Genomic DNA, 56925 nt, shown 5'->3' on the forward strand with positions numbered 1-56925 from the left:
GGATTTCAAGACCCACGAGGCGAAGACCTGCGGCGCCGGCGACGTGCATCTCATCGAAGAGCCCCACAAGCGGGCCGGTGAGTACATGCCCATCGAAGAAGACGAGCACGGCACCTACATTCTCAACTCCAAGGATCTACGCGCCATTGAGCACGTTCAGCGTCTGGTCGAGATCGGAATCAATTCGCTCAAGATCGAAGGACGTACCAAGAGCCCCTATTACGTGGCCCGCACCTGCCAGGCCTATCGTCAGGCCATCGATGACGCCATTGCCGGCCGTGGTCTCGACCCGGCCCTGCTGGGGCAACTGGAAGGCCTCGCCAACCGCGGATACACCGACGGATTCCTGCAGCGCCATACTCCCCACGAAACCCAGAACTACCTGCGCGGCCACTCCGAATCCGGCCGCAGCCTGTACGTCGGTGACGTAGTGGCCTACGATGCCAAGCGGGGTCTGGCAGAAGTTGCCTCCAAGAACGCCTTCGCCGTGGGTGACCGCCTCGAGCTGGTCCATCCTTCGGGCAATCTTGAGGTCCGTGTCGAGTGGATGCACAACGCACAGGGCGATGCCATTACACGTGTCCCCGGCAGCGACCATCGCGCCTGGCTCCCCCTGCCCGCCGGATGTGTCGGCGCGTTTATCGCGAGGTTTATCTGAAGCCTTTGCAAGTCGCGGAAGAAACCTTGCATAAGGGGCTGAAATAGTTCAGAATGCTCCGCTTTCGGGTGGCCAAATTCACCACCCACGTACCCCAAAGGATAAAGCGATGAAAGCCGATACCCACCCGAATTACAACGACGTGCAAGTGACCTGCTCCTGTGGCAACACTTTCACCACCCGCTCCACCATGGGCAAGCCCCAGTATCACGTGGAAGTCTGCGCCGCCTGCCATCCGTTTTATACCGGCAAGCAGAAGATCGTCGATACCGCCGGCCGTGTCGAGCGCTTCCGTCAAAAATACGGTTCCGTTCAGCGTCTGGGCTGATTTCCGCTCCGTAGCCGGGATCGACCGAAAAAGGCAGCCGCGGCTGCCTTTTTTGTTGTCCGCCCGAACCTACCCACCATGCCTCTCGCCCACTCCCGCTTCTCGCTTCCCGCCCCTTTGACAGGCTGGCCGCTTGCGCTCCTGCTGGCCATTTACCTGCTGGTAGGCACCACAGGGCATCTCCCCTGGCGGGGCGACGACATGACCCACCTGGGGCCGATTCACGCCATCCTGCAAGGTGGTAACTGGCTCCTGCCCGAGATTGCGGGTGAGATCTATCGCGGCGCCTCGCCCCTCTACTACTGGGTGGGCGCCCTGCTGGCGCAGCTCCTGGGCTGGCTCCTGCCCGTGCATGACGCAGCCCGCCTCGCCACCACCCTGTTCTGCGCGGCCACCCTCTACTGGACGGGCTTGGCTGCACGGCGGCTCTACGGAGAGGCATCCTTTGCGCCCGCCATCCTGCTCGGCATGGGATCCCTGGGCCTGGTGGTGCATGCCCACGAAACACAGCCGCAGCTTGCCCAACTCGCAGGAATGGCATTGTGTTTTGCCGGCCTCGGAGAACTCTCCGAACATCCCCGACGGGCTGGCATCCAGGCCGGATTGGGCGCTGCCCTCGCCTTTCTCGCCAGTGGCCTGTCGGGCCTCGCCTTCACGATCCCGGTCATCGTCCTGACCCCCCTTCTATGCGCGCGCTGCCGTAGCCGCACGGCTCTGGGGAGCATTGCCCTGGGGCTTGGCCTCACCGCACTCATCAGCGTCCTTTGGCTAAGTGCCGTAGCCCGCCACGCCCCGGGCGAGATCACGCTCTGGTGGCAGGAAGAGTTGGCCTCCACCCTCCCCCATGCCAGCCATGTTTCCGAGATTGGAAAACTACTTCAGCTCTTCGGCTGGTTTGCCTGGCCCCTGTGGCCCATCGCGGGATGGGCGGTGTGGCGCAACCGTCACGCCATCGCCAGCCCTCAGGTGGCCCTCCCGCTAACGGGCAGCGTCATCGCCATTTTTCTGGTCGCCACAACCGGTGGTCTGCGCCCGGCGGGGCTGCTTCCCGTGCTCCCTCCCCTGTGTCTGCTGGCCGCCTTCGGCGTGAGCAGCCTGCGTCGCGGAGCGGCCAACGCCTTTGACTGGTTCGGCGTCATGACCTTCGTATTTTTCGGCATTGTGGTCTGGCTGGGATGGAGCGCCCTTCGTTTCGGCTGGCCTCCCGGACTCGCCCGCCAAGTCGCCCGCATGGCCCCCGATTTCCAGCACGGCGCATGGCTCGCCGGTGCGCTGATCGGCCTGACACTCAGCCTGCTGCTGGTCATTCTGCCACTGGCCACCCAGCGCTCCGTTCAGCGCGGTGTCACCAACTGGGCGCTTGGCATGACACTCCTATGGTGCCTCGCGGTAACCCTATGGCAACCGTGGTTTGCCCATACCAAGAACTACCAGCCCCTTGCCGTGGAACTTCGCCAAGTCATCGGCCCCGAGCCCGACTGCATCAAGCGTCGGAATCTAGGCGACACGCAGCGTGCAGCACTGGATTACTTTGCCAGTATCCGGACCGTTCGGTACGACACGGCCGACGACTGCAAGCTGCTGCTTACCTACAACGTCGGGGGAAGCACACGGAGCGTTTCGTCAGAATGGCGGCCCGTATGGGAGCGTCGCCTGGGAGGAGGCCGCAAAGCGGAGACCTTCAAACTTTATCGCCGCGACTGAAGCCACTTCAGCGGCCATCCAGCTGCACCGGGCAGCCGGTACACTCGCCAACCTTCCCGGATTTACTTTTCGGGCTTACTTTTGCTGCGGCGTCTGGACGAAGATCTCGTCCGGTTTGGTCAGGCCAAGTTCAAAGCGCGCCCGCTCTTCGACAGCCTCATAGCCCGTCTTCAGATCGCGGACTTCCGCTTCCAGCCCGGTATTGCGCTGCTCCAGCTTGCGATTGCCCTCTTTCTGGGCCGCCAGCTGCTTCTCGACTTCCCATACGCGCAGCCAGCCCCCCTTGCCGATCCACAGGGGATACTGCAAGACAAGAGCCAGAAGGATGAGAACGAGGACGGGCCAGCGCATGCCATCGGTGGCTGGCGACCTGCAAAGGCCGCCAGCCACCTCTCCTGCGATCAACGATTGCGCAGGTTGTAGAAGGCGGACACGCCCGGGTAGAAGGCGGTATCGCCCAGGTCTTCCTCGATGCGGAGCAGCTGGTTGTACTTGGAGATACGGTCGGAACGGGAGAGGGAGCCCGTCTTGATCTGCATGGCGTTCAGGCCCACCGCGATATCGGCAATGGTGGAGTCTTCGGTTTCACCGGAACGGTGGGAGATCACCGCGGTGTAGCCGGCACGCTTGGCCATCTCGACGGCGGCAAAGGTCTCGGTCAGGGTGCCGATCTGGTTGATCTTGATGAGGATCGAGTTGGCGATGCCCTTCTCGATGCCTTCCTTCAGGATGCGGGTGTTGGTCACGAAGAGGTCGTCGCCCACGATCTGCACGGTCTTGCCGAGACGATCGGTGAGGATCTTCCAGCCGGCCCAGTCACCTTCCGCCATGCCGTCCTCGATGGACACGATGGGGAACTTCTCGACCAGGGTGGCCAGGTAATCGGTAAAGCCTTCGGAGGTCAGCGACAGGCCTTCGCCCACCAGTTCGTACTTGCCATCCTTGTAGAACTCGGAAGCGGCGCAGTCCAGAGCCAGCACCACGTCACGGCCCGGCTCATAGCCGGCAGCGACAGTGGCTTCCAGAATCAGGTTGAGGGCTTCCTCGGTACCGGAGACGTTGGGCGCAAAGCCGCCTTCGTCACCCACGGTAGTGGGGTAGCCCTTCTTGTCGGTGAGCTTCTTCAGGTGATGAAAGATCTCGGCGCCACAGCGCAGGGCTTCGCGGAAGCTCTTGGCGCCGATGGGCATGATCATGCATTCCTGGATGTCCAGGCTGTTGTTGGCGTGGGCGCCACCATTGATGACGTTCATCATCGGAACCGGCAGGGCCATGCCGCCGGAACCGCCGAAGTAACGGTACAGGGGCAGGCCGGCTTCTTCAGCGGCAGCCTTGGCCACGGCCATGGACACGGCCAGCATGGCGTTGGCGCCCAAGCGGGACTTGTTGTCGGTACCGTCCAGGTCGATCAGGGTCTTGTCGATGAAGGCCTGCTCTTCGGCGTCCAGGCCGATCAGGGCCTCGGAGATCTCGGTGTTGACGTTCTCGACCGCTTGCAGCACGCCCTTGCCCAGGTAACGGCCAGCATCGCCGTCACGCAGTTCGATCGCCTCGCGGGAGCCCGTGGAGGCGCCCGACGGAACAGCGGCACGACCCATGATGCCGGATTCCAGCAGGACATCGGCCTCGACCGTGGGATTGCCGCGGGAATCGAGAACTTCGCGGGCAATGACATCAACAATGGCGCTCATGAACTTCCTTTCTTATCACTGATATTTACAGCGGCGACCTTCCGGCCGCCTCTAACTTCGAAACCGGAAAATCGCTCTCAGGCTCAGGCTTTCAGCTCTTCAAGCCCCTCGGCCTTGACCAGCGTATCGATCGCCTTGAGGGTGGTCAGCAGGGCCTTGAGCCGCGGCAGCGGCCACGCATTGGGGCCGTCGGAGAAAGCCTTGGCGGGATCAGGGTGGGTCTCCATGAACAGGCCGGCGATGCCGACCGCCACGGCCGCCCGGGCCAGCACGGGGACGAACTCCCGCTGACCGCCGGAAACCGTCCCCTGCCCGCCCGGCAGCTGGACCGAGTGGGTGGCGTCGAACACCACCGGGCAGCCCGTCTCGCGCATGATCGCCAGGGAACGCATATCGGAGACGAGGTTGTTGTAACCAAAGGACGCGCCACGCTCGCACACCATGATGGTGTCGGCGCCACCGTTGGCCTCGCGGGCCTTGTCGACGACGTTCTTCATGTCACCCGGGGCCAGGAACTGCCCCTTCTTGATATTCACCGGCTTGCCGGAAGCCGCCACCGCGTGGATGAAGTCGGTCTGGCGGCACAGGAAGGCCGGCGTCTGCAGCACGTCGACGACCGCAGCCACATGGGGCACTTCGGCCTCGGTGTGTACATCGGTCAGCACCGGAACACCCAGCTGCTCACGGACTTCACCGAGGATCTCCAGCCCTTTCTCCATGCCCATGCCCCGGTAGGACTTGCCGGAGCTGCGGTTGGCCTTGTCGTAGCTGGACTTGTAGATGAAGGGGATGCCCAACTCGCCGCAGATGTCCTTGAGCGCCCTGGCGGTCTCAAAGGCCATCTCGCGGGACTCGATCACGCAGGGCCCGGCGATCAGAAAGAAAGGCTTGTCGATACCGACGTCGAAGCCGCAGAGTTTCATGGACTTTCCTTTCAGCCTGCCTGTTGATGGGCCAGGGCTGCCTTCACGAAGGCAGTAAAGAGGGGGTGACCGTTACGTGGGTTCGAAGTGAACTCCGGGTGGAACTGACAGCCGACGAACCACGGATGCACATCGGTCGGCAGCTCGATCATCTCGCACAGGTCGGTGCCGGGCGCCCGGCCCGCCACGCGCAGGCCTTGGGCCTCCAGCTGACTCAACAAGGTGTTATTGACCTCGTAGCGGTGGCGATGACGCTCGGTGATCTCGGCCTTGCCGTAAACATCGCGAGCCAGGGAGCCCTCAGCGAGATGACAGACCTGCCCACCCAGACGCATGGTGCCGCCCAGATCGGAATCCTCACCGCGCTTCTCCATCTTGCCGGATGCATCAAGCCACTCGGTGATCAGGCCGATGACCGGGTAGGCGGTGTGCTTGTCAAACTCGGTGCTGTGCGCACCGGACATGCCGGCCACGTCACGGGCAAACTCGACCACCGCGAGCTGCATGCCCAGACAGATGCCCAGGTAGGGCACCTTGTTCTCACGGGCGTAACGGATTGCCGCGATCTTGCCTTCGGTACCCCGCCGACCAAAGCCGCCCGGCACCAGAATGGCATCCATGGACTTGAGCGCGTCACAGCCGTTCTTCTCGATGTCCTCGGAATCGAGGTAGTGGATATTCACCTTGCTGCGGGTATGCATGCCCGCATGGTTGAGGGCCTCGATCAGCGACTTGTAGGACTCGGTGAGATCCACATACTTGCCCACAAAGGCAATGTTCAGGCTGTTCTGCGGGTTGTTCAGGGCGTCGAGCAGGCGCTCCCAGATGGACAGATCAGCCGCACGAGCCAGGATGCCCAGCTTGTGGCAAACGATCTCGTCGAGCATCTGGTCGTGGAGCATGCCCGGGATGCGGTAGATGGAATCGGCGTCGAGACACTCGATCACGGCCTCCGGCATCACATTGCAGAACAGGGCGATCTTGCGACGCTCATCAGCCGGCACTGAGCGGTCGGCACGGCACAACAGGATGTCGGGCTGGATGCCGATCTCGCGCAGCTCCTTGACAGAGTGCTGGGTCGGCTTGGTCTTGAGCTCACCGGCCGTCGGGATGTAGGGCAGCAGGGTGAGATGGATGAAGCAGGTGCACTGGCGGCCTTCTTCAATGCCCATCTGACGGATGGCTTCCAGGAACGGCAGGGATTCGATGTCGCCGACCGTACCACCCACCTCGACGATGGCTACGTCGGCGCCTTCGGCACCGCGTTTGACGTAGGTCTTGATCTCGTCCGTGATGTGGGGAATGACCTGCACGGTCTTGCCCAGGTACTCACCGCGGCGCTCCTTCTTGATCACGGCTTCGTAGATCTGGCCGGTGGTGAAGTTGTTGCGCTTGCCCATCTTGGCGCTGGTAAAGCGCTCGTAGTGGCCGAGGTCGAGGTCGGTCTCGGCGCCATCCTCGGTGACGAAGACCTCTCCGTGCTGGAAGGGGCTCATCGTGCCGGGGTCGACGTTGATGTAGGGGTCGAGCTTGAGGTGGGTAACCTTGATGCCGCGGGATTCGAGAATCGCCCCGAGGGAGGCGGCGGCGATGCCCTTGCCCAGAGAGGACACGACACCACCGGTAACAAAGACGTATTTGGTCATGACACGGGGGACTTCTGGAAAGGGGAATGATAGCCGATCCAGACCCCTTTCTTCAACGGCTCCGCAGGCTGGTCAGCCATCAATCACCCCGGAACGCCGGTCCAAAGGGCTTCCCGGGGAGGTCAGGACCGTCGATACCAGACCTAGTTGTCGCGGATGAAGTCCCGGTTAACCTCGCGGAAGAGCTCGGTCGCGCTGCGCTTCAGCCACTCGAAGGCAACCATCTCGCGAGTCACCACCTCGACCCCATGGGCCCGCATGCGCGCCAGGGACGCCGCCTTGTCGCCAGGCTTGCGCGAACCGACCGCATCCTCCACCAGGAACACCTCCTTCCCCTGCCAGCGCAGTTCAAGCACGGTCTGCATCACGCAAACGTGCGCCTCCGTTCCCGCCACCACGACCTGACGACGTGCGTCCACGTCCGTGCCGGTCAGGCAGCCGTCGGCAACACAGGAGAAATGGGTTTTCCCAACGAAACGCGCACCCTCTAGCGCCGCCAGCAAGGGCGCGGCCGTAGGGCCAAGGCCCGCCGGATACTGCTCGGAGACCACCACCGGCACCTTCAGGCGCCGGGCAACCCCAGCCAGCCAGATACAGTTGCGCAGCACTTCCTGACCATCGGCAATGGCCGGCAGCAGGCGCTCCTGGACATCGACGATCAACAGGCTGGATTTGGCGCTATCCATCAGCATCGGGAGACTCCTCAGGATTGGAGCTCAGGGCGCGCCCTGAACTGCTCAAGGGCTGCCGGATTGGCAAGCGCCTCCACGTTCTTCACCGACTCCCCATGCACCACCGCCCGCACGGCCAGTTCGACGATCTTGCCGCTCTTGGTGCGGGGGATATCAGTCACCTGCACGACCCGCGCCGGCACGTGACGGGGCGTAGTGTTGTCGCGGATGGTGCGGCGGATGCGGTCGCCCAGCGCCTCGTCGAGGACAGCGCCATCGCGCAGCTTGACAAACAAGACCACCCGCACGTCGCTGGCATCCCCCGGCGGCCATTGCTGACCGATGACCAGCGATTCCACGACCTCCTCCAGCTTTTCCACCTGGCGGTAGATCTCGGCAGTGCCGATGCGCACCCCCCCCGGGTTGAGGGTCGCGTCGGAACGCCCGTAGATGACCAGACCGTCGTGGGGGGTGATCTCGGAGTAGTCCCCGTGACACCACACGTTTTCGAAGCGCTCGAAATAGGCTGCCCGGTAGCGGGTGCCGTCCCGGTCATTCCAGAAGCCGATGGGCATTACCGGGAAAGGCCGGGTGCACACCAGCTCGCCTTTTTCGCCGCGGACGGGCACGCCGATCTCGTCGAACACATCGACAGCCATGCCGAGCCCCTTGCACTGGATCTCGCCGGGCCACACCGGCAGGGTCGGATTGCCCAGCACAAAGCACGAAATGATGTCGGTCCCCCCGGAAATCGACGACAGGCAAAGGTCGGCCTTGATCTCGCGGTAGACGTATTCGAAACCTTCCGGCACCAGCGGACTGCCGGTCGAAAACATGGCCCGCAAGGCCGGCAGGTCATGGGTTTCCCGGGGGCGCAGCCCCGCCTTGGCGATACCGTCGATGAACTTCGCTGAGGTACCGAAATGCGTCATGCCTTCGGCCTGGGCGTAGTCGAAGAGAATGGCACCATCACCGAGCATCGGCGTGCCATCGTAGAGCAGAAGCGTAGCCCCCGAGGCCAGGCCCGACACCAGCCAGTTCCACATCATCCAGCCACAGGTGGTGAAGTAGAACAGGCGGTCACCCGGTTTCACATCCCCATGCAGACGATGCTCCTTGATGTGCTGGAGCAAGGCCCCGCCGGCGCAATGGACGATGCACTTCGGCACCCCGGTAGTACCCGACGAATACATGATGAACAGGGGATGCTCGAATGGCAGCCGGACAAAGGGAATCTCGGTGACCGTCAGGAAAGGCCTGATGAAATCTGCAAGCACCCGGGCGTGATGGACATGGGACAGATCGTGATGGGCGTGCACATAGGGCACCACCACGACCCGCTTCACCGAGGGTAAACCATCGGTGATGGCGGCCAGCCGATCAAGGCAATCCACCACCTTGCCGTTGTAATAGTAGCCATCCACGGCCACCAGCACCTTGGGCTCGATCTGCCCGAAGCGATCCAGCACGCCCTGCACACCGAAATCCGGCGAAGCAGACGAAAAAATGGCGCCGATACTGGACGCCGCCAGCATCACGACGATGGTTTCCGGCAAATTCGGCATCCACGCCGCCACACGGTCGCCCGCAACGACGCCCATTTCCTGGAGCGCCGCCGCAAAATGGGCCACCTGACGATACAGATCCCCATGGGAAAGACGATTCTTGACCCGGTCTTCCCCCCAGAACACCAGGGCGTCACCATCGTCCCTGCCGCGCAGCAGGTTTTCGGCATAGTTGAGTTGCGCGTCGGGAAACCAGCGAGTGCCCGGCATGCGCCCTGGGTTGTCGAGGACGCGGGCGCCCATCTGGCCCCGCACGTCTCCATACGCCCAGATCGAGGTCCAGAACTCGGCCGGTTCATTGACCGACCAGGCGTGCAGAGCCGCATAATCGGGCAGACGTCGGCCCCAGCGTGTCTCTGACTCACGGGAAAAATCGGTGATATTGGCGCCAGCCACCCGATCGGGGCTGGGCACCCACAGGGGCCGGTCGGCAACGGCGTAACTCATCTAACGGTCTCCTCTTGATTTTTCTTGTTGTGCCGGCTCTGCGTCCGGACTTGTCTGGCGATCAGACCCTTAGCTTACCGCGTGACGCAGGGCTTCGGGGATGGGGACCGACTTTCCGGTACGCGGATCCATCCACACCACCTTGGCAGCCCCCTCAGCGAAGAGGCGCTCATCACCCTCAACACACAGCTCGTACCAGGTCATCACGCTGCTACGGCCCGCTTCGCCTGCATACACCATCACCCGCACGGTAGCGGGATAACTCACCGGGATCAGGAAAGTACAGCTGGCATTGATGATCACCGCCCCGGTCTCCGCTTCCGGGCTGACGACGAAACCGGCTTGTTCCAGCCACTCCACCCGCGCCTGCTCGAAGTAACGGAAATAGACGGTGTTGTTCACATGCCCGTAGAAGTCCATATCGCCCCAGCGGACGATCTGATGGGAAGTATGCAGAAGCCGGCGTGGCGGCGCGTCGGGGCTGGCCATTGAGGTCAAGAGGTTCTCCTTGAGTGATTTCTTATATATGCTGGATCAGTACAACACGGGTTGCGTCAACGCATCATTGCCGTCACCAGAACCAAAGGGCAATGTAACATACGCATACGTATGTTACCCAAGCCCCGCCCCCGCGGAATAGCTCAGGATTGCCCTGCAAAGGCCGTAGGGTTACGCTTCGCAAGTTAAGGCCAAGACAAAACAAATCAAATAGATTCAGGAGGAGAAAGCAATGGAACGTGAGGCAATGGAATTCGATGTCCTGATCGTTGGCGGCGGTCCGGCAGGGCTCGCGGCCGCCATCAGGCTCAAGCAACTCAGCGCAGAGAATGGGCAGGATTTTTCCGTCTGCCTGATCGAGAAGGCCGCCGAGATCGGCGCCCACATCCTGTCCGGCGCGGTGATCGACCCCCGCGCCCTGAACGAGCTCATCCCCGACTGGCAAGCCCAGGGGGCGCCGCTCAACACACCGGTAAGCGAAGACCGGGTGATCTTCCTTTCCGAAACCGGTGGCAAACAGATTCCCAACGGCCTGCTGCCCGACGCCTTCCACAACGAAGGCAACTACATCGTACGCCTGGGCAATCTGGCCAAGTGGCTGGGCGAACAGGCTGAGGCACTGGGCGTCGAGGTCTATCCGGGTTTTGCCGGCGCCGAGCTGCTTTTCGACGAGAACGGCGCCGTAGCCGGTGTGATCACCGGCGACATGGGCGTGCTCAAGGACGGCAGCCAGGGGCCCAACTTCCAGCCCGGGATGGAACTGCGCGCCAAATACACGCTGTTTGCCGAAGGCTGCCGTGGGCACCTGGGCAAGCAGCTCGAAACCCGCTACAGCCTGCGCGATGGCGCCGACCCGCAAACCTACGGCATCGGCATCAAGGAGCTCTGGGAGATTCCGGCGGGACAACACGTCAAGGGCCTGGTGGTGCACACCGCCGGCTGGCCCATGGATACGGCCACCTATGGCGGCGGCTTCTGCTACCACCTGGAAGACAACCTGGTGTCAGTGGGCTACGTCGTCGGCCTCAATTACACCAACCCCTACCTGTCGCCCTTCGAGGAGTTCCAGCGCTACAAGACCCACCCGGAAATCCGAAAATTCCTGGAGGGCGGCAAGCGCCTGGCCTACGGCGCCCGGGCCATTGCCGCCGGTGGCCTGCAGAGCCAGCCCAAGCTGGTCTTTCCGGGTGGCGCACTGATCGGCGATGACGCAGGCTTCCTGAACGCTGCCCGCATCAAGGGCTCCCATGCCGCCATGAAGTCCGGCATGCTCGCCGCCGAGGCGGCCTTCGAGGCCCTCGCCGCCGGGCGCGCCCAGGACGAGCTGTCGGCCTTCCCCGAGTCCTTCAAGTCCAGCTGGCTGCACGCCGAACTGCACAAGACCCGCAACTTCAAGCCCTATATGAAAAAGGGCCTGTGGCTGGGGTCCCTGCTCTTCGGCATCGACCAGAAGCTCTTCGGCGGCAAAGTGCCGTGGACCCTGCACAACTCGGCCGACCACACCGCCCTCAAGCCGGCGGCCGAGTGCCACCCCATCCCTTACCCCAAACCCGACGGCAAGCTCAGCTTCGATCGCCTGTCCTCGGTGTTCCTCTCCAACACCAACCACGAGGAAGACGAGCCCTGCCACCTCCAGCTCAAGGATGCAGCGGTCCCCATCTCCATCAACCTGGCCAAGTACGATGCGCCGGAGCAGCGCTATTGCCCGGCCGGAGTCTATGAGATCGTGCGCAGCCCGGAAGGCGACAATCCGCGGCTGCAGATCAACGCCCAGAACTGCGTCCACTGCAAGACCTGCGATATCAAGGATCCGACCCAGAACATCAACTGGGTGGTGCCCCAGGGCGGCGAAGGGCCGATCTATCAGGGCATGTGAGCATTGATGGTCCCCGGGACTTCCGTGCCCGGAGACACGCCGCACAGCAAAAAGGCCGTCGCATGCGACGGCCTTTTTGCTGTGCCTGGATGGCGGGCAGTATCGACGGACTCAGCCCACCCACTTGCGGGCATTGCGGAACATCCGCAGCCACGGCGAATCCTCACCCAGATCAGCCGGATGCCAGCTCATCTGCACGCTACGGGCGGTGCGCTCCGGGTGCGGCATCATGATGGTGAAGCGACCGTCCGGCGTGGTCAGGCCGGTGATGCCGGCGGGCGAGCCGTTGGGGTTGAAAGGATAACGCTCGGCGATGGCACCGCTGTTATCCACGTAGCGCAGGGCCACCTTCGCGTTGTCCTGGGCGTCAATACCCGCGAACACGGCGCGACCTTCGCCGTGGGACACGACGATGGGCATGCGGCTGCCAGCCATGTCGGCCAGCAGGATGGACGGGCTTTCCTGCACCTCCACCATCACGAAGCGGGCCTCGAACTGCTCGCTGCGATTGCGCTGGAAGCGCGGCCAGGTTTCGGCACCGGGGACGATCTCGGCCAGGTTGGACATCATCTGGCAGCCGTTGCAAACCCCCAGGGCGAAGGTGTCGGAACGCTTGAAGAAAGTCTCGAACTGCTCGCGCAGGGCGGCATTGAACAGGATGGACTTGGCCCAACCCTGCCCTGCCCCCAGCACGTCGCCGTAGGAAAAGCCGCCGCAGGCCGCCAGACCCTTGAAGTCCGAGAGACGGACTCGGCCGGCCTGCAGGTCGGACATGTGCACATCGAAGGGCGCGAAGCCCGCCCGCTCGAAAGCGGCGGCCATCTCGGCCTGGGAGTTCACCCCCTGCTCACGCAGGATCGCGATCTTCGGACGGGCGCCGGTGGCGATGAAGGGCGCGGCGATGTCATCGGCCGGGTTATAGGTAAGTGCAACACTAAGACCAGGATTGGCAACATCCGCCAGGGCTTCGAACTCTTCACGGGCACAGTCTGCGTCGTCGCGCAGGCGGGCGATCTGGTAGCTGGTCTCGGACCAGGTCTGCAGCAGCTCGGCACGGGGGGCATTGAACACCAGCTTTGCATTGCGCCAGAAGCGCAGCTCGTCACGGTCGTTGGGTTCGCCGACGAAGTGATAGGAAAGGCGCGCGGCCCGTAGGGCTTCGGTGAAGCGGCTGCGATCGTCGCGGCGAATCTGGATCACCGCACCGAGCTCCTCGGCAAACAGCGCCTTGAAGAGCATGTCGTTGAAGCGCCCCTTGAGGGAATCCGGGCGCTTGTCGAGACCATCCACGTCGTTCATGTACTGGTCGTAGGCGACGGTATCCAGCATCACCGACAGACCGCACTTTGAAGCGAAAGCCATCTCGCAGAGGGTCGCGAAGAGACCGCCATCGGCGCGGTCGTGGTAAGCCAGGATCAGGTCGTCCTTGCGCCACTGCTGGATCAGGTCGAAGAAGGCCTTGAGCTGGTCGGCGTCCACGTCGGGGGCGTGCTCGGCCACCGAGTTGTAGGCCTGGGCCAGCACCGAGCCGCCGAGGCGGTTGGCGTTGTTGCCCAGATCGATAAGCAGCAGCTCGGTCTCGACGCCCTCGGGGAACTGCAACTGGGGCGTGAGGGTGCGGCGCACGTCCTGCACCGGCGCAAAGCCCGTGACGATCAGGGACAGGGGCGACACCACCTGCTTGTCTTCACCGTCCTCGCTCCAGGCGGTGCGCATGGACAGGGAGTCTTTGCCCACCGGGATGGCGATGCCGGCCTGCTGGCAGAACTGGGACACGGCCTCGACGGTCTTGTAGAGCTTGACGTCCTCGCCCCGGTGGCCGGCGGCGGCCATCCAGTTGGCGGAGAGCTTCACGTCACCCAGGCTGCGGATGTCGGCTGCGGCGATGTTAGTGATGGCCTCACCGATGGCCATGCGGCCTGAGGCAGGCGCGTCGAGGGTTGCCACCGGGGTGCGTTCGCCCATGGCGAAGGCCTCGCCCAGGTAGCCCTTGTAGCTCATGGTGGTCACGGCCACATCCGCCACGGGGATCTGCCACGGGCCGACCATCTGGTCGCGGGCGGTCATGCCGCCCACCGAGCGATCGCCGATGGTGATCAGGAAACTCTTGCTGGCCACGGCCGGCATGCGCAGCACGCGGCGGCAGGCGTCGGCCAGATCGATGTCCGTCACGTCGAAGGGCGGCACGAAGACCTGGCGGGTGGACACGTTGCGGGTCATCTTGGGCGGTTTGCCCAGCAGGACCTGCATTTCCATGTCGACCGCGTTGTTGTCGAAGTGGCGGTCGGACACCACCAGTTGACCATCATCCGAAGCCGTGCCGACCACTGCGAACGGGCAGCGCTCGCGCTCGCAGATGGCCTTGAAGACATCCAGGCTCTCCGGCGCGATGGCCAGCACGTAGCGCTCTTGGGATTCGTTGGACCAGATCTCCCGCGGGCTCATGCCCGGCTCTTCGATGTGCACCTCACGCAGCTCGAAACGCGCGCCCAGCTCGGCGGAGTCGGCCAGCTCGGGAAAGGCATTGGACAGGCCGCCGGCGCCCACGTCGTGGATCGACAGGATGGGGTTGGCTTCACCCTTCTGCCAGCAGGCGTCGATGACTTCCTGGCAGCGACGCTGAATCTCGGGGTTGCCGCGCTGTACGGAGGCAAAGTCCAGGTCGGCGGTGTTGGTGCCGGTGGCCATGGACGAGGCGGCGCCGCCGCCCAGACCGATCAGCATGCCGGGGCCGCCCAGCTGGATCAGCAGGGTGCCGGGGCCGAACTTGATCTTGAAGGACTGCTGATCCTGGATACAGCCCAGGCCGCCGGCGATCATGATGGGCTTGTGGTAGCCCCGCACCTCGTCCTGCACGCTCTGCTGGAAGGTACGGAAGTAGCCGGTCAGGTTTGGACGGCCGAATTCGTTATTGAAGGCAGCACCACCCAGGGGGCCTTCAATCATGATATCCAGGGCCGAGGCAATGCGCTCGGGCTTGCCGTAGGCCTGCTCCCAGGGCTGCTCGAAGCCGGGGATCTCCAGGTTGGACACGGAGAAGCCGGTGAGGCCCGCCTTGGGCTTGGAGCCGCGGCCGGTGGCGCCCTCGTCGCGGATCTCGCCGCCGGAGCCGGTGGAAGCCCCCGGGAAGGGAGAGATCGCGGTGGGGTGGTTGTGGGTTTCGACCTTGGCGAGGATATGGGTCAGCTCGTCCTGGTACTTCCATGCACCGTCGGCATCCGGATAGAGCTTAGCCACCGTGGCGCCCTCGATCACAGAGGCATTGTCCGAGTAGGCCACCACGGTGCCCTCCGGGTGGGCCTTGTGGGTCTCGCGAATCATGCCGAACAGGGTCTTGTCCATGGGCCGGCCGTCGATCACCCAGTCGGCGTTGAAGATCTTGTGGCGGCAGTGCTCGGAGTTCGCCTGGGCGAACATCATCAGCTCCACATCGGTGGGGTTGCGCCCCATGCGGGTGAAGTTCTCCACCAAGTAGTCGATCTCATCCTCGGACAGGGCCAGACCCAGTTCGCTATTGGCCACCACCAGGGCATCACGCCCCTGCTCGATGATCGCCACCGTGGTGAGGGGCTGAGGCTGGTAGTGATGGAACAGGGCGTGGGCCGCATCCACATTGTCGAGCACCGACTCGGTCATGCGGTCGTGAATGGCCGGCAGCACCGCCTCGCGATCACGGGCATCAAGGCCACCACGCAGATCGAAGCTGAGGGCCGTGCCCCGCTCGATGCGGATGATCTTGTCGAAGCCGCACTGATGGGCGATGTCCGTGGCCTTGGAGGACCAGGGGGAAATCGTGCCGAGGCGTGGCGTGACCAGCAGCAGGCTGCCCGCTGGCGCGGCGCCTTCGGGGTAGGCACCCAGCAGATCCAACAGCCTGGCCAGTTCTTCATCAGAAAGGGGCGCGCTGATCTCGGCGAAGTACCAGTTCTCCACCCCCAATGCCTTGAGGCGAGGCAACACCATCTTGACCGAATCGGTCAGGCGGGCGAGACGGGAGCGGGAGACGGCGGGCGCACCGCGCAGCTTGAGGATTTCGGACATGGCAAGGAAGGGCGCGAGGTTTGAAACCGCCCGCCCGGAGTCACCAGACTCGAGGACGGACAATAGAAAAGCCGGTGATTATACCCGAGCCCATCGCCGGCTCCGACCACGCTTTCGCACGCACCTCGGACCGGGACATGCCCACCACGTCCGATGCAGGGCAGGAAATGCCGCCGACCTATGCAATAATTCCACGCTGCTCCGTTTGCGGATCGACTCCCTTCACTCATGCCATCTCGCCGCGCATCGTTCACTGCGTCCCTGCCCTCCAGGATCTTCTGGGTGCTTGCGACCCTGTTTTGCGCCATTGAGCTTGCAATGCTGGTACTGGCCTACCAGCACACCACCGCCCATCGCCGCCTGTCGGAGCAACTGTCCTTGGTGCGTCAGGGCACGGCGATGGCTTGGCACATTGCGACCGCGCCGGGCCGCGAACCACACACCGAGATCACAGCCAATCCTGCGGTGCGCGACGCACGCCACCGCTGGCTTGAATCCGTACTTCAAGCGCTTGCCGGCGGTGGCCCGGTGCAGACCCTCGAGAGCAATCAGATCAACCTCGCCCCCCTCGAGAACGCAAACGCGCGACGGATCCTGACCGAGGCGCTTGCGCACTGGAACAGTTTCTCCCGCCTTGAAGTCCTCGACCCCGGCTCCTCCGCCGCCGCCAGCGAGCTCTCGGCGGTTGCGCCCACGCTTACGCAACTTGCCCGCCAGCTCGGCCAGGAGCATGAGGAAGCCATTTTGTTGGCCGACCGCCTCGCCGCGCTGGTGATCGTGACGGGCATCGTAGCCTTTGTCGTGATGTGCGCCATCCTGCTGAGGCAGACGCGACGCTCCGAACGATCCGGCCGCTTGATGCGCTCGATGATGAACCAGATCGGTGCGGGCGTATGCATACTGGGCAGCACCAACAAGATCGCCGACGCAAACCGCGCCGCCTGCCGCATGCTCGGCCGCCCACGCAAGGCTTTGCGGGGAAAACGCCTCGAAGACATTCTGACCGAACAGGAAGGCGTCTGGACCGGGGAACGTCCCGACGGAATGCCCCTTGCCATCGAACGGATTCCCGGCACCATCGAAGGCTACACGGGTCCGTTGCGAATCGTCACGCTGCTGGACGTTACGGCCCGCCATCTCACAGCCGAGTGCCTCCAGCATCTCGCCAACCACGACGCCCTCACCAGTCTGCCCAACCGGGGCTTCCTCGAGGGACACTTCAAGAAAGAGCTGGCGCGTTGTACCGGGCAGGGCCTGGTACTCGGCGTCGCGGTCCTGGATCTGGACGGTTTCAAGCCCATCAACGATACCTACGGACACGCGGTGGGCGACGCCCTCCTCGTACAAGTTGCCCAGCGCCTCAGCGCCGCCCTGCGCAACGGCGACGTGATCGCCCGAGTCGGCGGTGACGAGTTCGTGGGCGTCTTCCCCGACATCAACAACCGGGAAAGCCTGCGCTTCCTGGGAGACCGCCTGCTTAGTGTGTTTGCCCACCCTTTCCAGATCCAGGAACACCTGATTCCCCTGGGGGGCAGCATCGGTCTGGCCCTTGCGCCGGGGGATGGCACTGATCAGGACAGCCTGATGCGTGCCGCGGACGCAGCCATGTACCGCGCCAAACAGACGGGCAAGCGGCCGGCCCTGCTCACAAGTGTGGGTGGCACCGGCCGATTGGCCTGACGGCGCCATCAACGCTGCAGCGTGATCGGGTAAACTGGAGGGCCCTGTTGCCTTTCCCCGCGCCTTGTCCTCACACCCTCTTCCCGACGCGAAGACCGACGTGACAGCAGACCCCGCCGAGCCATTCCCGCGCTATTGGGCGGGCATTCCGGCAGCCTTTCTGGCGACCCTGGCGCTGGGCTTGATGCTCGACGGGAGTGACCGGGATCTGTTCATGTTCATCAATGGGGCGAGTACAGGCTGGCTCCCCCCCGCCTTGTGGTCGGCCATCAGCCTGTCCGGATCGGTGCTTGGCATGATCGCCCTGCTTGCCCCAACCCTCAAGACCCAGCCCCGCTGGCTCGCCGCTGCCTTCCTGGCGGCGCCGGTCGGCGTGCTCTTCAGCCAGGGGGGGAAGCGTGTGTTCGATGTGATGCGGCCGGCCGGTGTGCTGGAGCCTGGCAGCTTCCAGCAGATTGGCCAGAAACTCTATGTTCATTCCTTTCCGTCGGGCCATGCCACGACGGCCTTCGTGGTTGCCGCCGTGCTGATCCTCACCTGGCCGCGGCCTGAAACCCGTGGCAGGGCTGCGCTTGCCTTTCTTGCCATGGCAATCCTCATCAGTCTTTCCCGTATCGCCGTCGGTGCCCACTGGCCGCTGGACGTACTGACCGGCGCCGTCGGGGGCTGGATCACCGGCGGCCTCGGCGTATGGCTGTCCGGCCGGATGCGCTTCTGGCAACACCCGGGAGGCCTTCGCGCCATGGCTGCCATTGCACTGGCAAGCAGTCTGGCCATGATCTTCGTAGACCTGGGCTATCCCCAGGCGCGGCTCTACCAGATCGGCCTCGCCGCGTGGGGAATCGGTGGCGCCGCGGCAGCACTGATGCGCGAGCGGGTGTACTGATCGTGAAGATCATCAAACGTTTATTTGCCATCGCGGTCTCGCTCGGGCTCCTGGTCTGGTTGATGTCCGACAACCGCTGGCAAGGGCTGGGCGAAGTGGCCCGCCGTGTCGACGGACTGACCCTGGGCCTCGCTACCGGCGGCTTTCTTCTGTCGTACCTGTTGCGCACCCTGCGGGTCTTCGACGAATTCCGCGCCCAGGCAACAGGGCGCTTTGGCGCTTGCCTGCGCATCGTGCTGATCCACAACGCAATGGTCAATGTGGTTCCCTTCCGGGGGGGCGAGGCGGCCTTTCCGCTGCTCTTGCGGCAGAGCTTTGGCATTGCCCTGCCCCGGGCCGTCGCCTCCCTGTTCTGGTTCCGCCTGCAGGACGCCTTCGTCGTTCTGGCACTGGCAGCCCTCGTCTGGCCAGGGCTGCATCCGGGGCTCAAGGGGCTGGCCGTCACTGGCGTGCTGGCCCTGGCCTGGTGGCTGCCCCGCTGGGCTCGCACACCCCACGATTGGGCGGAAGGCAAGGCCATGACCGCAAAACTGGGCAAGGTTCGTGATGCCTTCGCCGAAAGCACCCGCCACGCCCGTTTCGGCTGGGCTTGGACGCTGGCCAACTGGACGGTCAAGCTCGCCGCCCAGGCAGGCCTGCTGGCAGCCCTGCTCCCCGCAGGCCTTGCCATTGGCGCGGCGGGCGCGCTGGGCGCTGAACTCGCCGCGATCCTGCCGATCCAGGGTGTGGCCGGCTTCGGCACCTACGAGGCGGGCGCCGCGGCAGCCCTCCTGCCCAGCGGCATTCCGCTGGCTGCCGGCCTTCAGGCGGCCCTCGCCCTGCACCTCTTCGTGATCGCCTGCTCGGTCACTGCTGGCGCCATCGCCTGGCTTTTCCCCGCCCCGGCCGCCCATCAAGCGAGCGCAGCCGCGGCGTCCGACTTACAATCCGCCTCGTCCGACGCCGACGGGGCGCAAACCAGAATTTCAGCTGAATAGCCACCATGACCGAATCCACCCTGCACTCTCCGCTTCCTCCGGCCACGCCGGACATTCCGGCTGACCTGCCCCCTCACCGCCTGTCGGTCGTCGTCCCCCTCTATAACGAGGAAGACAACGTGGACCCGCTCCTTGAGCGCATCCACCTGGCCCTCGGCCCCTATCCCTACCCCTGGGAAGTGGTGATCGTTGATGATGGCTCATCCGACAACACGGTGCCCAACCTCGAAAAGGCGGCCCTGCGCTATGGCCCCCACGTGCGCATCGTCGCCCTGATGCGCAACTTCAAGCAGACCGCGGCCATGCAGGCGGGCCTCGACGCGGCCCGCGGCGACGTCATCGTCACCATGGACGGCGACCTCCAGAACGACCCTATCGACATTCCGCGCATGGTCGGCCGCCTGCTGCGCGAAGATCTCGACCTGGTGGCCGGCTGGCGCAAGAACCGCAAGGACGGGATGATCCTGCGCAAGATCCCCTCCAAGATCGCCAACCGCCTGATCGCCCGCATCACCGGCGTGCACCTGCAGGACTACGGCTGCTCCCTCAAGGCCTTCCGCGCCAGCGCCATCAAGAACGTGCGTCTGTATGGCGAGATGCACCGCTTCATCCCGGCCTGGCTGGCCACCGTCACCACCCCGCGCAAGATCGCCCAGGAAGAGGTCACCCACCACGCGCGCATGTTTGGCGAGTCCAAGTACGGCATCTCGCGCACCTTCCGGGTCATTCTCGACCTGATCTTTGTTTACTTCTTCATGCGCTTCCGCACCCGCCCCGGCCACTTCTTTGGTGGCATCGGGCTGGGGCTGGGGGCGCTGGGCATGCTGATCCTCAGCTATCTGGGCCTGCTCAAGCTGTTCACCGGCGCCTCCATCGGCACCCGCCCGATGTTCTTTGGCGGCTTCTTCTTCGTGATTGCCGGCATCCAGATGGTCACCACCGGCGTCCTCGCCGAACTGCTCACCCGGGTGTATTTCGAGTCCGGGCAGAGCCAGGCCTATGTGGCCCGGGACCGTGAAGCCTTGGACGACGGCCAGGGCTGGCGCAGCGGCGACGGCAAGTAGGCGACTCCGCCCATGCCCGGATTCCATCCCGCCGGCGGGCCGCTCGCCGGCAGCCCGCTCGGCCGCCTGATCCTCGCGCTTCCCCTGCTGGCCTTCCTGCTGCGTCTCGGCGGCGCCCCCCTGTTCGACGTGGACGAAGGCGCGTTCTCCGAAGCCACCCGCGAGATGTTCGAGCGGGGTGACTTCCTGTTCACCTACCTCAACGGTGCCCCGCGTTTCGACAAGCCGATCCTGGTCTACTGGCTGCAGTCCATCGGCTACCTGATCTTCGGCGCCAGCGAGTGGGCCTTCCGGCTGCCGTCGGCGGTGGCCGCCATCGTGTGGAGCTACGCCACCTATTTTTTCGCCCGTCGCCGTGTCGGCGAGGATGCGGCCCTGCTCGCGCTGGCCGTGGCCTGTACGGCCCTCGGCCCGTTTGCCATCGGCCGTGCCGCCACCGCCGACGGCCTGCTCAATTGCCTGCTGGCACTGACCCTCTTCGATGTCTGGCGTCACCTGGAAAGCGGCCACCGCGCTCCCCTGCTGCGGGCGTTTGTGTGGATCGGGCTGGGCGCCCTGACCAAAGGGCCGGTCGCCCTGATCGTCCCGGGGACGGTGAGCCTGCTCTACTGCGCCAGCCGCGGAGAGTGGAGGATCTGGTTCCGCACCGTCTTCAACCCCCTTGGCCTACTGATCCTGACGGCCATCGCCGCCCCCTGGTACGCCTACGCCTACGCGCTCCACGGCCAGGACTTCATCGATGGCTTCATCCTGCGCCACAACGTCCAGCGCTTCTCCGGATCGCTGGAAGGCCACGGCGGCAGTGCGTTCTACTATCTGATCGCAGTACCGCTGCTGCTGCTCCCCTGGAGCGGCCTGTTCTTCAACGCTCTGGCCCGGGTCCGCAGCGATGTGCATGATCCGCTACGGCGCTTCCTGTGGATCTGGTTCGGCTTCGTGCTGGCCTTCTTCTCCCTGTCCGGCACCAAGCTGCCCCACTACGTGCTCTACGGCTGCACGCCGTTGTTCATCCTGATCGGGCTGCATGCGGGTGAAGCCCGTCGGGCATGGCCCCACCTGATCGCCCCGGGCCTTCTGCTGCTGCTCTTCCCCCTGCTGCCAAACCTCTTCGATGCGCTGGCCCACAGCAGCCTGGGCGACGGTTTCTACCGCGCCCAGCTGGCACGTGCCTTGGAAGTGGCCGATGGCACCTACATCGCCGCCACGGTCGGCGGCCTGATGGTCTGGCTCGGCATCATGTTCTTCCCCCGGTTCCGGCTCATTCCCAAACTGGTCATCACGGCGGCACTGCAGGTCGCCCTCCTTGCCGGCGTGGTCGTCCCCTATGCGGGCGAGCTGGCACAAGGCCCGGTCAAGGCCGCCGGTCTGAAGGCCCGGGAGCTGGGCGAAGAGGTGATGTTCTGGCGCTTCACCACCGCGCCAAGCTTCAGCGTCTATCGTCAGGCCATCACCCTGAAGGGCAACCCCGAAGCTGGCCAGGTGGCCCTGACCCGCGTCGACCGCCTGCCCACCGATGCGTCGGTGGACATCCTGTTCCGTGAAGGGGGCGTCGCCCTGGTGCGGATCAAGCCATGAACGACCGCAGCTTCGTCGGGCTGCTGGCCCTCATCGCCGCCCTCCTCACCGCCTACCGCATCTGGGTGATCAACCACCTGGGCATCGACTTGTATGTGGATGAGGCCTATTACTGGGGCTGGTCCCAGAACCTGGACTGGGGCTACTACTCCAAGCCGCCGCTGATCGCCGCGCTCATCGCCGCCAGCACTGCCTTGCTCGGCAACGGACTGGTGGCCATCAAGCTGCCCTCCCTGCTGCTCTACCCGGCCACCGCGTTTGCCCTGTATGGGCTGGGCCGCCGTTTGTACTCGCCCCGGGTCGGCTTCTGGGCCGGGCTGTGTTTCCTGTCCATGCCCCTTGTGGCCGCCCTGGGCCTGTTCGTATCCACGGACGCGCCCCTGCTGCTGTGCTGGTCGCTGGCCATGCTCTTCTTGCTGCGGGCCCTGGAGGGAGACGGGTGGGCTGACTGGCTGGCCTGCGGAGCGATGATCGGCATCGGCCTGATGTCCAAGTACACCATGGCCGCCTTTCTGCCTTCTGCGCTGCTACTGATCATCCTCGACCCACGTCATCGGCGCTGGCTGGCTCGCCCCCAGCCGTGGGTGGCCCTGCTGCTTGCACTTGCGGTGCTGTCGCCGAACCTTTACTGGAACTGGGCGCACGACTTCCCCACCTTTCGCCATACCGCCGAGATCACCCGTGTCGGCCACGGTGAGCGTGGTCTGCATCCAGGCCAGTTGGGCGAATTCCTCGGCGCCCAGTGGCTTTCCTTCGGTCCGGTGCTGGGAATACTGCTGGCCTGGGCACTGCTCCGCAGTCGGAGCCTTGCCCGAACACCCGCCCACCGCACGCTGCTGATCTTCATCCTGCCCTTGCTGCTTCTGGTGAGCCTGCAGGCACTCACTGGCCGAGCCAACGGCAACTGGGCTGCGCCTGTCTTCATTGCAGCTTGTCTGCTGGTACCGGCCGTATTCCTGAAGGAGCGTAAGCGCTGGGTCGTCGCAGGCATCGCTTTCAACCTCATCGCGTCCACCGCCGCCTACCACTGGCCGGACCTGGCCCGGGCCACCGGCATTGCGCTGACGGCCAAGAACGATCCCTTCAAGCGCGCCCGCGGCTGGATCAACCTGGCCGATGCGGTGCGCCCGTATCTGGCCGGGCATCCGGGCAGCGTACTGGTGGCCGAAGACCGGGAGCTGATCGCCCACCTGGTCTACCGCCTCCACCCCGCCGAATACGCCGCCTGGCATCCGGGCGGAACGCCCATCGACCACTACGAGCTGATGACCACCCTGCGCGACAAGCGCGGCCGGGACATCATCTACGTCAGCCGAAAGGCCGACATCCCAGACATCGCCCCACACTTCGCATCCAGCGAGAAGCTTGGCAAGGTCGTCGTGCCCATCCACAAGGATTTCCGGCGCGAGGTTCATGTCTTCTTGCTGCGGGATTTCCAGGGTTACTGAACCCTAGCGCCCCGGGCGTCGGAATTCAGCTGACTCAAACAAAAAACCGACCGGTCTTGCGACCGGTCGGTTTTTTTGCAGGACGACAGACTGCTTACTTGGCAGCCAGTGCGGTCTTGATCTGCTCGAGGGTCGAAGGATCCTCGATGGTGGTCAGATCACCCGGATCACGGCCCTCGGCCAGCGCCTGGATGGAGCGACGCAGCATCTTGCCGGAGCGGGTCTTGGGCAGACCGGAGATAAAGTGCACCCGAGCCGGACGGGCAATGGCGCCGAGGCTGCCATCCACCAGCTTCATGACAGCCTTTTCGAGATCGGCCACTTTCTCCGGGGTGTCCACCGAGGCCGGATCCTTGACCACGGCGAAGGCCATGGGCATCTGACCCTTGAGCTGATCGGCCACACCGACGACGGCCACTTCGGCAATAGCCGGGTGAGCCTGGACAGCCTCTTCGATTTCACGGGTACCGAGGCGATGACCGGCAACGTTGATCACATCATCGGTACGGCCAAGGATCTTGTAGTAGCCGGCGTCGTCCTTGATGCCCCAGTCGAAGCTGGAATAAACCAGCGGCTCCTGGAACAGGGTGAAGTAGGTGGACACGAAGCGCTTGTCGTCACCCCACACGGTGGACAGGCAGCCCGGCGGCAGCGGCGGAACCACGCCGACGATGCCCTTTTCGTTGGGGCCGCATTCGGAACCGTCGTCGCGGAACAGACGCACATCGTAGCCATACACCGGGAAGCCTGGGGAGCCAAGCTGCACTTCCTGCTTCTCGACACCAGGCATCAGGGACAGCATGGCCCAGCCGGTCTCGGTCTGCCAGTAATGGTCGATGACCTGAATGCCCAGCTCGTCCATCATCCACTTGTGGGAGGTTTCATCCATCGGCTCGCCGGCGCAGTAGAGGGCGCGCAGCTTGGACAGGTCGTATTTCTTGAGGAAAGCCGGGTCCTGCTTCTTGAGCACGCGGATGGCGGTCGGCGCGCTGAACATCACGGTGACTTCCTGATCCTGACAGATCTTCCACCAGATGCCGGCATCGGGACGCAGCGGCGTGCCTTCGTACATGATCGTGGCCATGCCGTTGATCAGCGGGCCATAGATGATGTAGCTGTGACCCACCACCCAGCCGATGTCGGAGGTGGAGAAGAAGGTCTCGCCGGGGTTGCCGCAGTAGATGTGCTTCATTGAAGCCGCGAGGGCCACGGCATAGCCACCGGTGTCGCGCTGCACGCCCTTGGGCTTGCCAGTGGTGCCGGAGGTGTACAGGATGTAGCTGGGTTCGGAGGACTCAAGCCAGGTGACGGGAACCTGGGCATCCATGTGCTTGGCACGCAGGGTGGCGTAATCGACGTCACGGCCGACGACAACGTTCATGTCCTTGTCGAGGCCACGATTGACCATCAGCACGGCGGCGGGCTTGTGCTCGGCCAAGCCGATGGCTTCGTCCAGCAGGTGCTTGTAGGGAACCGGGCGGCCGCCGCGCATGCCGGCGTCGGAGGAGACGATCACGGTCGGCTTGGCATCGTCGATGCGGGTGGCCAGGGAGTGGGAGGCAAAGCCACCGAACACCACCGAGTGGATCGCGCCAATGCGGGTGCAGGCCAGCATTGCGAAGCAGGCTTCGGCAATCATCGGCATGTAGATCAGGACGCGGTCGCCCTTCTTGACGCCCAGCTCCTGGTAGATCGCCGCCATGCGCATGACCTCGGTGCGCAGCTCGGAAAAGGAGTAGATCTTTTCTTCGTCGGTCTCGGTGGAGATGTAGACCAGGGCCTTGCCGTTGGGGTTGGTTTCCGCGTGGCGGTCAACCGCGTTGTAGCAGAGGTTGGTTTCGCCGCCGACGAACCACTTGACGAAAGGCGGCTTGGAAAAATCGTAGACCTCTTCGGGTTGCTTGTTCCAGTGGATCAGTTGTGCCTGCTCTCCCCAGAAGCCGTTACGGTCTTCGACGGAGCGCTTGTGAAATTCCTTGTATGAAGCCATGGGTTCCTCTCCCTTTTTCGAATAGTCAAACCACTACGTTGGTTGGCGATGCGTCGTTGCGCCCGCCTAGTTATTCGCCTTTGGGTGCTGCACTCACCAGACCGGTTTCTGCAACGCGCGCGAGGGTGGCGAGCGGCAGACCGGAAGGGAATTCGGATTCTATCAATTCCAGCAAGGGCAAGAGCGTCCGTATGGCATCGGGGAGCTGCCTGCGCAAACCGGGGTCGAGCCCGGCCGTGCGTAACTGAAGAAGGTACTGGTCGATGCTGACCGGCGCTCGGACCGGTACGCTGGCCATCTCGGGGGTAACTTCTCCCTTCGCCCCCATCACGCGATTGCCACCCTCGGCCCTGCCCACGGCAATGCGCTGCATTGCAACACCGATCAGGTGGCTGACCGTTTGGGTCCTGCCAGGCTCAGCGGCCGCCAAACCAATGGTGATCTGAATGCGGATACGCTCCTCACGGTAGGTCATCACAATGTGATCGATGGCCGTCCGAAGACGCATGGCGAAGGCGCAAGCGCCGTCCATGTTGGTGGCCGGAGAGACGATCACGAAGCGGGCCGGCGCCAGTTCGGCAACCGTGTCTTCCTGCCGTAGCTTGGTGGCGAGAATCTTGGACAACTTGCGATTGACCAACTGGGCCACATGGGCCCCATAGCGGGCGATCAGGCTATCGAACTGGTCAATCTCGATGACCATCACCGAGAGATCCCCATGGCGCCGATGGGCCAGAGACAGCTCCTGGGCTGCGTGATAGTGGAGATAGGACGGAGTGGCCAGCCCGGATGCAGGATCGGTCGGGCTGACAGTGGCGAGGGCGGCCCTGCTTTCCTCCAGATCACGCTGGGTTCTGGCCAACTGGGTCAGGGCTTCGAGGCGCGCCAGCAACTCCACATTTCCGATGCTCTTGGAAATGAAGTCGGTGGCCCCCGCACTCTTCGCCTTGACCCGCACATCCGGCTCGTCATCGCCGGAGATGACCACCACCGGGAGAGTGTTGATACGGGAAATGCGGCTCTTGCGGATGCGCTCGAGCAATCCGTAGCCATCCAGGCGGGGCATACCAATATCGGTGATCACCGCCTGGATGGTGGGGTCCACCATCAGCGTCTGCCAGCCAGCCTCGCCATCCGCCTCTTCCCGCACTTCGAAGCGGTCCCGCACATGCCGGATGATGGACGCACGCACCATCCGTGAATCATCAATGATCAAGACCCGTGGCAGGGCCTGATCGCTTTCGTCATTCATGCTGGACTCGCTGGGAAGAGACTTCAGCCATTAACGGCAATCACGGTGCGCCCCTTGACCCGACCGGCGATGAAGTCGTCGAACACGCCGGGGAGTTCGGAGAAAGGCACCGTGCGGGTCATCTGTTCCAGGTGCCGGGGCTTCAGGTCGGTGGCGAGACGCTCCCAGACACGGGAGCGCGTCGGAAAGCCCATGTAGCCAGAGTCGATACCGAGCAGACTGACTCCGCGCAGGATGAAAGGAAAGACGGTAGTCGGCAGGCTGATGCTCTGAGCGTTGCCAATGCTGGCCACCGTGCCAGCCTGTTTCATCGTGGACAGTACCCAGGCAAGGATGTCCCCGCCGACGTTATCGACGGCCCCCGCCCACAAGCCTGCGTCCAACGGGCGTGTCTTTGCAGGATCGATGGTGTCGCGCAGACGAATCTCCTGCGCGCCCAGATCCTTCAGATAGGCCTCCTCATGGGGCTTGCCCGTCAGGGCGACCACGTGATACCCCAACCCTGCCAGCATATCGATAGCCAGACCGCCGACACCTCCGCTGGCACCGGTCACGATCACCGGGCCGTTTTCAGGTCGCAATCCGTTGTCTTCCATGCGGACCACGCCAAGGGCAGCCGTAAACCCCGCGGTCCCGAGAGCCATCGAATCAAACAGGGAAAGGCCGGCCGGAAGAGACACAACCCAAGCAGACGGAATACGCGCGTATTCGGCATAGCCCCCATGGTGCGCGACACCGATGTCAAAACTCGTGGCGATGACCTCGTCCCCGGCCTTGAAACGCGGATCGGTACTCTCGACGACCGTACCGGAAAGATCGATGCCGCCAACGCAGGGAAAGCGGCGAATGATCTTGCCGGCACCCGTTGCCGCCAACGCATCCTTGTAATTCACGCTCGAGTAGGCCACCTTGATAAGAACCTCACCGGCGTCGAGCGCATCGACGGAAAGCGTTTCCATGGCGGAACAAACCTTGCGGTTCTCATCCTGACGGATCACGAAAGCCTTGAAGGGGGTAACGACGCTGGACATGCTCTTCTCCTCTTGATCTGGCGCCGGATTGGCGCTTCTGTTGTTAGTCGCTCAATTATAGCCCTGGCACTCGCCAAGCATCCGGGCTGCGACCCGACACCTCAATCCCGCGGCATTCGTGCCGTAAATGGAGTCACCACCCGCCGGAAGAAGACCATGGCCCTGATCAACCAAGCCTTTGACACCCTTGATGCCTACGTGGCGTTTTTCGGCAACGAACCCATCCCTGTCCTCAAGCACACGGTCAAGGAACTCCAGACAATGCGGGAACAGGAGGAAAGCATCAACGGGCGCACAGTGGCAGCATTGGTATTGAGCGATCCAATGATGACCCTGAAGGTACTGATCCATATTGAGGCCCACCGCAAGGCCCGGCAGAACCACGACATCACCACGATCGAGCGCGCCATCATGATGATGGGCATCTCGCCCTTCCTGCGGGAGTTCTCCGACCTGCCCACGGTAGAAAGTCAGATAGAAGCACACCCGAGAGCGCTGGTCGGCGTACTCAAAGTGATTGGCCGGGCGCGTCGGGCAGCGCGCTATGCGAGAGACTGGGCGATACTCAGGCATGACCTCGATGTGGACGAAATCACCGTCGCAGCCCTTCTGCTGGAAGTCACCGACATATTGTGCTGGAGCTTTGCCCCAAGCCTGACCCTCCAGGTATACGAAAGCCAGCGCCTTGACCGCAGCCTGCGCTCCAGTTCTGCCCAGCGCGCAGTATTCAATTTCTCGGCTCGGGAACTGCAACTGGCGCTCGTCCGGCAATGGCATCTGCCCGAACTGTTGATATCCATGATGGACGAACGGCAGATCCAAAACCCCCGTGTGCGAACGGTTCAGCTCGCCAACAGCCTGGCACGGCACACGGCCCAAGGCTGGGATAACGCGGCCATCCCGGATGATCTTGCCGCCATCGAGGCACTCCTCCATATTGGCCGGGAGAGCCTGCTTCATCGCCTTTCGGTGCCCCATGAAGCCATGGAGCCCCTGCTCCAGGCGGGTGGGCGACCGGAAGGTGCACTTCCCCCCAGCGTCTGAAGGAGCCTATTGACCTGCGGCCCGTGACTCCAGTTCCTCCCAGCGCTGCATTGCACTTTCAAGCTCGGCCTCAAGGGTCTGCAATCGACTGTTCAGCTCGGGAAGCTCCTGGGCACAATCCCGATAGGTCGCCGGATCATTGAGACGGGCCTGAATCTGTGCCTGCTCGGACTCCACCCGGGCTATACGATCCGGCAAGGCTTCCAGTTCCCGCTGCTCCTTCCAGCTAAGCTTGACCGGCTTTGCGGGCACTGCGGCGGGAGCGGGAGCTTCCTTTTTCACAGGCGAGGCTTTTGGCGTGACGGGCAAGCTCGTCGCCACGCCTGACTTTCGAGCCCGCAGCCAATCGTCATAGCCCCCGGCATATTCCTTCCAATTCCCCTCCCCCTCGGCCGCAATCACTTGGGTGACCACGTTGTCCAGGAAGGCCCGGTCGTGGCTGACCAGGAACACCGTACCGTCATACTGCGCCAGCAGGTCCTCCAGCAGATCAAGCGTCTCGATATCCAGATCGTTGGTCGGCTCATCGAGGACGAGCACATTGGCGGGGCGGGCAAACAGCCGCGCCAGCAAGAGACGATTGCGCTCCCCGCCGGACAGGGACTTCATCGGTGAACGCGCACGCTGGGGAGAAAACAGGAAATCCCCGAGGTAGCCGATGATATGGGTGCGATGACCAGCAATCTCCACGTAGTCCGACCCAGGGCTGATGACTTCCGTTAACGGCGCTTCCGGATCAAGCTGGGCACGCAGCTGATCGAAGTACGCCACAGTCTGGCGGGTACCGCGGCGAATACGGCCTTCATCGGGCTCAAGCTCGCCGAGAATCAGTTTGAGCAGGGTGGTCTTTCCCGCGCCGTTCGGACCGATCAGGCCAATCCGGTCACCACGCAGGATACGGGTGGAGAAGTCGCGCACAATCTGGCGCGCGCCGAAAGTCTTAACCACGTGCTCCAGCTCGGCCACCATCTGACCGCTCCCCTCGCCCCTGTCCAAAGCCAGCTTGACGTTGCCAAAGCGATCACGGCGTGCGCTGCGTTCCCGGCGCAAGGCCTCAAGACGCCGCACTCGCCCTTCATTGCGTGTCCGGCGCGCTTCCACGCCTTTGCGGATCCAGACCTCCTCCTGGGCCAGCAGCTTGTCGAAGCGGGCGTTGGCCTTCTCCTCCGCTTCCAAGTGCTCCGCCTTGCGCGCGAGATACTCGGAGAAGCGCCCCGGAAAGCTGGCCAGCACGCCCCGATCAAGCTCCACGATGCGGGTGGCCACATGATCGAGGAAGACTCGGTCGTGGGTGATCACCACCACAGCCCCCGGAAAATCGCGAATCAGCTCCTCCAACCACAGGATGCCGTCAATATCCAGGTGATTGGTCGGCTCATCAAGCAACAGCATCTCGGGCTCGCCAACCAGTGCGCGGGCCAGCGCAACGCGCTTGATACCGCCCCCGGAAAGGCTGCCTACTTGAGCGTCACCCGCCAAACGCAACTGGGCAAGAACCTGCTCAACCCGCTGTTCAAGACGCCAGGCCTGGGCATCCTCGACACGATGTTGAACCTCTTCAAGGCGTGCGAGCGCCGCCTCACTGCCGTCCTCCGCCACCGCCACCATTGCTGCGTGGTAATCCACCAAGAGCCTCGCGACATCCCCGAGACCGTCGGCCACCGTTTCAAAGACAGTTCTCCCCAGCGGAAAATCAGCCTCTTGGGGAACGTAGGCCACCCGCGCGCCAGGCTGGCGCCAGAGCCGACCATCATCCAGCGCTGCCTGACCCGCCAGCGCCTTCAGCAGGCTTGATTTCCCACTGCCATTGCGCCCGATCAGCGCAACGCGCTCTCCGGAATCAAGCTGAAAAGCCGCCTTGTCGAGCAGGGCGACATGTCCAAAGGCAAGGCAGGCATCGTCGAGGGTGATCAGTGGCATGGGCGGCGTCGGGCAATGCGGAAAGCTCGCGATTCTACTCCGCCCCATCGCTCGCCCGGCGCCACCATTCAAGGCAGGTGCACAAATGGCGGGCTGTCCGAGGGAAGTTGTGGTTAGGCGATACGCTGTTCGCCCACTTTGCGACAGCAATCACGGTCGAGCTGAAGGACGCCTCACGAATGAGTTGACTTGATGCCGCCCCATCTGTCTAATACGAATTGTTCTCATTATACTTAGCATTGACGTGAACACACCGCCTTCACCTGTGAATCCGCCCAAGCCCGACTCCGCTCCCCCGCTACACCGGGGATTGATCGAGGCACCGATCTGCAGCAAGGACTTGTTCAATGACCGAACCTGCGTTTACATTGAGCACGAAGGCATGCTTTATGCTCTTCGAGCCACACGCGCGGGAAAACTGATTCTGACGAAGTGATGGATATGGCCAAGTCCCTGATCTGTGAAGGCTTGCAACACAATCACGCCAGTATTGGGGCGTCCATCGCCGCTTGAAGGAAATACGACAATGTATGTTTGCGTCTGTCGAGCAGTAACCGAGAAACACATTGAGTCCGCAGTCAATGCGGGAGCCCGCCGTCTGAGAGACCTCCGGACACAGCTTGGCGTTACGGAAGAGTGCGGACGTTGCGCAAAGTGTGCGAAACAGTGCCTGGAGGACGCCGTCGGACAGCAGTGCGCCCCCGATACCCACCCGACCTGCGGCCCGGTTTCATTCCAACTCCAGGAAGCCGCCTGAATCAGGCCCCCAAGACAGCAAACGCGAGGCCCGGCGAAGACCGGGCCTTTTGTTTAGGTCCACACGACGCCATCCGCTTGCGTGGCGCGAGCGAAAAAAAGCCCTTCCCCGGAAGGAGGAAGGGCTTGCATGCTGCACCGGTGACGCCAGTGCGCGGGATGACAATCAGCGGTCAGCGGTCAGCTGGGCGATGAATGCGGCTTCCTTATCGGCGGGGAAAGCATGCTCGGCCAGCACACGCTGCACGGCACGGGGATCACTGCCATTGCCTGCAACCGTAAACTCGATGCCAAGGGTACGACCATTTGCCGCAAGGGTCATGAAGGCACTGCGCCAACGCTGGGACTCTGCCAGCCGCTCCCGCACTTCAACTTCATTGCGGATAACCACGCCCGCCGCCTTGAGGGAATCCAGAAACTCTGCGTAGGACTCGTTGCAATAACTGCCCATCGACTTCTCCTGTGAAAACCGGCGATTTCGCGCCTGTGAGTCCTTAACGCCAAGCTCAACGAGCGGGATGACACGATTTCAAACTTTTTTTCGAATCACTACTGCGATATTTCCATCTGCAAGGCAGCAGCCCCGTCCCACTGGACCACGCTGTGGATCAACGCACGCCCGGCAAGGCCAGAAACACACGGCAGCGCTTTCGAGCACGGATGTGTCCAGTAACGGAACAGGTTGGCAGATCTTGAATATCGTGAGCAGCCTTGCTCGGAAACTCAGCCCGCGAGATACCCCAGAATGGGTTGGAGCATGGCCTCACCAAGCCGCTTGCTGCGTTCGCCATTCCAGCCGACGACGCCATCGGGCAGATTGAAGTTGTCTTTAAAGGGCATTTCCAGGGTCAAGGATACGCAGCCGAAGCGATAGGCGACCCACTTGGAGGCAAGGGTCAGCAACTCATCCCTGAAGCGGCCGCTGAGATAGCCGTGCTCGGTCTGGAAATCCGGGCTGGCCGCTCGGAAGGCGTCCACGAATCGGGACTGTCGCTCCCGCTGTGCATCGGAGAAGCCGGGCACCTCCTCGGCAGTGGAAAAGAACACATACGGAAGCGCCTCATCGCCATGTATGTCGAGAAAGAGCCCGACCCCACTCTCCTCCATGGCCTGCCTCACCAGCAACACCTCTGGGCTGCGCTCCGCACTGGGTGCACTCCATTCGCGATTGAGGTTGGCGCCGGCCGCATTGGTGCGCAGATTGCCGCGAATCGCCCCGTCGGGGTTCATGTTGGGAACGATGTACAGCACGGCCTTCTCGCGAATACGACGGGCCACCGGATCCGTGCCATCAAGCAGGCGATCAAGGAGCCCCTCGACAAACCACTCAGCCATGCTCTCGCCGGGATGCTGGCGCGCAATGATCCATACGGGAACCTTGCCCGGCGCCGGGCGGCCGACAGTAACAAGATCCAGATCACGACCCTCCAGGGTGGCCCCCAGATTGCTGACCGACGCATAGGGCGACATTTCGACACGGCCGAGCAGATCCAGGTGGCGCTCGTGGGAATAGGGCTCAAAGTACGCGAAGTAGATGCTGTTGCGCTCGGGCGTGTGCTCGACAATGAGCTGGCCATTCTCATAGCGGGTACTGCGGATCCGGAACCAGTTTCGACGATCATAGGAGGCCACACAGCGGTAGTCAGGCCAGCCATCCGGATAGGCCGCTTCTGCAGCGTTTTCGAAGACAAGTCGCACGGCCTGCCCCGCAGCGCCGTGAAGCCGGAAGTGGAACCACTGGCGGAACGGGGCATCGCCCCATACACCTTGGTCGGCACGTAGACGCAGGCGGATATCGCCAGGCATTTCCAGGGACTGCACCTCGATGGCGCCGGAGTCGAAATTGCTGCTGATACGAAGAGGCATGATGGTTGTGCTCAGACTGGGAGATGATTCAAGGCATATAGGCCGACGCCAATGAGGCCCCCGACAAAGGTGCCATTGAGACGGATGAACTGCAAATCGCGGCCGACGCTGACCTCGATCTCCCGCACCAGATCCTCGTCACTCCATGCCTTGACCGTCGCCGCGATATGCCCCGCCAGACTGTCGCGAAGTTCCGGCGCGAGACTTTCCACCGTCCGTTCGAGATGCTCATTGAACGATTCGCGCAGGGCCGTGTTTTCCGAAAGACTGGCCCCCAGGGCCATGGCAGCCGAGGCTATCTGGCGCCGCAACCGTGAGTCTGGACGCCGAATGTCCCGAATCATCCATGCCCGCAGATCTTCCCACAGTTCCCGCAGGTAGATGCCAACTGCCGGATGCGCGAGGAAATCGCGCTTGGCTTGGTCCACCCGGGCACGGAAGCCGGCATCATGGGCAAGGCGCCGAATGTAGTCCGCGACCAGGGCGTCAAAAGCCTGACGGCGAGGATGAGCAGGATCCTGCGCTATTTCCTGAAGCAGGCCATGCACCCCGGCAATGATGCCCGCCGATACGCGCTCACCCAGTTCAACCGGATTGATGCCGACCAGCCCCAGTGTCGCAACGACCTTTGGGTACTCCCGGCCGGCCACGTCGACGATCATGCTCGCAAAGCCCTGGCGCACGCCCGGTTCGTCAAGCCACGCGTAAAGCCGCTGCAGCCCTTCGTCGAGCAGCGCCTGATGGCGCCCGTGCTCCGTCATCGCATCGAGCAGGCGACCGATGCCGTCAGCCATGTCGAGGCTGCCAGCGCGTCGGCGCAAGGCATGGAGAAAGAGCCGGCGCACCCGCGGATCGTCCATAAAATCCACTGACTCGGCGAAGACCACCACCAGCCTCCCGGCCAGCAGATCGGCGTTGGCCGGCTGACGCAGCCATGCTGCCAGCCGGTCGGCCGGCGCAGCGGCCCGCAGCCGGGCCACTAGGGAGCCCGTATCCAGGAAGCGATCGCGAATGAAGGCCGCCAGATTGTCGGCGAGACGCGCCTTGTTCCGCGGCAGGATCGCAGTATGGGGAATGGGAAGACCGAGCGGATGACGAAAGAGTGCGACCACCGCGAACCAATCCGCCAGGGCGCCAATCAGCGCCGCTTCAGCAAAGGCGCCGATCCAGTTCCAGCCCTGGCTGCGGGCCAGCACGAGAAGCACGGCCACCGCCACCAGCACGGCAGTCGCCAGCGCCTTCATGCGGGCAAGGCTGCTTATCTTGTCGGGGTCTGCCACGCCGGGATACGCCTTAACCCTGACGTCGCCGGAACACCCAGCGCCCGTCATCCGAAGCCTCGGCCGCAAAGGCGTAGCCGTCCGCCGAGAATGCCTTGAGCTGCTCCACATCCTGCAGCCGTCCAGTGATGGCGTAACGGGCCATCATCCCGCGGGCGCGCTTGGCGTAGAAACTGATGATCTTGTAACGCCCCCCCTTCCAGTCCTCGAAACCGATGTTGAGCAGGCGCCCTGTCAGACGCCCGGTCTTGATGGACTTGAAGTACTCCTCCGATGCAAGGTTGACCAGCACTGCCTCGCGGCCAGCTTCGACCTCGGCGACCAGCAGGCGATTGAGGGCATCGGTCTGGGTCATGCCCCAGAAGGCGTAGAGATCCTTGCCTCGCGGATTGGCAAAGCGGGTGCCCATCTCAAGACGATAGGGCTGCATCAGATCGAGGGGTTTGAGCAGTCCATACAAGCCCGACAGAATACGCAGATGCCGCTGGGCGTATTCCAGATCGGCCTCGGAAAATGCCCGCGCATCAAGACCATCGTAGACATCACCATTGAAAGCAAGCATGGCGGGACGGGCATTGTCCGGCGTGAAAGGCTGCGACCATTCGGCGTAGCGCGCCACATTGAGCGCCGCCAGCGAATCGGACAGATCCATCAGGCGCGCCACCTCGGCAGGGGAAAGCTCCCGAAGGCCTTCAATCAGGCAAGCGGCGTCATCCAGATAGTCTGGCTCGGAAAAGCGGGGAGTGCTCAGGGGAGACTCGTAGTCGAGGGCCTTGGCCGGGGACAGCACGAAGATCATTGCGGTAGTCCGGGTTGTCGCGAGTTGCCGAATCTTACCAAACCGGGCTGACGCGTTAAGGCAGGGGTTCGAGATGGGTACTCACCTCGAGGCCCGGAATAGCTTCCTCGAGGGCACTCTCTATCTCGTCAAGAAGTGCATGTCCCTCCTTGACGGACCAGTCTCCCGGAACCAGGACCACCACCTGAAGGAAGGACGACCGACCTGCGCGACGTGTCCGCAGCGCCCGATAGGCCACCCCCCGCGACAGAAATCCATCAAGTACGGCGCACGCGCGCGCCACACTCGGCGCATCAAGACTGCGATCCATCAAGCCATCCACTGACTCCTTGAGGAGCACCCACCCCTCCCGGGCAATATGCAGGCCGACGGCCATTGCGATCAGAGGGTCGACACGCAGCCAACCCGTCCAGGCGACCAGGGCAACACCTGCGATGACTCCGCAAGAGGTCCATACGTCGGTCATCAAGTGACGCGAATCGGCGCGCAGGGCAATGGAACGGAAGCGCTCCCCCGCTTGGCCAAGAACCCGCGCCACCGCGAAATTGATCGCCGTCGCTGCAGCCGACCAGAGCAAGCCCCAACCAACGGCATCAATCTGGCGCGGGGTGGCAAGACGTTCCGCTGCAGTCCAAAGGATGGCGCCTGATGCGCCAAGAATCAGCAAGCCCTCGAGACCGCTGGAGAAATACTCGGCCTTGCCGTGCCCATAAGGGTGCTTGCCATCGGGAGGATCACGGGTGATCAGGATCATCCACAGGGCAAAGCCTGCCCCCGCCAGATTCACCAGGGACTCCAGCGCATCAGATAGCAGGCCGACGGACCCCGTGATCGACCAGGCAAGCGTCTTCAGGGCAATGGTCGCAAGCGCTGCGGCAATCGACAGCCAGGCGTAGTGATGCCTTTCAAGCCCGGACACGGAACCGTCTCAGCCGCGCTCGACGTCGGTGACGCCCTTGACCTCACGGATGAGGGTCAGGGCGCGCTGGATCTGATGCACGCCCTGCACCTCGAAGGTGAAGCGCATGCGCGCCGCACCCTTGCGACTCAAGGTATTGACCGCGATCACGTTGAGCTTCTCCCGGGACAGCACTTCCGAGATGTCCCTCAGGAGACCCTGCCGATCCATGGCGTTCACCACCACATCCACGGGGAATACTGCCTCCTTGGGCGAAGCCGCCCCGCCCCACTGGGCGCTGATCAAGCGCTCGGGATGAGAGCGCACGAGCTGCTGGAAGTCGCGGCACTCGACCCGATGAATGGACACACCACGGCCGCGGGTGACGTAGCCCTGAATGGCATCGGGTGGTGCCGGCTTGCAGCAACGCCCCAGCGAGGTCATGAGCTTGCCCACCCCGACAATCAGGATGGTGTCACCCGCATCACCCGAATGACTCTCCCCCAGGATGACTTCGGGCGTCTCGGAGAGCGCATCAATGGCATCGGCGCCGCGCAAGGCCACCTGGATCGCGCGGGGCCCCACCTCACCCCGTCCGGCCGCGATGAACAGGGCGTCGGGCCCCTTGAAGCCCAGGCGCGTCGCCAGGTCTTCAAGATTCACCTGGCCATGCCCTTCACGCTGGATCTCCCGGGCAAGCACACTGCGCCCGCGCACCAGCAGTTCTTCCTCTTCGAGGGCGCTGAAATACTGCTTGATCTTCTGACGGGCTCGCGGCGTGGCGACGTAGTTCTGCTGGGCGTTGAGCCAGTCCCGGGAAGGCCCCCCCTCCTTCGTGGACATGATCTCCACCGTCTGGCCGCTTTCCAGAGGCGTGTTGAGGGTCACCAACTGACCATTCACCTTGGCACCCCGACAGCGATGGCCCAGATCGGTGTGCACCCGGTACGCAAAGTCGATCGGTGTTGCACCGCGAGGCAGGTCAATCACCCGGCCCTGGGGCGTCAGAACGTAGATGGTGTCGTCAAGGGAGGCACGCTTGAACTGCTCCAGCCAGTCAGCCGAATCGGTCACCTCGTCACGCCAGGACAACAAACTGCGCAACAGGGCGATCTTCTCGTCGTAGTCTCCGCTCGAAGGCCCGCTTCCCTCCTTGTAGCGCCAGTGGGCCGCCACCCCCAGCTCGGCATGGTTGTGCATCTCGTGGGTGCGGATCTGCACCTCCAGGGCCCGGCCATCTCCGGCATAGACAGCGGTGTGCAGGGACTGGTAGTTGTTGCCCTTGGGCATCGAAATGTAGTCGTCGAACTCCTTCGGGATCGGCGTCCAGATCTGATGCACGATACCCAGCACGGCGTAACAGTCCTTGACCTCGTCCACCAATACACGCAAGGCGCGCACGTCGAAGATCTGCGAGAAGTCCAGCCGCTTGGCACGCATCTTGTTGTAGATGCTGTAGATATGCTTGGGACGACCATACACCTCGGCGGTGACCCCGATGGCTTGCACCTCGCGCTTCAGGCGGGCCACCGCATCAACGATGAACTGTTCCCGCTCGACACGGCGTTCATCAAGCATGCGGGCGATACGCTTGTAGGTCTCGGGCTCCAGAAAACGGAAGGAGAGATCCTCCAGTTCCCACTTGAGCTGCCAGATCCCCAGGCGGTTGGCGAGGGGCGCGTAGATATCAAGGCTTTCCCTGGCAATGGACTCCCGGGTACGCCCAGGATGATCCGTAAAGTAGCGCAGGGTCTGGGTGCGGGATGCCACACGCAGGAGGACCACGCGGATATCCTCGACCATGGCCAGCAGCATCTTGCGCAGCACTTCGCTCTGGGCGCGGATCTCGGGTGCGCTGGCAGTGGTCGTCATGCGGGTGATCACCCGCAGACCATTAAGACGACGCAGGCCGTCCACCAGCCGGGCCACGCTTTCACCGTAACGGGTCGCGATTTCCTCGTTGGGGTGGTCGAGCACATCGCCCACGGCAAAGCACAGGGCCGCAACGCGGGTGTCCGCATCAAGACGCAGGGAGGCCGCAATCAGCGCCGTGCCCAATGCGTGCTGCCAAACCTGCTCCTGCGTACCCAGGGTTCGATTCTCGTAGATGGGCTGAACCCATGCGAGCGCGTCTCCGACCCGGCGGGCATCATCGGAGGGCAGACCCTCGCACAGCAATTCGTCCACAGACAGCGCGGACACGGACTGGGAAATCGAGTGAGTAACGGCAACCATGGCTGGCATTATCCTATAGGCTGGGCAGGGAAAGTTTGATCTTGATCGCCCTGCCCCCATCCTCAGTTCAACGACCTTAGACCCGTGGGCCGATGCTTCCGTTTCCTCGACACTCACCGCCCTGATCCAGACGCCGATGTTCTCCGCCTTCCGCCGCTGGCGCCGCCAGCGCACCGCCGACCGCAGGACGGTGCCCCCCGAACAGTGGGATGCCGTTGAACGCAGCCTCCCCTTTCTCGATTTCCTTCCCCCTGAAGATCGCCCACGCCTGCGCCGCATGGCCCTGGAATTCCTTGCCGACAAGGAAGTACATGGCGCCGAGGGGGTCGTCATCACTGACCACTTGCTCCTCTCCATTGCCCTTCAAGCCTGTCTGCCGATACTGAACATCGGGCTCGATGCCTACGCCGACTGGGTTGGCATCATCGTGTATCCAGGGGACTTCGTCATTCCCCGGCATTTCGCCGACGAAGACGGTGTCGTCCATGAATACGAAGACGAAGTGCTCGGCGAGGCCTGGGAGGGTGGTCCGGTGCTGCTATCCTGGTTTGAGGGCGAGAAGCCCTTCGACGGCATCAATGTGGTCATCCACGAATTCGCCCACAAACTCGACATGGGCAACGGCGAGGTGGACGGCTACCCTCGCCTGCCCGCACATCTTTCCGCGAGTGACTGGGCCAGGGCCTTTCAGCCCGCCTTTGACGATTTCTGTGCCCGTGTTGACCGGGGGGAGGACACGGCCCTTGACCCCTATGCAGCCGAACATCCGGGAGAGTTCTTTGCGGTCATGAGCGAAGCCTTCTTCGAGACACCCGGCGTCCTGAAATCCGAGTATCCCGCCGTCTACCAACAGCTTTCCCGCTACTTCGGGCAAGACCCGGCAGAACGCGAAGCACAGTCGGCGCGATCAGTCCCTCCGCAGCCCTCAAGCACCCTTTGATTTGCCGGGCGGCACTGTCTACATTGCTTAGGCCGCTCCGGCATTCATGACAGAAAGTGGAGAGCAATTCATGGCCATCACCTGGATTCTTGTCGCAAACGCGAGCCTTGCCCGTCTGTACGCCAACCTGGGCCCCAAGAAGGGTCTGCAGCTTGTAAAGGAGATCGCTCACCCCGAGAGCCGCATGAAAAATGCTGATCTGGCCTCCGACCGGGCCGGGAAAATGCAGGCCGCTGGCAGTGGCCATGGCGCACGTGAGCAACCCACCCCCCCAAAACTCAACGCCGCCCGCACCTTCGCCCAGATGCTGGCAAAAGAGTTATACATGGGACGCAGCCACAATAAGTTCGGCCGCGCCATCCTGATCGCGCCCCCTGCCTTCATGGGCATGCTCAATGCCACCCTCGACCGGCCGACGGCCCAGTTGATTTCCGATCGTCTTGAGAAGGACTACACCAAGTCCCCCGAGCCCGATCTGCGCGGGCATCTTAAAAACTGCCTTTTCGTCTGACCTCCCCGCGGCCCCCCGGGTCAGTCCGCCAGGCTGAAGGCGTCGATACACCCGGGGGTTCACCGCCCTTGCAGGCAGCTGTGACCCGCTTCGCATCTGCCTGCTCTTTTACCCCAACCCACACCGCATCCGTGAGGAAGTGCCGTCTTTCTGGCACAACGCCCGCCTATTCTCGCCACCATTCCATCCAGATTGGTGTGCATCATGAAAACAACATCCCTCGCCGGCTTTGCCCTTACCCTGGCCGCCGCAGCCTTCACGCTCCCCGCCCACGCTGCCCCGATGACCATCGACGGAAATTTCGCCGACTGGGGCGTTGCCAATAACGGCACCCTATCCGGATGGACGCCCGGTAGCGGAATCCTCTTCACTGTCGATGACCAGAGCAATGCCAACAATGGCTACCTCAACCCCGGTTGGGGCGGCCAGGCCTATGATGCGGAAGCCCTGTACCTGACCTGGTATACCAAGCTCGATGGGCAGACCTACCTCGCCCTGGGGCTGATTACCGGCCATGACCCCAACACCCCCACCGGCGGCAACAACTATGGCCGCGGCGACTTCGCCATTGATTTCGGCCGCGACGGCAGCTTTGAATTCGGGGTGCTCACAGCCGATCGCAGCAGCACCCTGCGCCAGGGCGACGTGGTGGGCACCAGCAATGCCGACTGGGCTACCGGCCTGTGGAGCGCCCCGGGCGTTTACGACCCCGCCCATTCCAGCTACGTCACCAAGGTGAACACCGGCACGGATGTGGGCAATGCCAGTCTGGTCATTTCCAGCAGCTTCGGGAATATGGGCACCCTTGGCGGCTCCCACTGGTTCTATGAAGTGGAAATTCCCGTCTCCGTATTCGGCAGCCACTGGGCAGGGAACTCCCCCGCGGAAAGCTTCGACGTGCAATGGACGATGCTTTGCGCCAACGACATCATCATCGTTGACCCGATCCCCTCAACGGTATCCGAGCCCGCGTCCCTGGCCCTCGTCCTCGGCGCCGCGGGACTCGCCGGCCTTGCCCGTCGGCGACGCACCTGAGAAACAAGTGCGAACCCGGCTCTCGCGCCGGCTTCGCACTTGCACCGGATCCGCACCTCGCCCGCGTCTAGCGGCTAGGCCCCGACCCGCACCATCAATGCCACCGCCTGTGCCGCGATTCCCTCTCCACGACCGGTGAATCCAAGCTTCTCGGTGGTCTTGCCTTTGACGTTAACAACCGCCGGATCAACCCCAAGGTCGGCAGCGATGTTGACGACCATGGCCGGAACATGGGGCAGGATCCGTGGCGCCCGGGCAATCACCGTGGCGTCCACGTTCACCGTCACCCAGCCGGCAGCACGCGCAGCAGCAGCCGCTTCGCGCAACAGGACACGGGAATCCACCCCCTCAAAGCGTGGGTCCGTATCCGGAAAATGCCGCCCGATGTCACCCAGCCCAGCCGCGCCGAGCACCGCATCGGTGATGGTGTGGAGTAACACGTCAGCATCGGAATGACCGAGCAGGCCCCTGGAAAAGGGAATCGTCACGCCACCAATGATCAAGGGGCGGCCAGGAACCAGGGCATGGACGTCGAACCCCTGCCCGATACGAAACGGAACTTGCATCTTCAAGCCTCACGGTGCTGGAGAATCCACTCGGCCAGATGCAGGTCGAGGGGAAAGGTGACCTTCAGGTTGGTGGGGTCGCCCCGCACCAGGCGCGGGCGCAGGCCCATGGCCTCGATGGCGCTGGCCTCATCCGTGACCTGCCGGGCCGTTTCAAGCGCACGTTTGAGCATCACGTAGCGGAACATCTGCGGCGTTTGAGCCTGCCAAAGGCCATCCCGCGGCACCGTGGCAGCAATGTGGTGCGTGCTGTCCTCACGCTTCAGGGTGTCGGCCACCGGGACAGCCAGGATGCCCCCCACCTCGTCATGCATCAAGTCACGCACCAGTCCTTCGATATGCCAGGATGCGAGGCAAGGCCGTGCAGCATCGTGCACAAGCACCCAGTCGCCTTCGGATGCATCGTCGGCAATCGCCCGCAGGCCATTCAGCACGCTGTCGGCGCGGGACGCTCCGCCGCAGAACAGGGGGACCAGACGATCACCGAACGAACTCCAGTCATGGCGGTCCCACTCCTGATCACCAACGGATAGCACGACATAGACCCGGTCGATCACCGGAGAGTCACACAGCACCCCCAGCGTGTGGCGAATCAATGGTTGGCCGAGAAGGGGCAGATATTGTTTGGGTTGTTCACTGCGCATGCGGCTGCCGCTTCCAGCGGCAGGCACAATGGCGAAACAACGGGTCGTCTGAATTCGCATCGCGCAATTCTACTCAATGTCCCCCGCTCTTCTGCCGCTGATTGAGCATCCACGCCTCAGGAATGCATACGATGCTGTTCTCGCACCCCTTTGACCTTCACCAACTGGAAGCACTCGCCCTGGCCACCGCCATCGGGCTGCTCATGGGCCTCGAACGGGAGCGCCGCCCGGCCGCCCTGGCCGGTGTACGCACCTTTGGATTGACCGGACTTCTCGGTGCAATCGCCGCCCTGCTGGCTGAACAACTGGCTGCGCCGGCCCTGTTGGTTGCGGGCTTTGCCCTCGTGGCACTGATGATCATCACCACCAACGTGCGCCAGCCGGAACCCAATGATCCGGGCACCACCTCTGTGGTTGCCCTGCTCGTGTGCTACGCCCTCGGTGCCATGGTGTGGTTGGGTCATGGCCGACTGGCCGTGATGGCGGCGGTCGGATCGACCATGCTGCTTTACTTCAAGTCTGAACTCCGTGGCGTCGCATCGCGCCTGACCGCCCAGGACTGGCGCTCCATCCTGCAATTCTCGGTGCTGTCACTGATCGTTCTGCCCATCCTGCCCAATCGGGGCTTTGGCCCCTACGAGGCGATCAACCCCCATCAAGTGTGGCTCATGATCGTTCTCGTCGCAGGCGTCAGTCTGGCCGGCTACATGGCCTTGCGGCTCGTGGGCGCGCGCTACGGCGCCCCCCTGCTCGGGCTGCTGGGGGGATTGGTTTCCAGCACGGCGACGACAATGGTTTTTTCGCGCCACGCCCGCGAAAACCCGGCCATGACGTCCACCGCAGGGTTGGTGATCGTGCTCGCCAACCTGATCATGGTGCTGCGCATCCTGGCCATTGCCGGTGCCCTTTCACCACCGGTGGTGCCCCTTCTGGCGGGTGGCTGCATCCTCGCGGTCGCCCTGGGGGCAATCATGCTGGCCCGCGACTGGCGACAACTGGCGGGCCAGGACGCGCTACCAATCCCGGAAACCCGCAACCCGACCGAACTTCGTGCAGCGATCGGCTTCGGTCTGCTCTATGCAGGCGTGCTGCTGTGCGCGGCGTGGCTGTCCGACATCGCCGGACGTGGAGGACTCTATCTGCTCGCCCTCGCCTCAGGCTTGACCGACGTGGATGCCATCACCCTGTCGACCCTTCACCTGCAGACGGTTGGCAAAGTCGACCCTGTCCCTGCTGCCATTGCCATTCTGCTCGCCATGCTTGCCAACCTGAGCTTCAAGACCACCCTGGCCTTCACCCTTGGCGGCGCTGGACTCGGACGGCATGTACTGGCAGGCATGCTTGCGGTGGGCGCGGGATTGGGCGGCGGTGTCGCATGGCTGTTGCACTCGTCCCTATAATGGATACGAGAGGTCTTCCCGACCATCAACCTAAGGACTGAAGCAGATCATGGCTCACGCCTCCCAACGCCTGCCCGCGGTCGCCGGACGTTTTTATCCGGCGGATCCCCACAGCCTTCATGCCCAGATTGCCGGCTTCCTGTCGGCAGCCATGCCTGCGGAGCTTGTGGATGCGCCAAAGGCGATGATTGTGCCCCACGCCGGCTACATCTATTCCGGCGCCGTCGCGGCGAGCGCCTATGCCGGACTCGCGGAACGCAGGGAGGTCATCCGGCGGGTGCTCATTCTGTGCCCCACCCATCGGGTTGCCATCCGGGGCATGGCGCTGCCGGCAGCCCAGTCTTTCATCACGCCCCTCGGTGCCGTGGCGGTGGACCGGGATGCCTGGCTCCGGGCGCGGGAGATGCCCGGCGTCATCGTGGACGACCGCCCCCATGCCGACGAGCACGCCATTGAGGTCCAGCTACCCTTCCTTCAAAGCACGCTCAATCACTTCCAGATTCTGCCTATCGCCGTCGGCGAGGTGGATGCTCATCGGGTTGCCACCCTGCTCGAATCCCTATGGGGCGGCCCCGAAACGCTCATCGTCATCAGTTCCGACCTGTCCCACTATCACCCCTACCGACAGGCACAATGGCGTGACAAGGCCACGATCGCCCAGATCCGGCAACTCGATGCCACCCTCAATGGTGATCAGGCCTGTGGCGCAGGTGCGATCAACGGCCTGCTGCTGGCTGCGCGCCGTCACAGGCTGTCCCCCCATTTGCTTGACCTGCGCAACTCCGGCGACACGGCCGGTGACCGGGAAAGGGTTGTGGGCTATGCCTCCATTTCGTTCTCCGAGACCCTGGATCATGCCCACCACTGAAACGCTCGGAAAAGCCCTGCTTGCCCAGGCTCGCAACGCCATTGGCGGCGCATTGGGGGTGCCCGTCAAAGCGGCTGTCGATCACGTGTTGCTCGCCGAGCGTGGTGCGTGCTTTGTCACCCTGACCCTTGATGGCGCCCTGCGTGGTTGTATTGGCAGCCTGAATGCTCACCGCGTCCTAGGTGAGGATGTGCGTGAGAATGCCATCGCAGCGGCGCTTCGCGATCCGCGTTTCCCGCCCTTGAGCACGGCCGAGTTCCCCCGGATCGAGATCGAGGTGTCACTTCTTGATGAGCCGGAATTCTTGGAGTTCCACGACGAAGCCGATGCACTCAGTCAGCTCGTGCCCGGACAGGACGGCGTGATCTTCTTCAATGGCTGTCAGAAGGCCACCTTCCTGCCCCAGGTATGGGAGCAACTGCCCGACCGACGCAGCTTCATGGCGGCGCTCAAGCAAAAGGCCCGTTTGCCCGCCGATTTCTGGGGCCCCAATGTCATGCTCGCCCGCTACCGGGTACGCAAGTGGAAGGAACCCCCCCAAGGAGGCTGACAGCATGGACGCCCATCCTGCTCGCTACTGGCACCTTCTCGAAGACGGGCGCCTCCAGTGCGACCTTTGCCCGAGGGATTGCCGGCTGCATGAAGGCCAGCGCGGCGCCTGTTTCGTGCGCAAGCGGGTGGAGGGAAAGATGGTGCTCACCACCTATGGGCGCAGTTCGGGATTTTGCATCGACCCCATCGAAAAAAAGCCCCTCAATCATTTCCACCCGGGCAGCAGCGTGCTGTCCTTCGGTACGGCCGGCTGCAATCTGGCCTGCAAGTTCTGCCAGAACTGGGACATATCCCGGAGCCGCGACATGGACCGTCTCATGGACACCGCCTCGCCCATCCACATCGCCGAGGCCGCAGTGCGCCATGGCTGCCGGAGCGTCGCCTTCACTTACAACGATCCGGTCATCTTCGCCGAGTACGCCATGGACACCGCGCAGGCATGTCGCGAACGCGGCGTCGCCAGCGTGGCGGTCACAGCGGGCTACATCCACCCCGCGCCTCGGCAGGCGTTCTACGCAGTGATGGATGCCGCCAACGTGGACCTGAAAGCCTTCACGGAAGACTTCTACGTCCATCAGACTGGCGCCCATCTCGCCCCCGTTCTCGACACCCTGCTCTATCTCCGCCACGACACAGCAGTCTGGTTCGAGATCACCACATTGCTGATCCCGGGGCTCAATGACAGCACGCCGGAGCTGAGCGCACTATGCCACTGGGTGGCAAACGAACTCGGCCCCGAAATCCCCTTGCACTTCACGGCCTTCCACCCGGACTACAAGCTCAACGCCCTGCCACCGACACCGCCGGCAACCCTCACCCGGGCGCGACGGATCGCCCTTGATGCCGGACTGAAGCACGTTTATACCGGCAACGTTCATGACGTCGCTGGCGGTACGACCCACTGTGCGTCATGTGGGATGGCGCTCATTGAGCGCGACTGGCATCGCGTCCTCGCCTACCGCCTCGACGCACAATGCGCCTGCCCGGGTTGCGGCCACCTGCTGGCGGGGCGCTTCGGGTCGGCGGCAGGTACATTTGGAGCACGCCGTGTTCCAGTGCACATCGGCTCACACTAGACGGAGGGCGAGCCTTGCCGTCACATGCCCCTGCGTGCCATCGTCGACAGCAGAGCACCGTCCGCCGCCCAGATCATGATGAAACTGCGCCATAGCGCCCTGAGCATTGCCGCCGGCCCTGTCTGGCTCGACGCCCTCCTCGCCCACTCCCCGGATGCGGCCGGACTGATTCTGATTGCCCAGAATTCAGTCGGCAACCACCGGGACTCCCGCGAAGCCCATTTCACACGCAGGCTCCAGGAGGCCGGCTTCGCCACGCTTTTATTCGACCTGCTGAACCATTACGAAGAGTCCCGTGATCCGGATACCCGTTTCAACACGCCCTTACTCGGGCAGCGCATTCGTGCCGTCTTCGAGTGGCTGGCTCATCAACCTCCACTCGCCACACTACCGGTCGGCCTGGTGGCAAGCAGCACGGGCTGCGGCGCTGCGGTCCGCGCAATTGCCAACCAGCCGGATGTGCTGAGCGCTCTGGTATGCCGGGGTGGGCGCCCCGGACTGGCCGGAATCTCTCCCCTGCGCATGGTTCCGTGCCCGACGCGCGTGATTGTCGGTGCCCGGGACGAAGGTCTGCCCAACATCCGCCAGGCCTATGACCTGATGACCTGCACCAAGGACTGGCAAAGCATTGCCGGTACGGACGACTATTTCCGGGAGCCTGGCGCCCTCGATGATGCCGCGACCCTGAGCGCCGAATGGTTTCACCGTCACCTGGTCCGGCGGGAAACCGAAGCCGCCGAGCGCTGAACCGAGGGCACTAAGCGTCTGTCAGGCGTTTTTCCATTGCCTGATGGGGCAAGCCGGCTTCGTCAAACTGCGGCCCTTTCGGAACGAAGCCGAAACGGGCATAGAAGCCCAGGGCATGAGTCTGGGCGTTCAGTGCAAGGATCGGCATGCCGAGACGGCGCGCCTCGCCAATGAGGGCCTCGAGCAGGGCTGCGCCCACACCACATCCCCGCCAGGGTTCAAGCACTGCCATCCTGCCGATATGTCCGTCCGGCAGCAGGCGCCCGGTTCCGACGGCCTGCTCGCCAATCCGCGCCAAGGCGTGACAGGACAGCGCATCGAACTCATCGAGCTCCATGTCCCGGGGCACACGCTGTTCATCAACAAAAACCTTGAAGCGGATCGCGGACGCCTGTTCCGCCAGTGCCGACCACGGCCCCAGCACGATGCCGGGCAATGCCGGGCGCCTCACTCCACGATCTCCACCACGGTGCCGGCCGGCACAAGATCGAAGAGTTCGGCGACATCCTGATTGCGCATGCGCACACACCCGATGGAACGCGGCACCCCCATGGGCTCCGTATCCGGCGTACCGTGGATGTAGATATAGCGCTGCATGCTGTCCACCTGACCAAGGCGATTGCGGCCGGGCTCCGTCCCTGACAGCCACAGGATGCGTGTCAGTATCCAGTCACGCCCAGGAGTGGCGGCAGCGAGCTCCGGCGACCAGACTTCACCGGTCGGCCGGCGGCCGCGGAAGGCTGTGCCGATCGGAACCCCCGCACCAATTCGGGCACGGATGATGTGGCGCCCCCGAGGTGTTTGGTAGCTCCCCTTCTCCTCGCCAGGGCCTTTGGTCGCGGTGGATATGCGGTAGCGCCGAACGCAGGCGCCATCATCGCCAAACAATCCGAGCCGCTGACTTGAGATATCGATGCGGATATACATGGTGGTCACCTAGACGGACCGCCTGCGGCGGGATGCGAAGAAATCCGACAAGATTCCCCCGCACTCCCCGGCAAGAAGGCCTCCCTCGATCCGGGCGTGATGATTTAGGCGTGCTTCAGCGAAAAGATCGATTACGCTACCGGCAACCCCCGTTTTAGGGTCGCTCGCTCCAAACACGACCCGGCCGATCCGTGCATGCATGATTGCGCCAGCGCACATGGCACACGGCTCAAGGGTGACGTACAGAGTACAGTCAGGAAGTCGATAATTTCCCATCCGCTCGGCAGCGTCGCGCAGAGCCATCACTTCGGCATGGGAGGTAGGATCATGGCGCAGGATGGGTTGATTGAAGCCTCGGCCGACGACAATGCCGTCAGCCGAAACGACGAGAGCGCCAACGGGTACTTCGCCGCAGCGTCCGGCCTCATGCGCGAGGGCAATGGCAGCCCGCATGAAAAGGATGTCCTGATCAGGACTCGAAAGAGACATGGTGATTTACAGTTGATGGTTTCACAGGTTCTTCTAGGGATTTTAAAGCAGCATCGTGGAAAGACCCGGCAAAACGAAAACGGACCCGCTTCCGGCAGGGCACTTCCGATGAGCGCCATGCCGAATTCCGCTCCTGAACAGGAGAAGGATGCGCTTTCGCCACCGCGCCTTTCGCCCGCCCTGCGGGCGGCCGCGGGGTATCTGCTTGCCGCCCTGACCTGTGTGATCGGAACGATGTTCTTCACCGACGGGGATGGCGGCAATGCACGCCCCCTGTCGGGCCCTTGGCTGATCCTGTTCGTTGGGGCATCGACCCTGTTCATATTCGTTGCCTTGAAACGGGTCACGGAGAAGGCGGGACGAAGTGCACCGACCATCGTCAACGACGACTATCGGACTTTGTTCGACACCGACCCGGCCCCCCAGTGGCTCTACGCCGTGGACAGCGGCGAGGTTCTGGCCCTCAACGCCGCAGCCGCCAAGCTCTACGGCTTGACGGCTGACCCCTTTACCGCGATATCCGCCGAAGCCCTGATCCACCCGCTCCCACCGTCCCCGCAGTCATCCATGCGCCTTACCCACCAGACGGTCGGTGGTCGGACCCTGGAACTCGAAACACACGTCAGCAGCCATTCGTTCTCCGGCCGGCACTGCCACCTGGTGACGGTCCGCGATAATGCCGGAGAGCATCTATCCGAATCACTGTTCGCCGAAGCCCTGGCGAAGGTTCAGCCCGTCCTGTACCGCTTTGATCCGGTCCGTAAGTGCTACGACTACATCTCGGACAGAGGGGCAGATTGGCTCGACGCCCCCATCCACGCCCTGCGCTCACCGGGCGGCTGGCAACAGTTTGCGAGGCGTGTCGACACGAAGGATCTGGACCGGATCCGGATAGCCATTGGAGACGCCCTCAAGACGCCGGGCGACGAACCCGTCGAAATCAGTGTCGCGTACCAGCTCAAATCACGCACCGGCCCACGTTGGATATGCGACGCGATGACGCTGCTACGGCATCCCGACGGGAGCCTCAGAGCCATCGTCGGCGCAGCCTCTGACCAGACCGAGGAACAGTGCGCTGCCGGTAAACGTACCGATCAGGAGGCGCGCTACCGGGCGCTTGTCGAGAACGCACCGGTGGGCATCTTCCACTTCACCGCGGAGCTACTCGTCAGCTACTGCAACAGCCGGCTGGCTGACATTCTGAAGTCAAGTCCGGAGCAACTGGCCGGCATGGACCTGCATTCACTGGGCGACGAAGCCATCCTGTCGGTACTCCACGGAGCCCTCCAGGGCCAGCGGGGCGCCTACGATGGGCCCTTCGTCTCGCCGCTATCGACCGACATGCAAATCCTCTCGATCCGGGTGGCCCCCGAGTTTGATGCGGCTGGGAAGGTCTTTGGCGGAGTGGGCATCATTGAGGATCGCACGGCCTTCCTTGAGGCGGAAGAGCAACTGCGCGACACCCGCGAACGCTACGTACTCGCCCAGCGGGGCACCAATGAAGGTCTCTGGGACTGGGATCCCAAGACCCGCGATCTCTATCTCTCGGCCCGCCTGCTTTCCCTTCTCGGCTTGCACAGCGATACCTTGCGCACAACCGGGGACGAGTGGCTCAAGCTGATCCACCCGGATGACCGGCAGCGCTATCGCACCGACTTCGTCGCGCACCTGCGGGGCGAAACCGAGCACTTCGAGTCGGAGTACCGCATTGCCGACAAGGATGGCAAGTTCCACTGGGTTCTGGCCCGCGGTCTTGCACATCGCAATCAGCAGGGCCGGGCCGTGCGTATCGTGGGCTCCATCGGAGACATCACGGCACGCAAGCTGGCGGAAGAGCAGCTCAAGTCCGAACGGGACTTTTCGCGCGGCCTCATCGACAGCCTTCCGGCACCGTTCTTCCTCTTCGACCAGAACGGGCGCCTGCTACTGTGGAACCGCTTCGTCAGCGAACTGACCGGCCTGGCCGATGGGGCACTCCTGCGGGCCGATGCCCAAAGCCTGGTGATTCCCGAGCACGAAGCACTGATGGCCCATCGCATCGAGACCGCATTGATCTCGGGCGAAGCATCGGCCGAAGTCATGCTCCGACGTAACGACGGCGAACCCGTACCTTTCCTGGTCGTTGGCCGTCGGGTCACCCTTGACGGCAAACCGCATATCGTCGGTGTCGGTACCGACCTGACCGAACGCAAGTTCGCCGAACGCGCGATCAAGCGCCTCAACACCGAACTCGAGCGCCGCGTGGCCGAACGAACCTCGCAGCTAAGTGCAGCCCTGAGCGAGCTCGAATCGTTCAGCTATTCGGTCTCGCATGATCTGCGCGCGCCACTGCGGGCCATCGAGGGCTACAGTGCAATCCTGGGTTCCGACTATGGCGACAAGCTCGACGATGAGGCGAAAGAACTCCTGCGCCGAGTACGGGCAGCGGTACATCGCATGGGGCAGTTGATTGACGACCTGCTGACGCTATCCCGGGTCAGTCGCAAGGAGCTGGAGCGACGCCCCGTCGACCTCTCGCAACTTGCCCAAGTGATCTGCGAAGAACTGCACCAACAGGAACCTGACCGGGATGTTCAGATCCGGATTGCGCCCCGGCTCCAGGTTGAGGGCGATCCAAGTCTGATGCGGACGGTCCTGGAAAACCTGCTTGGCAATGCCTGGAAGTTCACTGGACGGGTTGAACATCCAACCATCGAATTCAACGTCGCCCGCCATGGGGAAACGGATGCCTTCGTGATCCGCGACAACGGCGCCGGCTTTGACATGCGCTACAGAGAGAACCTCTTCCGGCCCTTCCAGCGTCTTCATTCCGACAGGGAGTTTCCCGGCACCGGAATTGGCCTGGCCACCGTTGCCCGCATCGTCCGCCGACATGGGGGGGAAGTGTGGGCGGAAGGGGATGTCGGCAAGGGCGCCTCGCTCTATTTCAGTATCGGCCAGCCCCCCACCCTACAGAACACAGCCTGAGCGCCCCTGACTATCGCAACAGGACAGGTCGGTCGGAAAGCTCGTTCGGGTTGTTGTGCCGGGCGGGAAAGTGCTTCGCCAACAAGGCGCCCACGGCCGCAACGGCATCGACCGCACCCTGCTCATACTGCCTCGCGCGGAACGCGGCCTCCATGGCGCGGCAGATACCGTTCCATTCGGTCTGACCAACCCGGGCGGCAATACCCCGGTCAGCCACGATCTCGACCCGGCGATCCACCCACTGGACGTAAACCAGAACGCCCGTATTTTCCGCCGTGTCCCAAACCCGGAGCCGCGAGAAAACCTCAACGGCCCGCTCCCGAGTGGACAGACCCAGCCGCAAATCACCGAGATCGAGACCGGCCTCAACCGCAAACCGGATCTCGCCCCGGTGACGGGCCTCGGACCCCTTCACGGCGGCCTCAATGGCAGCCAGAACCCGTGATGGAAACGCCCGGTTGAGAACCCAGGGCGGCGTCAGCAGGTGTCGAAGGATGCGCAATGCAGACATGTTCACCAATCCCCCGAAGCGCCGCCGCCGCCAAAACCACCACCGCCGCCGGACCAACCACCTCCACCACCCCCTCGGCCGAAGCCGCCGCCCCCCATTCCACCGCCCATCCAGGGGCCGCCACCGACACCGCGCGTGCCCCCGCTCGAGCCCATGGCCAGCACAAACACAAAAGCCAGCAGGCCGCCCGCGATACCAATCAGCATCATCCCCGTGAGGGTCCAGGCCCCGAAACCGACGATGCCCGACGCCAGGCCAGCGCCGAGAAGACGTCCAAAAATGGCTCTCAGGACGCCACCGACCACGATGGTGGCGATGATGCCGAGCACCAGAAGCTCTTCGAAACCGGCATCGCCAGGAGCCGTTGCCGCCACAGGCGGAGGTAAGGCCTCGCCCGCAATGCGGGCGGAGATGGCATCCACGCCGGCCTCGACACCAGCGGCAAAGTCACCGCTGCGCAGATGCGGCGCCACGATATCGGCAATGATGTGCTTGGCGACAGCATCGGGCAAAGCCCCCTCCAGGCCCCTTCCCACCTCAATGCGCAATCGCCGATCATCCCGGGCAAGCAGGAACAGGATGCCGTCATCGACACCCTTGCGCCCCAGGCGCCACGCCTCCGCCACACGCAGGGCATAGGCCTCCACCGCTTCGGGCTTGGTCGTGGCAACGATCAGTATGGCAACCTGCGCACCCTTTTCCTTCTCAAGGGCGAGCAGACGCGTCTCCAGGGCCTCACGACGCGCCGGGGGCAGCACCCCCAGGGTGTCGGTGACGTGGGCCGACAGACTTGGCAGCGCCTGCAGCTCCTGGGCGTGAAGCGCTCCGCCCAGGCAGCACAGCACGAACAGAAGCAGGCGAAGCAGCACCGTATGGCCCGCGGCCAGCATCATGAATCGTGCTTACTGGGCTTTGGCCGGTGCGGGCCCGGCGGCAGGCGTTCCGAAGTTGACCTTCGGCGGCTCACTGATGGCCTGTTCATTCTCAACCGTGAAGTTCGCTTTTGCCTTCGCACCGATGACCATCGCGGTCAAATTGTTGGGGAAGGTGCGTACCGATATGTTGTAGTCCTGCACCGCCTTGATATAACGGTTCCGGGCCACCGTGATGCGATTCTCGGTGCCTTCAAGCTGAGCCTGAAGATCACGGAAATTGGCGTCAGCCTTCAGGTTCGGATAGTTTTCCGATACCACCAGCAGGCGCGACAAGGCACCGGACAACTCGCCCTGGGCTTTCTGGAAACGGGCCATGGCCTCGGAGTCGTTTACAAGCTCGGGTGTCACCTTCATGCCGGCCACATTGGCCCGCGCCTCGGTGACTCGGGTCAGGACTTCCTTCTCATGGGCGGCATATCCCTGTACCACCTGTACAAGATTGGGGATCAGATCGGCACGGCGCTTGTATTGGTTGAGCACCTCCGACCAGGTGGCATTGATCTGCTCATCGTTGATCTGGATCTGGTTATAGCCACAACCTGAAAGCAGGAACATCGACAGCAGGACGGACAACAGATGCTTGATGGACATGGAGCACGCCCTCGCAAAGAAGAAATCGGAAGTGAAGTCAGCGGTCATCCTACCCGCATCAGGTCAGCACCATTCTATAGGCACCACCTTTGATCACAGGCACCGTCCGCCCGCGAATTGAAATATTGCACATTGTTCTCTCAGGCGTATTTCAGCCCGCGCATGCTGCGACGGGCAAAGCACAGATCGTCCCACGCCTTGGCCTTATCCTGCAGATTGCGCAATAGATAGGCCGGATGGTAGGTCACCACCACGGGAATTCCGCCGTGGGAATGGAGCTTTCCACGTGCCGCAGCGATACGCACCTCCTCATTGAGCAAGGCCTGGGCCGCCGGCCGCCCAAGGGCAACGATCAAGCGCGGCTGGATCAGCGCAATCTGGCGTTGCAGATAGGGAAAACATGCCGCCAACTCGGCCGCTTCGGGGGTGCGATTGTTGGGCGGGCGGCACTTGACGGCATTGGCAATGTAGACATCCTCGCCACGCTTCAGATCGATGCTGGCCAGCATGGCGTCCAGAAGCCGCCCGGCCTGACCGACAAACGGCTCACCACGCTCGTCCTCTTCCGCACCGGGCCCCTCACCAACGAAAAGCCAATCCGCCTGCCGGTCACCTACGCCGGGCACGGCCTGCTTGCGTCTCCTGCACAAGCTGCAGGCCTCACAGCCACGGATACGCGCCTCAAGCGCGTCCCAACCAAGCCCCATCACCCCATCACCGACATCGGTATGAGACCGGGCCGAAACGGGCTGAGGTAAGTCACTCACCCCGTCACGCAGATCCGACCGGGCTCTGGCCTGCGCAGGCTCGGAAACCGGTCTGGGTGCAGCAGGCTGCAGCACAGGCTCAGGCTCGGGCAGCGCTTGACGCCCACGCAGGCGCCACATGGGAGCCAGCCCCATTTCCCTCAGAATCGCATCACGCCGCAGGCTCATGCCATGGATCTCACAAGGGGAGTCTCATTACCAGTGCATCCTCACGGCCATTGCACGCAGGATAGTAGCCCTTGCGTCGACCAATCATTTCAAAGCCGACCTTGCGATACAAGGCAAGTGCGGATTCGTTGGATGGACGTACCTCAAGCAAGATCTGGCTCCCGCCCGCCCGGCGGGCCACCTCACCGAGATGCTGCAATAGCTGGCGCCCCAATCCGCAACCTTGACGGCTCCTGCATACACTGATGTTGAGAATGTGGGCCTCATCCAGCACCATCATCAGCACCGCGTAACCGGATCGTTCTCCACCCTCGAAAACGATCCAGCAACTGTAGCCCGCGATCATGGAATCGGCAAAATTCTGTGCCGACCAGGGAAAGGGATAGAGCTGCCTGTCCTGCGCCGCAACCCATTCGAGATCGGTCGTTGCCATGGGCACGAACTCCACTGCAACGAGGCTCATGGAAACGATCCGGATTTGCCAAGCACGGGATGGAGAGACAACGCGATCACGCCTTTCCTCCCCGGGCCAAACGCTCGACGGTAGTCATGGCCACCTTGTCACGAACATAGAGAGGCGCGGCCGAAGCAGGATCAAGCGTCTCTCCGCGCACCAAACGCGGCGCCGCAAGGCTCGCGATACTGGAGGCCCGTGGTACCGGGGCACCGTCAAATCCGCCAAGACGCGGACCCAAGCCGGATACAAGCACCTCTTGATAGGCGCGGAATGCCGTTCCAAAGCCGAACCACACCCCACTGGGAGGCAGAATCACGCTCCCAGGCACCGCGCAGGCAGGAGGCAGAATCTCGACCAGCCCGTCCTGTACCCGGCGGTAGGCTGCAAAATACACTTCCGACATACGCGCATCGACCGCCGCGAAGATGGCCTCTTCCGGGCACTGGCTCGCCAGCGCTTCCAGGGTACCGACCGGGATCAGCGGCTTGCCAAGCCCGATGGCGAGTCCCTGGGCCACACCACAGGCCAGGCGCAAACCGGTAAAGGCCCCCGGACCCGCGCCAAAGGCGATGGCGTCAAGTCCGGCCAGGGGAAGGCCGCAGTCATGCAGCAGGGAAATCACGGCTGGAAGCAGGGTTTCCGAATGTCCGGGGCTGCCTGGCACCTGGCGCTCAGTCAGGGTGCTTCCATCAAGTAGTGCAACCGACCCCGAGTCGGTTGATGTTTCGAGGGCAAGAATCTTCATATCGGGCGCATTCTACCGCCCTCCGGGCTTGCCGCAGTCGGCTCCGGAAGCTTCAATCGGGACGACGAGGGGGGGAACCGTAAACATCGCGTCCGGCCTCATGGACATCGCGACGTAGCTGTCGGCGCTCCTCCGGGGACCAACGGCGCACGGTCCGGTCGTCCATTTCGTTTCGGTGCATGGGCTCAGTCGCCATGACCGGCACCTGGCGGATCGAGCGATCCGCTGGCGAAGCATATTGGCGGAGATAAGGCGCGAGCCTATCCACCTGTTCAGCGACAGCGCTGTCCGCAGGCAGAAGACACAACAAGGCGACGCCCCCGACAGACAGGGCATGGCAGATCAATCTTGGCGAATAAATCCCGTGGTACATGGTCCTCATCCTAACCCGGACTGGGGCTTCCCTGCAGCTCCACCTCGTCCGGATTTGATTCTGGCAGCCCGAGAGAAAGCAGGAACCCACCTTTGTAAGAAAATGTTAGACCCCCACAAGGACTTACGTTTTCTTACCCGACATGAACATCAAATCTAGCCGGGTCGTCGGCGAGCCGTTAGCATTGGGCCATGGAAAAAGAAAACTATCGGGTTCTCGTCGTCGACGACGATCTTCGCCTGCGTGACCTGCTCAAGCGCTATCTCGGTGATCAGGGCTTCAATGTCAAGGTGGTGAATGACGCCCCCCAGATGGACAAGGCCTTGCTGAGGGAGCATTTTGACCTGATGGTCCTTGACCTGATGCTGCCTGGGGAAGATGGCCTCGCGATCTGCCGGCGCCTTCGAGGCACGGGCAATCAGATCCCGATCGTGATGCTCACCGCCAAGGGCGATGACGTGGATCGAATCATCGGGCTCGAGATGGGGGCCGATGACTATTTGCCGAAGCCCTTCAACCCTCGCGAGCTGGTGGCCCGCATCCATGCGGTGCTACGCCGTCAACCCCAGACACCACCGGGCGCACCGGTCGCTGACGACGAAGACGTCAGTTTCGGACACATTGTCGTGCAATTGGGCAATCGCATCTTGATCCGCAACGGCGAGGAGACCCTGCTCACGACGGGTGAGTTCGCCCTGCTCAAGGTTCTGTTGCAGCACCCGCGTCAGCCCCTTTCCCGCGACCGCCTGATGGAGCTGGCTCGAGGCAGGGAATACGACGTTTTTGATCGTTCCATCGATGTGCAGATCTCGCGTCTGCGCAAACTTATCGAGGAAGATCCCGGCAAACCCCGTTACCTCCAGACGGTGTGGGGCTTCGGCTATGTCTTCGTCCCGGATGGCAACAA

General features: G+C 63.2%; 52 protein-coding genes (1 of these 52 only partly in view). 23 read left to right on the top strand and 29 right to left on the bottom strand.

Annotated features, from left to right (window positions below; translation table 11 throughout):
• From J0L98_RS06815 to J0L98_RS06825, 3 genes are all read left to right on the top strand, one after another.
• The coding region (locus J0L98_RS06815; protein ID WP_296410851.1) for a U32 family peptidase C-terminal domain-containing protein at positions 1-658 on the top strand (658 nt) is incomplete at its 5' end.
• A 109-nt stretch (positions 659-767) separates the two neighbouring features.
• Positions 768-986, top strand: a complete 219-nt coding sequence (gene rpmE, locus J0L98_RS06820; protein WP_296402945.1) for a 50S ribosomal protein L31 — start codon at positions 768-770, stop codon at positions 984-986.
• A 78-nt stretch (positions 987-1064) separates the two neighbouring features.
• Complete coding sequence (locus tag J0L98_RS06825) at positions 1065-2690, top strand: hypothetical protein (protein WP_296410852.1); 1626 nt, start codon at positions 1065-1067, stop codon at positions 2688-2690.
• 75 nt (positions 2691-2765) lie between these two features.
• Here J0L98_RS06825 and ftsB read toward each other — a convergent pair whose 3' ends face one another.
• The 7 genes from ftsB to J0L98_RS06860 form a co-directional block, all read right to left on the bottom strand.
• Entirely contained in the window at positions 2766-3041 is a 276-nt protein-coding gene (ftsB, locus tag J0L98_RS06830; RefSeq protein ID WP_296402940.1) for a cell division protein FtsB, read from the bottom strand.
• A gap of 50 nt (positions 3042-3091) precedes the next feature.
• A complete protein-coding gene (gene eno / locus J0L98_RS06835; protein WP_296402939.1) occupies positions 3092-4381 on the bottom strand; it encodes a phosphopyruvate hydratase in 1290 nt (429 codons plus the stop codon).
• An 83-nt stretch (positions 4382-4464) separates the two neighbouring features.
• Positions 4465-5304 (bottom strand): 3-deoxy-8-phosphooctulonate synthase, encoded by an 840-nt coding sequence (gene kdsA / locus J0L98_RS06840; protein WP_296410854.1) that lies wholly within the window; start codon positions 5302-5304, stop codon positions 4465-4467.
• An 11-nt stretch (positions 5305-5315) separates the two neighbouring features.
• Positions 5316-6950: a CTP synthase gene (locus J0L98_RS06845; RefSeq protein WP_296410855.1), complete on the bottom strand. Its 1635-nt coding sequence runs from the start codon at positions 6948-6950 to the stop codon at positions 5316-5318.
• Between the two features lie 143 nt (positions 6951-7093).
• Positions 7094-7642, bottom strand: coding sequence for a hydrolase (locus tag J0L98_RS06850; protein ID WP_296410857.1), 549 nt, complete (start codon positions 7640-7642; stop codon positions 7094-7096).
• Between the two features lie 11 nt (positions 7643-7653).
• The gene (locus tag J0L98_RS06855; protein WP_296410858.1) at positions 7654-9633 is read right to left on the bottom strand and encodes an acetoacetate--CoA ligase; all 1980 of its coding nucleotides are present in this window, start codon (positions 9631-9633) and stop codon (positions 7654-7656) included.
• A 69-nt stretch (positions 9634-9702) separates the two neighbouring features.
• Entirely contained in the window at positions 9703-10122 is a 420-nt protein-coding gene (locus tag J0L98_RS06860; RefSeq protein WP_296410860.1) for a thioesterase family protein, read from the bottom strand.
• A 241-nt stretch (positions 10123-10363) separates the two neighbouring features.
• Here J0L98_RS06860 and J0L98_RS06865 point away from each other — a divergent pair, with 241 nt between their 5' ends.
• Positions 10364-12007, top strand: a complete 1644-nt coding sequence (locus tag J0L98_RS06865; protein ID WP_296410862.1) for an electron transfer flavoprotein-ubiquinone oxidoreductase — start codon at positions 10364-10366, stop codon at positions 12005-12007.
• Between the two features lie 111 nt (positions 12008-12118).
• Here J0L98_RS06865 and purL read toward each other — a convergent pair whose 3' ends face one another.
• The gene (gene purL, locus J0L98_RS06870) at positions 12119-16048 is read right to left on the bottom strand and encodes a phosphoribosylformylglycinamidine synthase (protein ID WP_296410864.1); all 3930 of its coding nucleotides are present in this window, start codon (positions 16046-16048) and stop codon (positions 12119-12121) included.
• Positions 16049-16330: 282 nt separating this feature from the next.
• Here purL and J0L98_RS06875 point away from each other — a divergent pair, with 282 nt between their 5' ends.
• From J0L98_RS06875 to J0L98_RS06900, 6 genes are all read left to right on the top strand, one after another.
• On the top strand, positions 16331-17728 hold the full coding sequence (locus J0L98_RS06875; RefSeq protein WP_296410866.1) for a sensor domain-containing diguanylate cyclase: 1398 nt from the start codon (positions 16331-16333) through the stop codon (positions 17726-17728).
• A 100-nt stretch (positions 17729-17828) separates the two neighbouring features.
• Positions 17829-18614, top strand: a complete 786-nt coding sequence (locus J0L98_RS06880; protein WP_296410868.1) for a phosphatase PAP2 family protein — start codon at positions 17829-17831, stop codon at positions 18612-18614.
• A 2-nt stretch (positions 18615-18616) separates the two neighbouring features.
• Entirely contained in the window at positions 18617-19591 is a 975-nt protein-coding gene (locus tag J0L98_RS06885) for a lysylphosphatidylglycerol synthase domain-containing protein (RefSeq protein WP_296410870.1), read from the top strand.
• Between the two features lie 5 nt (positions 19592-19596).
• Positions 19597-20655 (top strand): glycosyltransferase family 2 protein, encoded by a 1059-nt coding sequence (locus J0L98_RS06890; protein ID WP_296410871.1) that lies wholly within the window; start codon positions 19597-19599, stop codon positions 20653-20655.
• A 12-nt stretch (positions 20656-20667) separates the two neighbouring features.
• Entirely contained in the window at positions 20668-22230 is a 1563-nt protein-coding gene (locus J0L98_RS06895; protein WP_296410873.1) for a glycosyltransferase family 39 protein, read from the top strand.
• A complete protein-coding gene (locus J0L98_RS06900) occupies positions 22227-23678 on the top strand; it encodes a glycosyltransferase family 39 protein (RefSeq protein WP_296410874.1) in 1452 nt (483 codons plus the stop codon). The genes J0L98_RS06895 and J0L98_RS06900 overlap by 4 nt, the downstream gene beginning before the upstream one ends.
• 94 nt (positions 23679-23772) lie before the next feature.
• Here the strand turns inward: J0L98_RS06900 and J0L98_RS06905 are convergent, their stop codons facing one another.
• From J0L98_RS06905 to J0L98_RS06915, 3 genes are all read right to left on the bottom strand, one after another.
• Positions 23773-25668, bottom strand: a complete 1896-nt coding sequence (locus J0L98_RS06905) for a propionate--CoA ligase (RefSeq protein ID WP_296410875.1) — start codon at positions 25666-25668, stop codon at positions 23773-23775.
• 70 nt (positions 25669-25738) lie between these two features.
• Positions 25739-26920 carry a response regulator gene (locus tag J0L98_RS06910; RefSeq protein ID WP_296410876.1) on the bottom strand — a complete coding sequence of 394 codons (1182 nt, stop codon included), beginning with the start codon at positions 26918-26920 and terminating at the stop codon, positions 25739-25741.
• A 23-nt stretch (positions 26921-26943) separates the two neighbouring features.
• Positions 26944-27951, bottom strand: a complete 1008-nt coding sequence (locus J0L98_RS06915) for an oxidoreductase (protein ID WP_296410877.1) — start codon at positions 27949-27951, stop codon at positions 26944-26946.
• 156 nt (positions 27952-28107) lie between these two features.
• Here J0L98_RS06915 and J0L98_RS06920 point away from each other — a divergent pair, with 156 nt between their 5' ends.
• Complete coding sequence (locus J0L98_RS06920) at positions 28108-28995, top strand: HDOD domain-containing protein (RefSeq protein WP_296410879.1); 888 nt, start codon at positions 28108-28110, stop codon at positions 28993-28995.
• 6 nt (positions 28996-29001) lie between these two features.
• Here J0L98_RS06920 and J0L98_RS06925 read toward each other — a convergent pair whose 3' ends face one another.
• Positions 29002-30915: an ATP-binding cassette domain-containing protein gene (locus tag J0L98_RS06925; protein WP_296410881.1), complete on the bottom strand. Its 1914-nt coding sequence runs from the start codon at positions 30913-30915 to the stop codon at positions 29002-29004.
• A 265-nt stretch (positions 30916-31180) separates the two neighbouring features.
• Here J0L98_RS06925 and J0L98_RS06930 point away from each other — a divergent pair, with 265 nt between their 5' ends.
• A complete protein-coding gene (locus tag J0L98_RS06930; RefSeq protein WP_296410882.1) occupies positions 31181-31351 on the top strand; it encodes a hemin uptake protein HemP in 171 nt (56 codons plus the stop codon).
• 90 nt (positions 31352-31441) lie between these two features.
• The gene (locus tag J0L98_RS06935; protein ID WP_296410884.1) at positions 31442-31672 is read left to right on the top strand and encodes a (2Fe-2S)-binding protein; all 231 of its coding nucleotides are present in this window, start codon (positions 31442-31444) and stop codon (positions 31670-31672) included.
• A 165-nt stretch (positions 31673-31837) separates the two neighbouring features.
• Here J0L98_RS06935 and J0L98_RS06940 read toward each other — a convergent pair whose 3' ends face one another.
• The 6 genes from J0L98_RS06940 to J0L98_RS06965 all read right to left on the bottom strand — a co-directional run bounded on the left by J0L98_RS06940 (position 31838) and on the right by J0L98_RS06965 (position 38749).
• Positions 31838-32122: a hypothetical protein gene (locus tag J0L98_RS06940; RefSeq protein ID WP_296410885.1), complete on the bottom strand. Its 285-nt coding sequence runs from the start codon at positions 32120-32122 to the stop codon at positions 31838-31840.
• A 272-nt stretch (positions 32123-32394) separates the two neighbouring features.
• Positions 32395-33537: a M14-type cytosolic carboxypeptidase gene (locus J0L98_RS06945; protein WP_296410886.1), complete on the bottom strand. Its 1143-nt coding sequence runs from the start codon at positions 33535-33537 to the stop codon at positions 32395-32397.
• Positions 33538-33548: 11 nt separating this feature from the next.
• Positions 33549-34817 carry a DUF445 domain-containing protein gene (locus tag J0L98_RS06950; protein WP_296410888.1) on the bottom strand — a complete coding sequence of 423 codons (1269 nt, stop codon included), beginning with the start codon at positions 34815-34817 and terminating at the stop codon, positions 33549-33551.
• 13 nt (positions 34818-34830) lie between these two features.
• Positions 34831-35616, bottom strand: coding sequence for a peroxide stress protein YaaA (gene yaaA / locus J0L98_RS06955; RefSeq protein ID WP_296410890.1), 786 nt, complete (start codon positions 35614-35616; stop codon positions 34831-34833).
• Between the two features lie 55 nt (positions 35617-35671).
• Positions 35672-36535, bottom strand: a complete 864-nt coding sequence (locus J0L98_RS06960) for a cation diffusion facilitator family transporter (protein WP_296410891.1) — start codon at positions 36533-36535, stop codon at positions 35672-35674.
• A gap of 9 nt (positions 36536-36544) precedes the next feature.
• Positions 36545-38749 (bottom strand): bifunctional (p)ppGpp synthetase/guanosine-3',5'-bis(diphosphate) 3'-pyrophosphohydrolase, encoded by a 2205-nt coding sequence (locus J0L98_RS06965; protein ID WP_296410892.1) that lies wholly within the window; start codon positions 38747-38749, stop codon positions 36545-36547.
• Positions 38750-38885: 136 nt separating this feature from the next.
• On the opposite strand from J0L98_RS06965, the gene J0L98_RS06970 reads away from it, so the two are divergent.
• The 3 genes from J0L98_RS06970 (at position 38886) to J0L98_RS06980 (ending at position 41235) form a co-directional block, all read left to right on the top strand.
• Positions 38886-39689 (top strand): M90 family metallopeptidase, encoded by an 804-nt coding sequence (locus tag J0L98_RS06970; protein ID WP_296410893.1) that lies wholly within the window; start codon positions 38886-38888, stop codon positions 39687-39689.
• Positions 39690-39759: 70 nt separating this feature from the next.
• Positions 39760-40200: a host attachment protein gene (locus tag J0L98_RS06975; protein ID WP_296410895.1), complete on the top strand. Its 441-nt coding sequence runs from the start codon at positions 39760-39762 to the stop codon at positions 40198-40200.
• A gap of 204 nt (positions 40201-40404) precedes the next feature.
• Positions 40405-41235, top strand: coding sequence for a PEP-CTERM sorting domain-containing protein (locus J0L98_RS06980; protein WP_296410897.1), 831 nt, complete (start codon positions 40405-40407; stop codon positions 41233-41235).
• A 74-nt stretch (positions 41236-41309) separates the two neighbouring features.
• Here the strand turns inward: J0L98_RS06980 and ispF are convergent, their stop codons facing one another.
• Positions 41310-41801 (bottom strand): 2-C-methyl-D-erythritol 2,4-cyclodiphosphate synthase, encoded by a 492-nt coding sequence (gene ispF / locus J0L98_RS06985; protein WP_296410899.1) that lies wholly within the window; start codon positions 41799-41801, stop codon positions 41310-41312.
• A gap of 2 nt (positions 41802-41803) precedes the next feature.
• A complete protein-coding gene (ispD, locus tag J0L98_RS06990) occupies positions 41804-42505 on the bottom strand; it encodes a 2-C-methyl-D-erythritol 4-phosphate cytidylyltransferase (RefSeq protein ID WP_296410901.1) in 702 nt (233 codons plus the stop codon).
• 71 nt (positions 42506-42576) lie between these two features.
• On the opposite strand from ispD, the gene J0L98_RS06995 reads away from it, so the two are divergent.
• Genes J0L98_RS06995 through J0L98_RS07015 form a run of 5 tightly spaced genes read left to right on the top strand, consistent with a single transcriptional unit; the run spans position 42577 to position 47088 of the window.
• Complete coding sequence (locus J0L98_RS06995) at positions 42577-43845, top strand: MgtC/SapB family protein (RefSeq protein WP_296410903.1); 1269 nt, start codon at positions 42577-42579, stop codon at positions 43843-43845.
• Positions 43846-43894: 49 nt separating this feature from the next.
• Positions 43895-44713: an AmmeMemoRadiSam system protein B gene (gene amrB / locus J0L98_RS07000; protein ID WP_296410905.1), complete on the top strand. Its 819-nt coding sequence runs from the start codon at positions 43895-43897 to the stop codon at positions 44711-44713.
• Positions 44700-45263, top strand: a complete 564-nt coding sequence (gene amrA / locus J0L98_RS07005) for an AmmeMemoRadiSam system protein A (RefSeq protein ID WP_296410906.1) — start codon at positions 44700-44702, stop codon at positions 45261-45263. The genes amrB and amrA overlap by 14 nt, the downstream gene beginning before the upstream one ends.
• Positions 45264-45267: 4 nt before the next feature.
• Complete coding sequence (gene amrS, locus J0L98_RS07010) at positions 45268-46341, top strand: AmmeMemoRadiSam system radical SAM enzyme (RefSeq protein ID WP_296410907.1); 1074 nt, start codon at positions 45268-45270, stop codon at positions 46339-46341.
• Positions 46342-46365: 24 nt separating this feature from the next.
• On the top strand, positions 46366-47088 hold the full coding sequence (locus J0L98_RS07015; RefSeq protein WP_296410908.1) for an alpha/beta hydrolase: 723 nt from the start codon (positions 46366-46368) through the stop codon (positions 47086-47088).
• A gap of 10 nt (positions 47089-47098) precedes the next feature.
• On the opposite strand, the gene J0L98_RS07020 is transcribed toward J0L98_RS07015, so the two are convergent.
• The 3 genes from J0L98_RS07020 to tadA are packed head-to-tail and all read right to left on the bottom strand — an operon-like array spanning position 47099 to position 48504.
• A complete protein-coding gene (locus J0L98_RS07020; RefSeq protein ID WP_296410910.1) occupies positions 47099-47539 on the bottom strand; it encodes a GNAT family N-acetyltransferase in 441 nt (146 codons plus the stop codon).
• Entirely contained in the window at positions 47536-48015 is a 480-nt protein-coding gene (locus J0L98_RS07025; protein ID WP_296410913.1) for a L,D-transpeptidase, read from the bottom strand. Before J0L98_RS07025 ends, J0L98_RS07020 begins: the two co-directional genes overlap by 4 nt.
• A gap of 9 nt (positions 48016-48024) precedes the next feature.
• Entirely contained in the window at positions 48025-48504 is a 480-nt protein-coding gene (gene tadA, locus J0L98_RS07030) for a tRNA adenosine(34) deaminase TadA (protein WP_296410914.1), read from the bottom strand.
• A gap of 117 nt (positions 48505-48621) precedes the next feature.
• Here tadA and J0L98_RS07035 point away from each other — a divergent pair, with 117 nt between their 5' ends.
• Positions 48622-51471, top strand: coding sequence for a PAS domain S-box protein (locus J0L98_RS07035; protein WP_296410915.1), 2850 nt, complete (start codon positions 48622-48624; stop codon positions 51469-51471).
• A gap of 10 nt (positions 51472-51481) precedes the next feature.
• Here J0L98_RS07035 and J0L98_RS07040 read toward each other — a convergent pair whose 3' ends face one another.
• The 6 genes from J0L98_RS07040 to tsaB form a co-directional block, all read right to left on the bottom strand.
• A complete protein-coding gene (locus J0L98_RS07040; protein ID WP_296410916.1) occupies positions 51482-51982 on the bottom strand; it encodes a TPM domain-containing protein in 501 nt (166 codons plus the stop codon).
• A 2-nt stretch (positions 51983-51984) separates the two neighbouring features.
• A complete protein-coding gene (locus J0L98_RS07045; RefSeq protein ID WP_296410918.1) occupies positions 51985-52875 on the bottom strand; it encodes a TPM domain-containing protein in 891 nt (296 codons plus the stop codon).
• A gap of 9 nt (positions 52876-52884) precedes the next feature.
• Complete coding sequence (locus J0L98_RS07050; protein ID WP_296410920.1) at positions 52885-53508, bottom strand: LemA family protein; 624 nt, start codon at positions 53506-53508, stop codon at positions 52885-52887.
• A gap of 140 nt (positions 53509-53648) precedes the next feature.
• Complete coding sequence (locus tag J0L98_RS07055; protein ID WP_296410922.1) at positions 53649-54443, bottom strand: uracil-DNA glycosylase; 795 nt, start codon at positions 54441-54443, stop codon at positions 53649-53651.
• A gap of 10 nt (positions 54444-54453) precedes the next feature.
• A complete protein-coding gene (gene rimI / locus J0L98_RS07060; protein WP_296410923.1) occupies positions 54454-54906 on the bottom strand; it encodes a ribosomal protein S18-alanine N-acetyltransferase in 453 nt (150 codons plus the stop codon).
• A 46-nt stretch (positions 54907-54952) separates the two neighbouring features.
• Positions 54953-55645: a tRNA (adenosine(37)-N6)-threonylcarbamoyltransferase complex dimerization subunit type 1 TsaB gene (gene tsaB / locus J0L98_RS07065; RefSeq protein WP_296410924.1), complete on the bottom strand. Its 693-nt coding sequence runs from the start codon at positions 55643-55645 to the stop codon at positions 54953-54955.
• Positions 55646-56209: 564 nt separating this feature from the next.
• Between tsaB and ompR the strand changes: the two genes are divergently transcribed.
• A protein-coding gene (gene ompR, locus J0L98_RS07070; RefSeq protein ID WP_296410927.1) for a two-component system response regulator OmpR crosses the window boundary here: on the top strand, positions 56210-56925 show its 5' portion. Its footprint extends 13 nt past the window's final position; only the first 716 of its 729 coding nucleotides appear in the window; it begins with the start codon at positions 56210-56212; its stop codon lies off the right edge, out of view.

Origin of the sequence: Zoogloea sp. (assembly GCF_017302315.1) — a bacterium.
Classification (GTDB): Bacteria; Pseudomonadota; Gammaproteobacteria; order Burkholderiales; family Rhodocyclaceae; genus Zoogloea.

What these genes read in the sequence shown, in the direction of transcription:
- rpmE (WP_296402945.1), top strand. Translation starts at nt 768, where the DNA reads ATGAAAGCCGATACCCACCCGAATTACAACGACGTGCAAGTGACCTGC.
- J0L98_RS06825 (WP_296410852.1), top strand. Translation starts at nt 1,065, where the DNA reads ATGCCTCTCGCCCACTCCCGCTTCTCGCTTCCCGCCCCTTTGACAGGC.
- ftsB (WP_296402940.1), bottom strand. Translation starts at nt 3,041, where the DNA reads ATGCGCTGGCCCGTCCTCGTTCTCATCCTTCTGGCTCTTGTCTTGCAG.
- eno (WP_296402939.1), bottom strand. Translation starts at nt 4,381, where the DNA reads ATGAGCGCCATTGTTGATGTCATTGCCCGCGAAGTTCTCGATTCCCGC.
- kdsA (WP_296410854.1), bottom strand. Translation starts at nt 5,304, where the DNA reads ATGAAACTCTGCGGCTTCGACGTCGGTATCGACAAGCCTTTCTTTCTG.
- J0L98_RS06845 (WP_296410855.1), bottom strand. Translation starts at nt 6,950, where the DNA reads ATGACCAAATACGTCTTTGTTACCGGTGGTGTCGTGTCCTCTCTGGGC.
- J0L98_RS06850 (WP_296410857.1), bottom strand. Translation starts at nt 7,642, where the DNA reads ATGCTGATGGATAGCGCCAAATCCAGCCTGTTGATCGTCGATGTCCAG.
- J0L98_RS06855 (WP_296410858.1), bottom strand. Translation starts at nt 9,633, where the DNA reads ATGAGTTACGCCGTTGCCGACCGGCCCCTGTGGGTGCCCAGCCCCGAT.
- J0L98_RS06860 (WP_296410860.1), bottom strand. Translation starts at nt 10,122, where the DNA reads ATGGCCAGCCCCGACGCGCCGCCACGCCGGCTTCTGCATACTTCCCAT.
- J0L98_RS06865 (WP_296410862.1), top strand. Translation starts at nt 10,364, where the DNA reads ATGGAACGTGAGGCAATGGAATTCGATGTCCTGATCGTTGGCGGCGGT.
- purL (WP_296410864.1), bottom strand. Translation starts at nt 16,048, where the DNA reads ATGTCCGAAATCCTCAAGCTGCGCGGTGCGCCCGCCGTCTCCCGCTCC.
- J0L98_RS06890 (WP_296410871.1), top strand. Translation starts at nt 19,597, where the DNA reads ATGACCGAATCCACCCTGCACTCTCCGCTTCCTCCGGCCACGCCGGAC.
- J0L98_RS06895 (WP_296410873.1), top strand. Translation starts at nt 20,668, where the DNA reads ATGCCCGGATTCCATCCCGCCGGCGGGCCGCTCGCCGGCAGCCCGCTC.
- J0L98_RS06900 (WP_296410874.1), top strand. Translation starts at nt 22,227, where the DNA reads ATGAACGACCGCAGCTTCGTCGGGCTGCTGGCCCTCATCGCCGCCCTC.
- J0L98_RS06905 (WP_296410875.1), bottom strand. Translation starts at nt 25,668, where the DNA reads ATGGCTTCATACAAGGAATTTCACAAGCGCTCCGTCGAAGACCGTAAC.
- J0L98_RS06910 (WP_296410876.1), bottom strand. Translation starts at nt 26,920, where the DNA reads ATGAATGACGAAAGCGATCAGGCCCTGCCACGGGTCTTGATCATTGAT.
- J0L98_RS06915 (WP_296410877.1), bottom strand. Translation starts at nt 27,951, where the DNA reads ATGTCCAGCGTCGTTACCCCCTTCAAGGCTTTCGTGATCCGTCAGGAT.
- J0L98_RS06920 (WP_296410879.1), top strand. Translation starts at nt 28,108, where the DNA reads ATGGCCCTGATCAACCAAGCCTTTGACACCCTTGATGCCTACGTGGCG.
- J0L98_RS06925 (WP_296410881.1), bottom strand. Translation starts at nt 30,915, where the DNA reads ATGCCACTGATCACCCTCGACGATGCCTGCCTTGCCTTTGGACATGTC.
- J0L98_RS06935 (WP_296410884.1), top strand. Translation starts at nt 31,442, where the DNA reads ATGTATGTTTGCGTCTGTCGAGCAGTAACCGAGAAACACATTGAGTCC.
- J0L98_RS06940 (WP_296410885.1), bottom strand. Translation starts at nt 32,122, where the DNA reads ATGGGCAGTTATTGCAACGAGTCCTACGCAGAGTTTCTGGATTCCCTC.
- J0L98_RS06945 (WP_296410886.1), bottom strand. Translation starts at nt 33,537, where the DNA reads ATGCCTCTTCGTATCAGCAGCAATTTCGACTCCGGCGCCATCGAGGTG.
- yaaA (WP_296410890.1), bottom strand. Translation starts at nt 35,616, where the DNA reads ATGATCTTCGTGCTGTCCCCGGCCAAGGCCCTCGACTACGAGTCTCCC.
- J0L98_RS06965 (WP_296410892.1), bottom strand. Translation starts at nt 38,749, where the DNA reads ATGGTTGCCGTTACTCACTCGATTTCCCAGTCCGTGTCCGCGCTGTCT.
- J0L98_RS06970 (WP_296410893.1), top strand. Translation starts at nt 38,886, where the DNA reads ATGTTCTCCGCCTTCCGCCGCTGGCGCCGCCAGCGCACCGCCGACCGC.
- J0L98_RS06975 (WP_296410895.1), top strand. Translation starts at nt 39,760, where the DNA reads ATGGCCATCACCTGGATTCTTGTCGCAAACGCGAGCCTTGCCCGTCTG.
- J0L98_RS06980 (WP_296410897.1), top strand. Translation starts at nt 40,405, where the DNA reads ATGAAAACAACATCCCTCGCCGGCTTTGCCCTTACCCTGGCCGCCGCA.
- ispF (WP_296410899.1), bottom strand. Translation starts at nt 41,801, where the DNA reads ATGCAAGTTCCGTTTCGTATCGGGCAGGGGTTCGACGTCCATGCCCTG.
- ispD (WP_296410901.1), bottom strand. Translation starts at nt 42,505, where the DNA reads ATGCGAATTCAGACGACCCGTTGTTTCGCCATTGTGCCTGCCGCTGGA.
- J0L98_RS06995 (WP_296410903.1), top strand. Translation starts at nt 42,577, where the DNA reads ATGCTGTTCTCGCACCCCTTTGACCTTCACCAACTGGAAGCACTCGCC.
- amrB (WP_296410905.1), top strand. Translation starts at nt 43,895, where the DNA reads ATGGCTCACGCCTCCCAACGCCTGCCCGCGGTCGCCGGACGTTTTTAT.
- amrA (WP_296410906.1), top strand. Translation starts at nt 44,700, where the DNA reads ATGCCCACCACTGAAACGCTCGGAAAAGCCCTGCTTGCCCAGGCTCGC.
- amrS (WP_296410907.1), top strand. Translation starts at nt 45,268, where the DNA reads ATGGACGCCCATCCTGCTCGCTACTGGCACCTTCTCGAAGACGGGCGC.
- J0L98_RS07015 (WP_296410908.1), top strand. Translation starts at nt 46,366, where the DNA reads ATGCCCCTGCGTGCCATCGTCGACAGCAGAGCACCGTCCGCCGCCCAG.
- J0L98_RS07025 (WP_296410913.1), bottom strand. Translation starts at nt 48,015, where the DNA reads ATGTATATCCGCATCGATATCTCAAGTCAGCGGCTCGGATTGTTTGGC.
- tadA (WP_296410914.1), bottom strand. Translation starts at nt 48,504, where the DNA reads ATGTCTCTTTCGAGTCCTGATCAGGACATCCTTTTCATGCGGGCTGCC.
- J0L98_RS07035 (WP_296410915.1), top strand. Translation starts at nt 48,622, where the DNA reads ATGCCGAATTCCGCTCCTGAACAGGAGAAGGATGCGCTTTCGCCACCG.
- J0L98_RS07040 (WP_296410916.1), bottom strand. Translation starts at nt 51,982, where the DNA reads ATGTCTGCATTGCGCATCCTTCGACACCTGCTGACGCCGCCCTGGGTT.
- J0L98_RS07045 (WP_296410918.1), bottom strand. Translation starts at nt 52,875, where the DNA reads ATGATGCTGGCCGCGGGCCATACGGTGCTGCTTCGCCTGCTTCTGTTC.
- J0L98_RS07050 (WP_296410920.1), bottom strand. Translation starts at nt 53,508, where the DNA reads ATGTCCATCAAGCATCTGTTGTCCGTCCTGCTGTCGATGTTCCTGCTT.
- J0L98_RS07055 (WP_296410922.1), bottom strand. Translation starts at nt 54,443, where the DNA reads ATGAGCCTGCGGCGTGATGCGATTCTGAGGGAAATGGGGCTGGCTCCC.
- rimI (WP_296410923.1), bottom strand. Translation starts at nt 54,906, where the DNA reads ATGAGCCTCGTTGCAGTGGAGTTCGTGCCCATGGCAACGACCGATCTC.
- tsaB (WP_296410924.1), bottom strand. Translation starts at nt 55,645, where the DNA reads ATGAAGATTCTTGCCCTCGAAACATCAACCGACTCGGGGTCGGTTGCA.